Genomic DNA, 44,908 nt, shown 5'->3' with positions numbered 1-44,908 from the left:
AGACAAAAGAAAAAATAGATTTTATCGAAAAGTGGTGCGGGAGTTCTTCTCCAGCACCAACTTTGTCTACAGTCTGAGAGGGCGATTCCATCGGAATCGCCCTCTCTCCTTATCTTTTCTTCCCTATTTTATCTCACATACAGTCCAGCTTAATCTACGTTCTCTTCTACTGTAAGATTCTGTAAATAAGTATTCACTGCATCGTAGTTGACGGATGCCACTTCCCGCTCCTGATTGGCAGTGTATGTGTCATAAGCGGAATATCCCAGCCATCCCACCAGAGCCAGCGCTGCAACTGTCAATACACACTTGCGTACTGCATTCATCACCCGCTGCTTTCTGATCATCTGCTTTCTGCCTGCCTTCTCCTTTTTATAACGGTCCACCTTTTCCTGACTCATCGTTCTAAACTCCTTCTTCTGCCGGACACAAATCCAGCGTAGTACATCTTTATCCAGTTTATCACAATTTTCCCTAAACTACAATAATAATCCCACCATCATTGGCATACATACTGCTGATGCCCGCAGTATCCATTACAAAAGAAGATTTTACCTCTATCTGTTCCAAAAGCATTCTCTGTACTTCCTTTGCACGCTCCGGACAATTACAATGTGAAATCGCCAATATCTTTTCTTTACTGTTTATCACATCCTCAGCCACATGCTTAACCATCTTTGCAAGCGCCTTTTTCATACCTCTTGCCTGACCAAGCTGGCAGATAGTCCCTTCCGGAGTTGCTCCCATCACAGGCTTGATGTTCAATGCACCCGCCATCAATGATTTCAATCCGGTGAGACGACCGTTTTTGCGAAGTGTATCCAGATTCTCCAGAACAAAATAAGTATTCTGTCCTGCAATATATGCTTCCACTGTCTCAACAACCTGGTGAAATGTCATACCGGCTTCCTCACACTCCTGAATCTTCAGAGCTATCAGTGTCTCACCGATTGAGGCAGATCTGGAATTAAATACATAAATCTGTTTCTCGCCATACTCTTCTATATATAAGCTTTTTCCTAATTCTGCACTGTTATGAGAACCACTCAGTTCTGCTGACAGTGTAACCACGTACACTCTGTCTGCATCACAATGATATTTATCCATGTACGTTTCCGGTGACGGGCAGGATGACTTGGGACACTCACTTGCTGCTGCAACTTTCGCCAGAAACGCTGTCTGGTCGAATGTATCATCATCTACAATACGCTCTCCTCCTACTTCCATACTTAGAGCGGCAGACTCAAATATTCCGCTTTTTTTCATTTCTTCCGTCAGTTCTCCGCAACTGTCAACAATAATCTTATAATCCATTTGGTTCCCTCCCAAACTACAGCTTGTATTATGTACTTCTAAATCATGTAGTTTTTAATACTACATAAAACTATACCATACTTTTCTCTGTCTGAAAAGGTTTTTTTATCTTTTTACGCCTTTCAGCTTAATCTTTCTCGAAACCCCAAGTGCCATTCCCATTTCTGTCATCAAAAAGAGAATGGAAGTACCTCCGTAACTGATAAACGGCAATGTAATCCCAGTTGTTGGAATCAGGTTAGTCACCACGGCAATATTCAGTGTAACTTGTAACGCAATATGTGCAAGAACCCCTGTTGCCAGAAGAGAACCATACAAATCCGGCGCATTTCTGGCAATAAACATCAGCCGGTATATCATCAGCCCAAACAAGAGTAGAATCACAATTGCACCGAACACGCCCAGTTCTTCACAGATAACAGTCAGGATCATATCGTTCTGCACTTCTGGAATAACCCCCAGCTTCTGTGTACTATTTCCCAGTCCTTTTCCAAAAAAGCCTCCTGAACCAATCGCATACAGACCTTGCATTACCTGAAATCCGCCATGATCCGAATGATTTTCCGGATCCAGCCATGTCAGAATACGTCTGATGCGAAAATTTTCGCTGCTGCTTGTTGCTTTCACCGCAAGAATCCCTACAAAAGCCGCAACAAACGCTGCCCCTCCCGCAATGATTACAAAAAATGGTTTCGTTTTCGGATGTATCACAAAATAAAGGATACAAGTAATTGTCATTACAATGATCGCCGTGCTTAAATTATCTGTTAAAAACATAACTCCGCCCGCCGCCGTTACACCAAAAGCAAATACACGGATGGTTCCCTCTCTGGTAGCCGCTTTATTTCCCAACCGGCATAGTTCATAAGAAATAAACATAATTACAGCAATCTTCATAATCTCTGACGGCTGCAGCGTCATCTCTCCCGGCAGCTGAATCCACCGTCTGGAACCATATGCTTCCACTCCCAGGGGTGTCTGTACAAGTGCCATCATAAACATAGCAAATATATATGCTTCAAAAGAAAATGCCCCATAAAACAGATAATCTATTCTGGATACAAAAAGCATCCATGCAAAACTAATAAGTCCGATAATTGCCTGTTTGGAAAAATACGCCATATCATTCCCAAAGTCGTTCTGTGCACTGTAAGCACTGGTGCTGTAAAGCATGACCAGTCCAAAACACATCAAAAAGACAATCACCAGCAGCAAATCATAATCAAAATATTGTGCATCCTGCACGAATATTCTGGACCAGAACCCCCGTCTCTTCTTCCTGGCTGCTGAACCAGACTGAATCTGCTGACCATTCCTTGCCACAGGCTGTGCCGCTCTGGATGGTCTGACCTCACTGCCATAAGAAACTCTAACCAGATTCCTCTGACTTTGAACGACACGTGACTTCGGCTGTACTGAACCACTATACCTTCTATTCTGTTTGCTTTCATTTTTCTGTGTCCGCTGTTTCAGCGGCTGAACAGTTCTGCTTCTCATTAAATCTCCCCTATTACTCGAAACAGTCCACCGGACTGTTTCATCGCATGCATGGCAACTCGAAACAACCCAACTGACTGTTTCATCGCATGCATGGCAACTCGAAACAACCCAACCGACTCTTTCATCATTTTATATTCATTCTCGGGTGTACCGGTTTGCCGTGCCCGAAGAAACGGTCATACCATACAAGAAAAATGTAAATCGTCCAAATCTTACGGCTGTTATCTGTCTTTTCATTCCGGTTCTTTCCATTCTTATGGTCATCCAGCATCTTTAGCAGGATCCCAGTATTAAAATACTGCTTTGCCGCATCTGACTGAAACATTTCTTTGACACGGTTATAATAAGGCTCCTCTTTCAGCCATATGCGAATCGGAATGGGAAATCCCAGTTTCTTCTTCTCGGCGGTCTTACTGCGAATCACCTTCTCAGCCGCCCCTCGCAGCGCTACCTTTGTCTTCGGCGCCCGAACTTTATAGTCAAGGGGCAGTGTCTGAGCCAGTTCCAGTACCTTCTTGTCCAAGAACGGAACACGGACTTCCAGGGAATTTGCCATTCCCATCTTATCCCCTTTCATAAGGATATCATGAACCAGCCACAGATGCAAATCTACATATTGCATCTTCGTCACCGCATCTTTATCCCTCACTCTGTCATACAGTGGCTTTGTCACTTTTTGAATTCCCGGCTGACAGCCCTTCTTTAGAATTTGATTTGCCTCTCGTTCTGTAAAAATATTTGTCGCATTTGCAAAATACCGTTCTTCCAGAGTCTTTCCATGACGCATCAAAAATCCTCTCCCCTTCATGCCACGGGGCAGACAAACCTCTGCGAATTTCCCAAGCATTTTCCTAATTCCAAGCGGAATCCTGTCAAACCCTGTATGCTGAAGCGGTTCACAGTAAATATTATAGCCTCCAAACAACTCGTCCGATCCCTCGCCTGACAGAACTACCTTTACCTTCTTCGCCGCTTCTTTGCTCAGGAAATATAAGGCAACGGCTGCCGGATCCGCTACAGGTTCGTCCATATAATACTGAATATCTGACAGATTGTCCCAGTATTCCTCCGGCGTGATCACCTTGGCGTCATTCTGCATGTGAATACTCTCGGCAAACTCCTTTGCATCCTGAATCTCACTGTATTTCCCCTCATCGAATCCAACCGTAAATGTATGATCCACCTGTCCCAAGTAAGTCAGATAACTGGAATCCACACCACTGGACAAATAAGAAGCTACCTCAACGTCACTGATTTTGTGCATTTCCACAGATTCCTTCATTACTTTTTCCACATCTTCCACAACCTCCTCGAAGGATTTCTTGGTATCTCCTGTAAAATGCGGTTCAAAGTAACGGGTAATCTCCATTTTTCCATTCTGATAAGTAAAATAATGCCCCGGCTGAAGGCAGAATACCCCTTTAAAAAAAGTTTCGTTGGTAGGCACAAACTGGAAAGACAGATAATTTCCAAGCGCCGCCTCGTTAAACACCTTATCAAATTTCGGGTGCTCCATAAAAGACTTAATCTCAGATCCGAACAACAATGTCTCATTCATCTGTGCATAATACAACGGCTTAATGCCGAAAATATCTCTTGCTGCAAACAGTTTCTTCTGCTCTATATCCCAGATAACAAAGGCATACATTCCCCGCAGACGGTCTACCAGCTTCTCGCCCCACTGCTCATACCCATGAATCAATGTCTCAGAGTCTGTATTAGACACAAACACATGCCCCGACGCCGTAAGTTCCCTGCGAAGCTCCTGAAAATTGTAGATTTCCCCGTTAAAAACAAGCACTTTACTCCTGTCTTCATTATAAAAAGGCTGGTCGCCAACCTCTGACAAATCTATAATACTCAAACGGCGGAATCCCAAAGCTGCATCTTCGTCAATGTATCTTCCCTCACTATCCGGCCCCCGGTGGACAATTGTGTCCATCATTGCCGTCAGTACCTGATTGCGGTTCTCAACTCCACCCACAAATCCTGCAAATCCACACATGTTGTTTTTCCTCCTGTTCCTACACTTCTCTCAAAATACTGTTCACAATCTTCTTTGTCTTAGGCAGCCAGAACTGTACCAATGGTCCTGTCAGAAATACAGCTACGATCGTACCCACGCCCACAGTTCCGCCAAGTACAAATCCAAGTACTACAAAAAATACGTCACATGCCATACGTACCCAGCGGAACTCAATTTTCCGAATCTTATCTGTTAAAATAATCGCAACCAGGTCATTTGGTCCGGTTCCGGCATTACTGTTGATTACAACAGACATCCCCAGTGAGAGAATCACACAGCCAGCCACCACACTGATTATTCTGACTATCATCGCTGAATCTCCATTGATATATCCACCCAGAATCCATGTAAAAAAATCAATGATCGGTCCACCGCATAGTGCACAGACAACTGTTCCCGGCTTCACATATCCTTTTGTGGTAAGAAGCATAATGATCATCAATACACAGACAACTGTCATCTGCATCATTCCCACACTTATGCCCACTCTTCTGGCAAGCCCTTGTGCAAACACTGTAAATGTATCCGTTCCCAAATCAGATAATAAAAATAAAGTGACTCCAAGATGTGCGATAGCCAGTCCGATCAACAATATAACCAGCGCTTTTGCCCAGTCTCCCATACTACGGTTCGACGTATCAGCCGCAAACTGCTTCTCATTCTTATTCTGTACTATTTTTCTTTGATTATCCTGCATTTCTCTTCCCCTTAAATTCTTGTTTATTATTAAGTTATTATATCCTGTGAAATCTTATTATGCAAATATAAATTGAAAATGTGTTTACATTTCTTCCTAAATCCAGTATAATAATTTCATTACGGGGTGTGGCTCAGTTTGGTTAGAGCGCACGGCTGGGGGCCGTGAGGTCGCAGGTTCAAATCCTGTCACCCCGATTAAAGACCTCGCAGAATTGCGAGGTTCTTTGATTATAAAGAATTGTAATAAAAAATAACATTATTTATAAATCATTTTCCCTCAGCACTCCTCTCTGATTTTATGAAAAACAGCCTGTCCACTATTACCAGACAGGCGTATTGCTCCCCGTCTTTTGTACATTTTTCTATATATAAATACCATGCGCACAACTTGAATATTCTACTGTATTATGGTAGTATATTAACGGGTAAGCTGATACTGTCAAAAGGCTTATACCACTCATATAAACTATTATGAAAGGAATCCAAGATATGAAGTCTATCAAATCAAAAATTCAAATCAGCATGCTATCAGTGGTAATAGTTGGCTCAATTCTCATCGGGGTGATCACAGCTCTTTTAAATGCCAGCGGGATTGATGATCTGATGACAAAAACTTTAGGTCCTGCCACACAAATGGCAGCAGATGCAGTGGAATGGAGGATGGACAAATACTGGACTGCTCTTGAGGAAGCCGCCGCTTCCGATATTTTCCGTGAGTCCGCCCCTGACGCTCAAAAACTGGTTTCTGTCCGTAATGACATAGCAGAACGCAACGGTTTTCTCTATACCGGAAAAATAGATACCAACGGTCTTTCCTCCACCGGCGACAATTACTCTGAGGAAGACTATTTCAAACAATGTAAAGAAACAATGAAACCTTATATCTCTGACATCATGAATGACGGCAGTCGGATGGTCTTTCTTTTAGAAGTTCCCATTATCACAAATGGTCGTTTCGATGGTATAGTTTATGGAAGCATTAATGCCGACTTTTTATCGGAAATTGTAGTGAATCTGGCTATGGGCAACGATGGCGTTGCCTATGTACTGGACAATAATGGAAATGTTATCGGTCACCGGGACCGTTCTATCGTAGAAGAGGGTTCCAACATGATAAAAGCTGCCGAGGAGAACCCTGACATGGCAGATGTGGCAGCAGTGAATCAGAGCATGATCCAGAGAGAAACTGGTTTCGGTACATACAATTTCTATGGTGACAACAAGCTTGTGGGATTCGCTCCCATTGACGGTAATCAAGAATGGAGTATTGCTATTGAAGTCAGCCAGCGGGAGTTTAAATCCACACTGGACCGGAGCATCCTGCTTACACTCCTGGTCATTGTCCTGGTCGTGATTGCTACTTTCCCTGTAGCAGTAAAAGTCGGCAAGTCTATTTCTAACCCTATCCGGAACTGTGTTATACGGTTAGAAAAGCTGGCTGACGGTGACCTACAGACCCCTACTCCCATCGTGAAATCCCGGGATGAGACTGCTGAGCTTACCAAAGCCTTGGATTCAACCATTCTCCGTTTGAATGACGTAGTACAGGATGTATCACATCATTTGGGTAAAATGGGTGAAGGGGACTTCCATGAAGAGATTACGCGTACATACTGGGGCGATTTTATAGTGATAGAAAAGTCTATCAAGGCAATCCACAGCTCATTAAGAGACACACTTCTCCAGATCAGCCAATCTGCTGAAACAGTATCAACCAGCGCCGTTCAGGTGTCCAACGGCGCACAGTCCCTGAGCCAGGGCGCTACCGAGCAGGCCAGCGCTGTTCAGGAACTTTCATCTACGGTATCCGGTATCGCAGATAATGCAAAACAAACTGCAGAAGCTGCCGCTGAAGCGGGAGAATTTGTAAACCAGGCTGATGCTCAGCTGCGCAGCAGTGTAGATTATGTCAAAGAGCTGAATAACGCTATGGAAAAAATATCAAACTCTTCTACAGAAATTGGTAAAATTATTGATGCAATTGAAAATATTGCTTTCCAGACAAACATTCTTGCACTAAACGCTGCCGTAGAAGCAGCACGGGCAGGCAGTGCCGGCAAAGGCTTTGCTGTAGTATCTGATGAAGTCCGCAACCTCGCTTCCAAGTCTGACGAAGCCGCCAAAGCTACCAAAGAACTTATTGAAAGCTCTATCGCAGCCGTCATAGAAGGTGGTCAGGTAGTAGACCAGGTAACAGAATCACTGGATAAAACAAATTCTATAGCCGAAAATGTGACAATTAAAATGAATGCCGTGGTAGAGGCTATCGAGAGCCAGACGACCGCAATTTCTCAGGTTACAGAAGGAATTGAACAGATTTCCATTGTTGTCCAAAATACTTCTACTACTTCTGTAGAAAGTGCCGCTACCTCCCAGAATTTGTCGGACCAGTCTCTGCTGATGAACAATCTAGTGCGTAAGTTCCGGCTAAAATAATCTTTAAGATAAGATATAAAAAACACAAGTCATTACAAAAGGGGCTGTCAATTTTCTTACAGCCCCTTTTGACTATAAAAAATTATTATTTCTTACAGCCACATCCCTGACGAATGTCAAATTCCGGATTGATTGCATAAAAATTCTTGCTGTCCAAATTCTCCTGAACAATCCGAAGACTTTCGCCAAACCTCTGATAATGAATAATTTCACGCTTTCTCAAGAAACGAATCGGATCGCACACCTCCGGATCCTTAACCAGACGTAAAATATTGTCATAAGTTGTACGTGCCTTCTGTTCTGCTGCCATATCTTCATGTAAATCTGTAATCGGATCTCCCTTAGATTGCAAATACGTTGCTGTCCACGGTGTTCCTCCCGCTGACTGCGGCCAGAGAGCAAGTGTATGATCTACATAATATTTATCAAAACCAGATTCTTTGATTTCTTCCGGCGAAAGGTCTTTGGTCAGCTGATAAACAATTGAGCAAATCATCTCCATGTGGGCAAGTTCTTCCGTACCTATATCGGTCAGTATGCCAGTAACCTCTTTGTATGGCATTGTATATCTTTGCGACAGATAACGCATAGATGCTGCTAACTCACCGTCTGGACCGCCAAATCGTAATAACCTATACTCCCGTTTCTATCTTCCGATGTTTAGCTTTACCATCAATGCTTCCTGCAGTAACTGCGAAAAGTTCACCCCTCTGGCAACAGCTTCTTCATTTAACCATTCCGGAATGCTGAGCGTCTTTTTAACCGCACGTGAATTATGTTTTTTTTGATACTCCAACATGTCAAACTCCACAATTACCAGAATTCCATTTTCCACATCTATTTTATTAATTTCTGTTGGTTTTGGAATGGTTTCTCCATCTTCTTTTCGACCAGTCAGACAAATTCCCAGCGCTTCTACTGCCATTTCGTATGCCTGCTGCATATCGTCACCTTCTGTTAAACACTCCGGCAAATCTGGAAACTCTACCCAGAATCCGCCTTCTTCTGCTGTGTGAAAGACTGCTGGATAAAATAATTTTCCCATATATAACACCTCTCTTTCTTTTCAGGCACGGGACTATTTAAGTCCCGCTTGTTTTAATATTGCCTGCTCTAGCCCTCTTTTCATGGCTTTGGAGTGATAAGGAACAACAACTGTTTTCCCAGTCGCCTGATTTCTCATTTTTACATGAGAACCATTTTGACTAATTTCCTCAAACCCGTTTTTCTTGAGATGTTTTATCATCTCTCTCGGTGTCATTGGCATCTTTTGTATCTCCTTTCCTTATCATCTTTACATTATATCACGTATTTTTACGTGCGTCAACGCTTATACGTGTTTTTACGTGTCATTTTCATTATTTACTGAATACATAAGCAAGCCTAAACTGCCGCATCTTATCTGCAGATAAGCAGAAATAGGATTTCACCTGTTTTTCGGTAAGTCCTGCTTCCAGCCCTAAAATAATCTCATTCAACTGCTCTTCATCAAGCCTTGCCGCATACCTCTTTATGCACTCATATATGCTTCCATTTAGGTTCCATGCTTCCGGGGTCTTATCCCCGTCTTTTCCCTGCCGCAGGATCAATACATCCTCGGGCAGCTCCCTATCCTCTCCTTTTTGTCCGTCCTGCTGCTTTTTTGCCTGCCTGAAGATCTCCTCAATCTCCCCTTCCGATATCGGCGGCTGCTTTCGCCAGTTCAGATACAAAAAGTCTTTTTCCTCTAATTCAAAGACCTTGATGGACGGATCTGTTTTTTCTGCCTGTTTATAAAAATCAAGATCTGCCTTATCAAGGAACTGGATCGGCTCCCGTGATGTAAGCGTCCGGTAAGTCATGGTCTGTTCATTATACACGACCCTGACCGGATGCTTATACCCGTCCTTCCCTGCCATTTCCTCTGATTCTTTCCATTGTTTTGTGTGAAACGGCAGCGCTTTATAGTCATACACCGGATATTGCCCCTCTATAAAAAGGATACAATTCTTACGCGGCATTCTTTTTACTTCTCCCGGGGTCATCAATACTCTTCCTGCACGGCTGTTTCTTAAACTGGAACTGCCATGGGCTCCCATTGATGTGTCATCGTCCCTTTTGTCTATGGTCATTTCACCGAGCATATCCGATATGTATTTGTGTGTATTATAAGCAGTTGGCCCGGAACCCATGTAGATCACTGCGGCACAGTTTTCATTAAAGATCTCCCACTTATCCTGTGGGAATATTGTCTTAATCTGTGAAATTGACTGCAGCATTGGGATAATGGACATATTTCTGCTCCGGATTGTCCCCATCAGTTTTTCCGTATCCCGCGGCTTTGGCCCCGCATAGAACTCATCCGCCCATAACCTTACATGGATCGGAAGCGACCCATGGCATTTAAAATCCGCAATCCGGATCAGCACATCAAACATCTGTGTATAAAACATGGATATGAAAAAATTGAATGACGGGTCATTATCCGGCATTACAAGAAACAGCGCCGTTTTCCTGTTTGGATTTCCGTCTATGCCAAGCCCGAGGGCTGGGATGTCAATATCGTCATCTTCTAAGATCCGTTTCATGGATGCTGTTTCACATAGCCTAAACATAGCGTTTACCATAATGATAATACTTCTTACAGTCTCAGTCGCGCCCTCTTTTAACTTCCTGTAATCCCGGACAGGCGGATAATCGTTCCCATATATCGAAGCCAGCCTGTCCATTTCTTCCTGAAGCGCTGTTGTCCCTTCTTCGTCTGTCTGTTTGGATTCCATATTGACGAGCCGCAGTATATTATTCATCGTCGGTTTCCGCTTTCCCTCCTTTGCCTCCAGCCACTCATGATAAAACATAGCCTGCAGATACAGGGCTACGCCGTCGTCCCAGAAGGGATCTCCTTTCATGGCATCCGGCGGCTTCACAGCAATCTGTATATTCGTGATCAGCCTGATCAGGTCCGTCTCCTTTTCAATATAGGCAAATGGGTTATACCGGTCTGATTCCTCCGGATTGATTAAATTTAAGGCCCTTACCGTAATCCCCTGTGCTTTTAGATAATTCCCGTGTTTTCGCAGCAGGTCGCCCTTAATATCAAGGATTACGTTTGTACAGCAGCCCATCAGCAGGTTCCTTGTCAGTACAGAGGTTGTTTTGTAAGAACCGGAGCCGCCCAGTACCAGCATATTCATATTCGACAGCGCGTCGAATCCAATCGCGATATTTTCACTTAAGTAGGTATTCCGCATCGGGTCGGGATCTTTCAGCCTTTTCCCCAGCGCCTTCACGTCTGCCCATTCCTCTGTTCCATTTTCTTTCCCAAAATGGAAATTCCGGTAATAATTCAAAAACCATGCCGTGAACATGATCCAAGCCAATAACGCGGCTCCCATAAACGGCAGTGTATTCTTGTTCCAGTACAGCCGGAACGGGTGCGTAACAATATAAAGCAATTTTTCCTGATAATTAAGCAGTGTCACTCCCGGCATCAGAAACAGTCCGCACAGATAGTATGTCGCGGCCAGCAGGAAAACCAGGAATGTCAGCAGGATCCCCCACGGGGTTTTCTTCCTTTCTATCATTATCGTCCCCCCTTACTTCACTTTCAAAGGCGGCGCCGGCGCCTTTGACGGGATGCCTTTTTGCACGTTTTCTACCGGCTTATCAATTCCTATCTGTATCTTATTTCTATGCGCAAATTTTTGGTTCACCGGGTTATAGCTTTTTTGGAACAGCTCCGCGCCGGTAGAACGTTCCATAACAGGTATTGGTTTTCCGTTCCGGTCCAGTACAAGCGGTTTCTCATTCTTTTCAAGGAATGCGAGGTACGTCTGCCCGTTATCCGTCTGAAATACCTGTTCGGTCGGAACGAGCAGTATTTGTTCACTTTCAAGATACGTTCCCGGGATCCTGCTTGCAAACATTCCTCTTTCTACCAGTTTTTTCTGCTGCTCTTCGCCAAGGGACATATTATCCACCAGGGTATCACGGTTGATTGAAATCTCCTGATACCCCTTATCCGCCTTAAATTTCTCATAAGCCTCATCTGTTTCACTTTTTATTCCTGTTTCCTGTGAACGCACACTGTTTTCAATCACTCCCGGCTCTTTTCCTTCATATTTCTCATTCGCTTTTTTTAACTCCTCGCCTGCTGTGTCAATATACTGTTCTTCTGTCAGTTCCCCGGTCCTGGTATAGTCTTTCATTTCGACCACTTTCATATCCTTCACCTCTTCGCCGGCATTAAAACAGTCTTCCTTATATTTTTCATACCAGTACTGCAGCTTATCCAGGTCCGTATTGGCAGCTATTAAATGTATATCCCCGTCCCCAACATGCAGATCCGGTAATATGGCATAATTTATTCCCAGTGTTTTAAAGTCCTGTTCAAAAAATTTTTCTTTTCCTTCAAGGGGGACACTTACAATGGAAACCTGGCCTTCTGTAAAAGCCTTTAAATTCTCTAATTCTTTTTCTCCTCCCTGCATTTTAGATGCCAGGTAACTTTCATACCATGCCGCGAATTTTTCTTTATCCTCTTCATAAACTGCCAGCTGCTGGAAGGAATCCTGTTCATTTAGGTCAGGCATTACAGTAAAACGGATTCCCAATTCCCGGAGTTTGTCCAGTTCCTTTGAAAAGTCACTCTGACCAAGCCAGGCAAGTCCGTTCTTTTTATCTACCGGTATGTTCACCAGCTTATATTTTCCGCCAGTCGCTTTCAGAAATTCCTGAAAATCTTTAAATTCGCCCTTATTTAACTTATGCTCCTTCACCATCCTTGCCAGAAAAACAACCATCATGACTGTACCGGCAGCACCAATCTTAAAAAACGGGTCCATCAACAATGATGTTCTTTTTACACTCATCAGTATCTTATCTCTTTCTATGCTCTCTTCTCTGCTCTCCATACTCAAACCCTCTCTTTTTATAATTTCGGTGTACGTGCAACATAACCTTTTTCCTTCCATGCTTGTGCTGTGATTCCGTCCTGCAATGGTTTATGTCCGAACATTGCCGTTGTCCCGGCTTTTCTTTCTTCCAAGCCTAATTCCTTTGCTCCCTTCTCCCCCTTTTCCGTATAGATATAGTCTCCTCTCACATCCTCCATTTTGTTCAGATTTTCTACCAGTTCACTTGCCGTGTCCGGATCACTGATCCGTAATTCCTTTCCGTCTGGCAGACGCACCGTATTCCCTGTCTTCCGGTCATCGATCACATAATACTCCTGTTTTCCTTCCCTCTCCGGCTCTTTTTTCGGAAGCGGAAGATTGTGTTCCATCATAAAATCTTCAAAAAAAGCGATATCCTCACGGATGTCCATTGTCTTTTGCTGTACATCATTTAAAACCTCCAAGATCCCTTCCCCGCTTTTTTGCTGCCGTCCAAAGCGGGCTGCTTCCTCCTCCGCTTTTTCAGATATTCTTGCATCCCCTTTTTCTTCAATCTCCATTGATGCTTCCTCCTGTTTTTTATACTCTTTTTCCGGAATCAGTTCCGCTTTATATTCCAGGTAATTTGCCGCCTCTTCTGCCTGTTGGACAGCTTTTACAAGCGTATCCGGTTGTTCCCGGATAGCCTTGACCCAGCTCTGCACATATGCCTTATGGTTATCGATATGTGACTGGTCCTGCTCCATCTGAAGATTCACGGATACGAAACAGGAACTTATTTCTGCCACCAGTTCCTCAAAAGCATACGTTTCCGTTCCAAAACCGTATCCCATATTACGGTTCAGCCGGTGGGCTGCCCCCGATGCGTGGGACAGCTCATGAAGCGCAGTAGAATTGTAGGCATAATCCGTATAAAAATACTCCGGCTCCGGCAGATGGATCTTATCTTCTGACGGTCTGTAAAAAGCATGGTATCCGCCATCATTTATAATTTCAACTTCCATATTTTTTGCTATCCGCCCGACCAGTTCATCCGGGTTTATATCACGTCTCTCCGGCTCCGGCATAGCCGGGATCCCCTGTATCAGGTCCGCATTGAATACTGTGGAATACCGTGCCCGGAGTTTGTACCTCGCCTTATCCGGTTCCCGTTTCCGGTATTCTTCCCATGTGACCGCTTTCCCCTCCTTATGGTCCCACATAAACCAGTATTCTACTTTTACACCCTGTCCTTTTGCATTTTTCAGCCTCCATCCCTGCTCCTCTATCTGCTTAAATGTTGCCCAGCGGGAGTCCTTATACCCCCGTTCCATGGCAATAAGGGAAAGGTGGAACAGGTTGAGTCCTTTATATCCGTGTCCGCTCTTCGCATTCATCGGACGCCCCATTTTTTCCCATTCTTTTTTCCAGTCCAGCTGCTTCTCCTCAAGAAGGTTTAAAAACTCTTCTGCTATCTTTTCCCTATACTCTTTCGTTTTCTGCGTCATCTTCTGTTTCCTCCATAAGCTCTTCTATTGTTATCGTTTCCTCATCAATAAATATGATCATGTCTGCTCCTTTCCGTTTTCTCGTAAGATCTTCTGATATTCTTCCAGTACTGCTTCTTTTATGTTCTGCTGCATTGCGGCGCTTGTTCCATAGACTGCGTCCTGCCATTTTCCTGATGCCGTTTGAAACTGCGGCATATTGACAAAATACCCTTTCTCGCCGCGTTTGATTGTGATCCCGTGGATGGATACGCCGCAGGTTTTTATACTGGCGACCGCGCAGATCACAGCCCGCCCCTGTACTTTTTGGGGGACCGGCACAACCGCCTCCACTTCTACAGGCGGGAGATACAGATCCCTGGTGATCTCCCTTTTTAATGCTTCCCCGACCGCTTCCTGAATCTGCTCCCTCACCTCTCCCTCCAGGGTAAGTACGTTACGCCACTCCCCCTTTTTCAGGAGCCTCGGGTAACTGATAAATATTTTTTCTTCCCCGTCCGGACCGGTATATTTCCGTACAAAGACAGTAAACCGTATGCAGTCCCCGACCGTGACCGTTCCGTAAGCTATTACATTTTCCTGGCTGCTCAAATGCATATCCGCCTGGATATCATGCATCTTTCCCCCTCCTTCCATCACCGCCGGATCCTTTGAGCTCCCTCAGCCGCTGCATTACTTCTACAGATAATCCGGGCGCGGCGATCACTTCAATCTCTTTCACGCTCATCCCCTCTTCCAGACATTTCAAAAAATACTCTTTCTGCTCCGGACGGTATTCATCACTCCTGATGTAATGGTGGATAAAATGTTTTGTGTCCATGCCGCGGATCATTTTTGCAAAAAATCCTTTCTCTTTTTCGTTTCTGCCGGCAGGCTCCTTACTTTCCGTACCGGCCTGTTCCATTACCGGCGCGCGGTCTGGTCCGGATTCATTTTCTTTAACCGGACTATGTTTTGTCTGCTGCTTCTGCTGCATGGTTTCAATCTGCTCCTGAAGCATCTGGATCAGCTGGTCCTTGGCGTGTATCGCTGTTTCCTGCGCCTGTGTCTGCTTTTTCAGCGCTTCTTCCAGCCCCCGTTCAATGAACGACCTTGTTTCCCTGCTGGCAGCGCAGACAGAAGTAACCTCCTCCCTCATCTGCTCTACCCGCTGCTCCAGATCCCCCATATCTGTCCACAGATTTTTCAGGAAATCTTTTCTTGCTTTCTTGATCTTTGTAACTGATGCGTTTCCCTCAGCCAGTGTCCGGATCTGTTCTGCCGGCATCCCGTCCAGCCCGCATACATACAGCCATTCCCTGATATGCCATTCCTTGATATTTTGTAAAATATCAAGGACATCCTTATTTACTTTCATTGACCGCGCAATGGATACCTGATGGTTCCTTACCCGTTCTTCCTGGTTCATCTCTTCATCCATATCTGGTCTTCACTCCTTCCCGCTGTTTTTTTATTTGCCGGCTTCTTGAGGGGTATGACATACATATCCGGTCCTTCCCTTTTAATATGCCGGATGATCCTTTTCTCTTTCCGGAGCGATGCCAGTTCGTCATTCACCTTTTTAAACTGCTCACTGACAGCGCCTGCCGGTTCAGGAAGTTTTTCTTCTAAAACATCCATCCGGTCAAGGATCTCCTCGAATCGGTCATCATTCTCCGGAACCTTAAGCAGCTCCTTTTTAAGGTCCTGGTATTCTAAATACGCTTCATCCGTATGTAACAGATAGTAGCCCTGCCGGAAATCTTTCATTTCCTGTTCCAGGTTTTTCAGCATGTTTTCCCGCTGCTGCAGGTCCTTTTCATTCCGGATCCCGTTCCTTATCAGGTAACAGCAGTCTTCATGCAGCCGGTTGATCTGCAGCAGGTTCCTTCTGATCTCTCTCTGGTCCACTGCGTATGGATTCTTTAACCAGTTCCTTGTTTTGTGCCATTTCCTCACATGGCGCGCCTGATATCTGGACAGACTGCGGTATGGTTTTTTTAAGGGTCGCGCGCAGAAAAAGGATTTTTTTATCCGCGGGGATTTTTCCATATGGAAGAACCTTTTTTCTGCCCCGATCCTCTTTTTTATATTCTCCAGCTTATAATTTTCTCCCAGCTTATCATCCCTCCATGCCCGTTTCTGTCCCGGGGCAAGGAATGATAACTGCCCCCTTCCTTTCTTCCGGGAATAGCCTTCTTTCACCGTATAGCCCATACGTTCCATATTCTGCTTAAACGCGTCATATGTTTCGGAATCCGAAACCGCGTAATCAATGTCTGCCCGGATGATCTGCTTCCAATTTTTCCTGCCCTCTTTTTCTGCCATATGTTGTGCGTAAGAACATCCCTTTCTGTTTTCCCGGTCATATTCTAATTTTTTCAGATTGTATTTTTCACAGATCTTATCCGTCACCGGCTGGATATATTTCTCCCAGTCGCCGCGTTCATATCTGTATTTATATCCGTTCACCCTGTTCACGGAATTGAATACGATATGTCCGTGCGCATGCTCCTGGTCATCATGGACTGCAAACACAAAATCATAGTTTTCTCCCAGATATTCTTCACAGAATTCTTTCATAACCTGATATGCCATCCCCGTATCTATTTCTCCCGGTTTCCAGCTGAGTACAAAGTGGTACCCCTGTCTTCCGTCCCGTTTCCCCCATGCGTCTTTCGTGTCCGTCATAGCCTGGTATACCTCTTCATATTCGGTTCCGGCATTTCCTCCGACCATCAGGCCGCCTTGTGTTTTCTCCGGATTCAGGATGTACTTAATGGAGTTCGCAAGATGTCCGGAAGAACCCCGGCTGTCAGCCTTAATATTCAGGAGTTTTGTAATTGCCATTCTCTTCCACCACCTGCAGCAGTTCCGCAAACTGCGTCTCAATTTTTGCCAGTTCCACTTTCAGTTCTTCCACTGCGGACATGGGGTCTGGATATCCGTATCCTGCATTGATTTTTTTCGCGACCTGATTGATATTAACTCCGATTTTCCGCACCTGGTACGCCAGCTGTTTTAATTCCCGGTTTAGGTTTACCGTCATCTTTCCGGATTCATTCAGTGCGCATTTCCGGATATATCCTGATAAATTTTTCTTCCCATTCCGGTACAGGGTTTCACAATCCCGTTCCGCCTTTTCTGTCAAAAGCCGGTACTCCTGTTTTGTCAGGCGGACGCCTACAATGTAAGACCTGTCTATCAATCCACTCACCCCTTACTACAGATCTGTATTACGTTCGAGCTGCTCCCTGCGCCTTACGATCTGTTCCCTTTGTTCTCCCATGACCTGCTTGAGTATCTGGAGATTTTCTTCATTGATCTCTCCAAAATTCTCTTCAATCACTTCTACGATCTTCCGTTTATTTTCTGCTTCCTTCTGCGCCATTTCCAGTTCCAGGGCGGCAGATAATTTCTTCCTTTTTTCCAGCAGCTCCCTTCTTTTTTCCTCGTTCCTCTTCAATTCGTTATCAAGTTTTTCCAATTGTTCCTTTAACGTCATCCTTTACATCCTCCTACAATTTTTCTTCATAAAATCCGTCCGGCAGCGGCGGTTCCCTGTGTATCGTTCCTTCTTCTTTTTTACCTGCCAGAAATCCCAGGACCCTCTCCAGATTTTTTTCAATCCCGGATATTTTCCGCAGTACTTCATCCTCCTTTTTTTCTTTCTCTGCCTCCAGTATCCTTGCTTCCACAAAATCATTTGCGGCCGGATATTTTGCGCGGTCCCTCTGCGCCACCGCTTCCAGCGCGGCATCCGACAGGCGGTATGTTCTTGCTGTCTTTGCCATCCTCTCACCTCCTATTCCTTTCCCCGGATATGGAAAAAGCACCCGCCTTTTTGCAGATGCTTTTTCTGTACATTCCTGTATTGATTCTGGTTTCACAGGCTTTTCCGGCAGCTGGATCCCTGTTTCTGACTGTATTGCAGTTGTATTTCTGCTGTATTGCTGTCTGTATTCCACCTGACTGAACCTGTATTGCAATTATATTTCCGCTGTATTGCTGTCTGTATTTCACCTGACTGAATCCGTATTGCAATCGTATTTCTGCCGTATTGCAATCTGTATTGCTTGTATATTGCTGATTGTATTTCTCTTGCCGGAAAAACGTATTGTACTTTGTATTGCAAATCCCGTAAGGGATTTGGCAAGATACGCGCCATGTTTAACATGGCGCAGATCTTGTTAGGGGAAAGCCCCTAAGACCCCTGTCATATCATATAAAAATCCTCCCCTGTCCCTTACGGGCCGGGAGGGTCATACAGCCAGGCTTCTACTGCCTGGCCGGTTCCTGACAACGGACAGCGCCCATTTGTCAACCAGTTCTTCCAGCTTCGCTGCCGTGTCCTGGTGGTCCTGGACGTAACGGTACGCGTCCTCCAGGATGTTGTCCAGAACGGTCAGTGTTTCTGGAAAAGATTCTTCTTTATCCGCCCTCTCCTTTAAAATATTTGTGAGGCTTTTCTTTAGTTCGATCTCTGAACTTTTTGCGAATATCCCCGGTTTGCTCAGGCACATGCATTCCATATAGAACCGCTCATATTCATATTCCAATTTACTTTTGATTACTTCGCTGTGCATTTATCCCTCCTGGTCATTCATGAAACTCAATCCGTCTTTTTGTTTTATAATAATCCATCGTGATCTTTTTCTGTGCCTCCTCCGGCTGGATGCCGTTTCCTCCATCATTAAAGACCAGATGACAGTCTATGGAGTATTTATCTTCTGAAAAATAAATCCACATCGGGTCATAAAACACTGCCCCCGCCGCGCTTGCGTATCCGTTTTCAGATGTCCACTTCAAAAGTTCTTTCTCCACGCTTTCTCTTTCAATTTCCAGGACCGAAATGATCCCTTCTGATAATCCTTTTAGGTCCATTTTGGATTCCGTTTCCTGTTTCATTTCCTCCGCTTCTCCTTCCTTTGTACTTACTTCCGTTTCCTCTTTTTCCCCATATTTTTCTTCGGGGCTTTTTGTCATGATAATGGGGTCAGATATTTTTGGCGTTTCCGTCTGCCCTGTTTTTACGCAGCCAGTCATCAAAACCATGCACCCCATTGCCAGCATGGTTCCCATTGATATTTTTTTCTTTTTCACTGCGCGTCCACCTTCCTTTCTTTTCTATTCCATCGGCACTCCGCCTGGGAAAACCCAGCCGATCCAACCCTGGTGTCCCTGGCATACCGCCGTCTGCCAGGCGCACCACTCTTCCAGTGTCTGGATGCTGTGGTATCCGGCATTATGTGCCACCATGCCGTCTCCGAGATACACGCCTACATGACCGTAAAGGCTTCCCATATATCCCGACCCTGACCCGCATACGATCGCTCCTGGCGGAATATTTTCCATACTGGCTCCACCGGTTCCCTTATATGTATTCCACATATCAATTGCGTTGCCGTAGGGCAGCGCCGGGGCGCCTGCCGCCTGATAAACACCTGTCACCCATGCCGCGCACATATCCGGCGTACAGGGATAGGTTCCGGTATTGCCCTTGGCCACGTCAACGATCTGCCGCATGGATGGGGTGATGGTCCCGTCATATGGTCCGCCCCCGCCCAGGCCGCTTTTATAGTCCGCATAGTTCATGTTGTCAAACTGGTAAAGGCCATACTGCTCCATCAGCTGGATACATCTTGTCACATAGGAACTGGAAGTCGCCCATCCGGCAGCGCAGATCCCGCGGATAAAATTTTCCGCGTCTTCTTTTTGGTACTCCCCGTCATTCTGGTTTAGGTACGCAGACACCTGGCCGGCATAGGGCTCCCTTAAAAGCATCCATGCACGCTGCCGGATACACGCCGCATAATCCGGATAGACAGAAAATCCTGCCGTGGTCTCCTGGTACCCTCCGTTAAATTCCTCTCCCGTAGTCATATCCACTGCGCCGGACGCATATTGGTCACCGCTAAAATATTTGATGCCGAATAAATTTTTATGGTCATAGGCGAGCTTCGATAATCCCTCTCCGCTTTCCCCTCCCGGACCATACAGTCCGAACCCGGATTCCGCGATCAATTGCGCAACACCGGATGAAACCGGGATGCCGGATTCCTCCTGCACTTCAAAGAATGCTTCCATCATATCTTCCGTCACAAAGGCAGGCAGGTCATACCCGGCTGAGTTTGAAGATGTCAGCGCGGATAAGATGGAAACAATGATCACTACCACTGTACAGAGCACGGCGATCAGCGGAAGGATCGACGCGACCATTGCCAGCAAAGCGGTCACAAGTGTGCTCACCATATGGAGGACGATTGCCGCAAGGGACGCAAGCCCCGTTGTAAGGGTTGTACCCGCGTATGCTGCCAGCCCCTGCAGCGTTCCAAACGATTCCCCTGTCTGTGATCTCTGTTGTGCCTGCTGCGCCGCCATCGCCCGTGCCGCCAGTGCTTCTTGGAACACCTCTGCCGTTTTTTTTGCGGCGGCTGCCGCGATACCTGCCCCTCCCTTCCCCGCGTTTTTTGATGACGCGCTGCCGGAGGCTGCGGCCATGCCTTCCGTTTTTGTTCCTGTAAATGCCGCGCTGTTGACCGTGGAAAAAGAACCCTGGCTGCCTGATATTTCCGGTGACGCCTTTCCAACTGGGGAAAAATGTTCCGCCCCTTTTTCCCGTCTCTCCTGCGCGCGCGGCGTTTCCGGCGGGCCGTGCTGCTTCTCCGTCCCGGATGCGCTACGGCGCTCCTTTTGTATCTGGTCCGCGCGCGTCACACGGGGGTCTTTTATGTTTCTCCCAGCGAACGGGTTCTTGGCAGGTCCATACATATGTCCGGCATAATCTTTTCTTCCTGCCAGTTCCTGTTGGATGTTCCCTTCCCGGAATACGCTGCTTATTTTCTCCGCCGCCTCCCGGGGCTGATGGGTACCTGCTTCCCTGGTCCCTGATTTAATGAACTGTGCCTGCTTATGCCCCGAAAGCCGGTTCCATTCTTTTTCTTCCCTGCGGGTCATAAATCTCGCCGGGTCGATTCCCTTCCCTTCCTCTTCCTGGTCAGGTTCGTCCCCCAGCGGGTTTAAATTATTTTTTACAAACTGGATCCCTTTTTTTGATATCTGGATCTCTTCCTCCAGCAGTTTCAGGTTCCGTTGTCTTGTCTCCCTGATCTCCATTTACCCCACCTTCCGATACCGTCCTTCCCTTCCGTCTGTGCGGAGCAGGTTTTTATTTACAAGCATCAGGAGCAGTGCCTCAGCCTCTGGCCGTCCCATATGGCAGATCTGCATCACATCCAGCACATCAATGGGCGACAGCTCCGCGATCTCCAGCAATTGCTGATACTTATTTTTAACCATTTGTTCAGCCATGCGGTTCTCTTCTTCCATCAGTCTTTCTTCCGTAACTGCAAGCGGTTTATTCCCTGGAAGAAGATCCGTCTTATGCTTTGCCTTTTCATGGAAGTTTGTACTAAAAGATTCATATAACGGATTATCTTTCCGTATGCGCGCGCTGAAAAGTATCACTTTTTTATTCCAGACGATGATGCCCTCCCCCTCCCTTCCGGACTCCAGCGCCTTATATTCCTTTGCGCTTAATTCCTGGATCGCCGCAAGGCTCTGTGCGTCTACCCCGCCCTGGTCCAGGAAACATTTGTAGGAACAGTTCTGGAACATCTCCGTCAGGGTTGGGTTCGCCAGCGCTGCTGTCACATTCTGCATTGCCATTGTTACAATGCCCCCGAACTTCCGGAATGTGATGACCGCGTTGTTTAGCATTTCTGCCGACCCCGGCTTCTTGGAAACGACCTGGGTCTCATCTACGATCAGCTGCGTTGCTTTCTGCAGCTTCTTATTGTAATCCATCCTTGCGGACAGATAATGCAGGATCGTGACCATGACCGCCTCCCAGTTATTCTCCGGGATGTTCACCATGCCGAATCCGACAAGGCGGCTGTGGATCTCTATATTGGACGGGTGCGCGAGCATGTCGCAGCTTCCCGACGTATACTCTTCCAGACAGTTATAAATGGGACGGATGATCCCTTCATCATGTTCATTGGACGCCTGTTCCAGATCCTTTTTTATTTCGCTGCGCAGCCAGGTCAGTGTGGGCTGCCTTTTTAACTTCTTTTGCGCAAATACCTGCTCAAACATCCTCTCTGTGCACCGGCTGATCACGGAACCATGCTCCTGGGTAACCTCGATGTTTTTCATTGCCGCGGCGCACAGGCTTTTCGCGTATTCTGTCTGCTTTGCGACAAACTGGCGTTTCACTTTCGGGTCTGACCCAAAGACCTCCGCGGATACTTCAAACCCATTCAGATAGATCCCTGATTTCGGGGTCAGGTCATAATAGACGCCGTGGTAAGAATTGATAATGCTTTCAAACTCATTCTGCGGGTCTATGACCAGGATATCATCGTCCGTGGAGACCAGGGTCTGCGCGATGTCTGTCAGTTTGATCATCATGGATTTTCCGGTCCCCGAGAATCCAATGATGATCCCATGCGGGTTCGGCAGTGTCTTCCGGTTCCCGACAACAAAGCGCTTCGTTGTACGGTTCATGCCCAGCATGTGCCCGCCCGGTTCAATGATATCCTGTGCATGGTACGGCTGGAACGCGACTAAGGAAGAGGATAAAAAGAACCTCATGTAATCAACCTGCCTCCCGCCCACCGGGAGCGCCGTATTCCATGCTTTTAACTGCCGGTAATCACAGGTCTGGAAAATACACCCTTCCGTCCTGCCTGTTTCCTTGATCTCCTGGACACGCTCCGCAAGGAGGTCTTCCGTTTCTGCCGTAACGACCATCAGGAGGTTCATAAAATATCCTTTTTCATCGTTATCATCCACCTGGTCAATATAGTTTTCAATATCCTCTTTCCGTCTTTTTTTGCTGTAAGACGGCTGTGTCACGATCAGGTTTGCTTTCCGCTTCTGGTCCATCTCTGCCGCGATCGCCTGTTCATTATTCATCTGGACGGCAGCCAGCTTGTCATTGACGATATCTGTTTCCACCGGCGCAAAATCCATCGTCAGGACAGACGGGTATGCCAGGTTGGTCAATGCCCTGACGAACGTGTCAGAGTCTATGGATTTCCGGTATTTCGCCCCGTACAGCACGGATACATAAGTATCCCCCATGACCATAAAATTCCGGTACTGTCTGATGCCCCACGGCAGGATATCATTTTGCCAGCTTCTGGTTTCCGGTGATTCCCCGGGGAACGATATATATTCCTGTTCTTCCGGTCTTCCCGGCTGCATGACCGCCTGTAGCGCGCACAGCCGCTCCCTTGCGTCCAGCTTCACGATACGGCTCCCCCAGATCGCAAAAGCATCCATGACGGTATTTTCCAGGGCATTTAAATAGATCCTCGCATTCTCTTGTGTATCCGCCTTGGCAGTCACCACAAGGTAACGGATGGTCGTTACATTTAAGTTTGCTTCCTCAAGGGAATCCTCCTGCCACCTGTGGATCCCCTCCGCAATGTCCGGATAGGTATCTTCGTTCTTTTCGGCCCTGATGGACTTTAAAAACTCATCCATGCTCTGGTACTGGTTCGCCAGCGTGATCTTAAAATTAACATTCATGGAATTCAGCCATTCCATCAGTTCCAGAAGGAAACTTTTTTGTTCATTTTTATTCTTATTGATATAATTAATGTCCTCAAACAGGTAGCAGCTGTCATATAAAGCCTGTTTCTTTTTCGGTTCTATTTTAAAAACACCGTTTTTAAACGCTTTATCAATGTTCAGTGCCTGGCGTACCGTTTTCGGGATTTTCATGACCGGCTGTGTTTTTTCCTTTCTCGCCGCAAATGCCCTGTTTCCATTTAATACTGCCATGGTCTACATCCCCTTTCCGCGCCTTCTGCGCCTTCCTGCCCTGTCCGCGCTGCCGCGCATTGTAAATACGGCTGCCGTTTCCCTGTATTCTCCTGCTTCTGACGCCAGTTCCTTTGTCTTTCCCATATATCTGATTTCTTTTAACAGCTGGAAGACCGTCATCCCCTGGTACTGGTAGATGCCGGCCCATCCGATCAGCAGCATGGCCGGCAGTCCCGCGTACACACAGATATTGACTGGTATCCCCGTAAAATACCAGAGGAATACTGCCGTCCCTATGGAAGCAAGCAGGGCAAGTATCCCCGTGACCAGCTCCCGGGCGGTCAGCCCTTTCCAGAACGTTACCCGGAACTCCTCTTCAAAGTTTTTGTTCATATCAATCTTCATCCTCATCCTCCTTTACAAATCGAATGTTTTATTACAGATTAAATGTCTTATTTAAGAATGGCCCAACCCCTTTTACCATGGTTGCCATAAGGATCATATACAGGACGGACTGCATTGCCTGCGCAAATCCGTCAAAATTCTGCGCAAATGTCTCTTCCGGCAGGTTGATCCCGCCGATCAGGCGCCCTGTAATTGACATGACCAGCGCAATTGCCACGATCTCAAAAGTATTCGATAAAAATGTCTTCAGCCATGCCGTGGCAGCTCCATCCATTCCTCTTCCCCCTGAAACAGCCGGTACCGCCAGGGGATAAAACACGATCAGCAGATACAGCTTGATATATCTGCCGTACAGTGTCAGGAAGATCATGGCCGCGCATACCACTGCTACGATAAAGTACCCGAAGCCAAACAGCCACCAGAACAAATGGGCGCCCAGGTCATTGTCATTGACATAGAATTCCGGCGCGGCAAAACTGGCCACCTGTCCTGCCAATGCGGCAGCCATTTGGAAAAAGGTACGGATAAACGTCAGTCCGGTCTGCAGCAGCAGGTTTACTGCCACAAGCCGGACCATTGCCTCCACACACATTTCCAATGTAAGGTTTTCTTTTAAATTAGAGACCGAACGCAGGAATCCGATCATAAAAAATACATTCATACAGACAACGCCGATCCCCAGTGCCCACGGATATAACGTCCCTGTGACAAATTCCCATGTATCCCGGGAAAACACATCCGGTGACTCGCTCATCAGTCCGGTGGACAGCTGCATGACCCACATCCATATCCACTTGGCACCTTGGAAAAAAGGACCGTAAAATAATTCATCAAAGTAATCCAATACATACTCCGGCATGCTTCCTTCTCCTTACTATCTCCCTGCCGACATAGCTGCTATGATCAGCGGCAGGATCTGCGGTCCCAATACTGCCACAATTCCCGAGCCTACCCGCTTAAACGCCATGGACTGTGCGCCCCCGTCCTGTGTGTTCAGCGCCATCGCCCATTCAAAAAGCCCCCATAACAGGAGCAGCGTCCCTATGGAACTGACAATGGCGGACACGATCCCTACAATGATATTGAACCCGTTTGTCACAACCGCGGCCCCGTCTTCCCCTGCCGCAAAGGTCTGCATTCCGTAGGACATTGCCAGTGCTGCTGATAATGCCGTCCCATTTACCGCTGTTTTTAACTTCTTATACCTCTCTGCCCTTCTATATTTCTTTATCATTCTATATTTCTTCACCATTTTCTTATCACTCCCCGATCCGTAAAATCTTCACGCCAAACAGTACCATGAGGATGATAACAAGCATCATCCCTCCGAAAAATGCCGTGCCGGCAGCTGCCGGATAGTATTTCTGTGCCGCATACGCAGCGAAGATCCCCGCGATGATCCCAATCGCAGCCGATACGATAAACCATGCCTTTATTTTCCAGTTACTTCTTCTCATATATGCTCTCCTTTTCACACCTTATTTTTTGGTCAATGCTGTCCGTTTCCGGATCTCTTTTTCCTGTATCCTCTGTATCACCGCTTCGCACGGTTCCGTCTTATCTGACAGATACTGTAACGTTGTCTCAAAATCCTTGTACCGGCTGTTTTCCAGATAATCCAGCGCTGCCGGTATCCTTTTTCCGGCTGCCCCCTTTTTCCATTTTTCCTGCAGCAGCAATAACATGCCCCTGATATCCCCGGCTGCGTCATATGCCGTTTCCATGGCTTTCAGGAATTCTTCCGGGTATTTTTTTTGCGGCAGCCTCCTGCAGTAAAGGGGCGTTTTCTCCGGCGCCTTCAAAATGGCCAGGCATAATGCGGACAGGACCAGACAGGCCCCTGCGGTACAGGCAAAGAGGAGTCCTAAACAATGATAAGATATCATAACCTCCCCCCTTACTCCTGCCGGAAGCAGTCAGCGATCTCCTGCACCCGTTTCATTAGTTCATAGGCTTTCATCTGGTTTGTAAAATAACCGGTCGCGCACACCTTTTTCTCTGCTTCATCATAACAAAACTGCACCCCGGGGAATTTCTCATTGCAGGTTTCCAATTGCCTGCGTAACCTGGGGCTGTTCTTCCTCTCTGCTGAGATGTCAAATGTTGCCGGCTCTACAAAGAGGAAATGGTAGGTCAGCCCCCTTCCTTTTGCATACAACAGTTCCCCGTCTTCCGAATGGCGGATCTCCAGCTCATCAAGGTCTGTCCTGTTTCTTTTCAGGTAGGACTGCAGCACATGCGCGGTCAGTTCCTCTTCCGTTTCAGGTACAATTCCGGCTGGCTGTGTCCCTTTTGTCTCCCCTCTGCTTTTACTCCCTGGTCCGCACGCTTCTGCCGTCTGGGAAGAACGCAGCTCCACGATCTTATCCAGCAGCTTTCCCCGTTCAACTTGCATTTCCTGGATCGTTGCCTTCAGCTCTTCCCGCTCCTTCTGCGCTTCCCGGGCCGTTGCCTTCAACTCTTCCCGGTCCTTTTGCATTTCCCGGGCCGTTGCCTTGAGTTCGTCTTGTTCCTTCATGAGGTTCTGTACTTTTTCTTCCCCAAGGCGGATTCTATGGTTATGTTCATCAATGGAAATGTAGTTTTCCAGGTCAACCGCCGGGACCGGGTTTTGCAGGGCTTCCGCGACCCCCGGTTCCAGCAATGAGATCCGGTAGTTATAATCGTCCGTTAAACGCTTCAATTTCATCTCTTCATTTCTGACCTGCTCAAGCTCCAGGTTATACTTCATAAGCTGGTCCTTTTCCCACTTCTCGAAATGTTCCTGCCGCGCTTTCAGCCCCTGTTCCTGCTCCTCCAGTTCAAGGGAACGGCTGTTTAGTGCCTCCCTGTCCTCCTCCAGAGCTTTCTGTTTTGCCGTTAATTCTTCCCGCTGTCCCTCCAGCTCTTTCCTTTCGGATGTAATATGCTTAAGCAGCGCTTTTAAACCCTTTTCCTTTTCTTCAAATGCCTGTTGCCTTAACTGGAACTCCTTTTCACGCTCCGCAAATATGGCCCTCGTCTTTTCAAGGAAATCCTCGTGTCTTTCATATTCCGTGCCTTGCATCTCTCTCCTCCTTCTTATATTTTTTCATCCTGGCCTCCTGTGCCGGTTTTCGGCACATCTTCTTTTATCAAAACAGGGGCCGTGTTCCCTGCCCCTGTTTTGGTCTCATGGTTCTATTTTTTGATCACGTTATGGACGGATGTGATATGGTTAAACCACTGGTAATCATCTTTCGCGTTTGTAAACGTTACTTCTGTCCCCTCCGGTCTTGCTTTCAGGTTCGCGTCCGCATAGGTACCGAATACTTCTGCCTGGCTTTTTGTATCCCCTGTGGTCACCTTCACATTGGTTCCGTTTCCTTTTACTGACTCCAATCTCCAGCGGCTGACGGTCAGCTCCTCACATTTATAATCCGTGCTGTTCGGGATATCCTTGAATGTGTAGGACATGGACACCTTTCCGTCTCTGGCATTTTTCTTTACATACTCCCTGTCAAAGACAAACGTATGGTAGAACGTATGCCCCTTTCCATCCAGCCCGGTTCCCGATACTTTGACCATGAAGGTTGGGTTCCCATGGTCCCACCAGATGGTATCCGCGTCGGAAGGGATGGTCTTTGTCACCGTCAGGTCCGCAATCATCAGCGTATTGGTGACCTTCGCTGTAATGACTGCCCCGGATGTGCTGTACTCGGTTTTCCCTTCATATCCGGGGACCTTCTCTTCCGTTACCGTATACTTGATCTCCTTTCCGGTAACGTCATATTTTTCAAGGTTTTTAAAGGTATATTTCCATCCCATGTCTGCGGTTATACTTTTTGAACCGACCTTCGTCCCGTTCTTTAACAGATTGACCGTGATTTCATCCGGCCGCCTGGAAGAATTGGAATCATCCCAGTTTTTCTGTACCGCTACACTGACATAATGGTTGGTAAATTCCACATTTGCACTGACAGCCTTGATCTGCAGCTTATTATTTGCGTTATCATACCTGCCCGCCGTGGATGTGACGGAAACCGGGTTTCCGGTGACTGTTGTAATCTCCGGTGCCATGGATACTTTTGCCGTCTGCACCTGGCTGCTGATGATGTTGTCTTTATCATCCACTTCATACACGTAATAGGTACCCGGGTTGATCGGTACAGATGCCGCTGCGCTCTTGCTTCCTGCCTTTACCGTCACAGCGGCGCTGCCTGCTTTGTTCACTACCTTTCCGCTCTGCTTATTTTTGCTGAAGGCAAACCGGTAGGTCTGGTCCGTTGTAAATGCCGCCCCGTCAATATTCTTCTTAATGGTGATACTCGGGTTATCCGCCCGGTTAAAGACCAGGGTCGGCGCGTCCAGTGTGACCGTGTCCACCGTATTGGGGTTGGTGGACGGCACATACGTCAGCTTCTGCTGGGTATTGGTTTTCTCCTGTTTATCCGTTCCGCCTGTGGGGGTATTGTAGCCGGAATACTTCACCGGGAAATTCATGGAGTGCCCGGCTGCGCTGTATCCGCCGTCCGTCATGGTTCCGATATACCAGTAGACCGTTTTTGTGCTCCGCACATAAATGTATTTTGCCCCCGCTTTCGCCGCGTTATAAACCGCTGCCGGCACGCCCTTTGTGGTTCCGCTTCCAGGGCTTGCAAGCACCTTCCATCCGCTTCCCAGCTTGGACTCGTCCAGCGTAAACGGCCCGGCCAGCTGGTCTGTGTAGAAAGCGTCATTGCCGCGGATGGTTATGGAAAACTCCGAATTGATACGGTCCATCACGTCATTATAGAGATCGTTAAATTCGGAAACATACTGGGCAAAAAATCCCATACCGCTGGAATCTATATGGTCCAGCCGGGACGCAATGCTGTTATCCTGCCGGTTGATCCCCACTCCGCAGGCATACACCGTAACACCATTGATCCCCTTCAATGCCGCCGCCTCGTTGACGCCGTTGATATAGGGGTTGTTAAGGTCTGACGGCTTCCCCTGGGTTCCCTGGGGCATGCCGTCTGTCAAAAATACCACCAGTGTTTTTTTCTGTTTCTCAGCGCTGTTCCTGCCGTTTAACAGGTCGATGCCCTTCTGTAAGGCGCGGGACCAGTTCGTTCCCTCATACGTGAACGGATTGTTGATCTGGTTTTTCAGGGAGCCGAAATTGGGGCTGTCCGTGAACCCCAGATAAGACACCCCGTTTTTGTATGTCAGCTTGTTTTCATTGTCCGTATAAATGTTGTCCGTAGAACCGCCGCTGCTGGCATTGCTCCAGCTCCCGTTTTCAGGCACCGCTCCCCAGAACGGCACATAGGCGATCTTGTTGGACGGGTTTAAGCCCCGGATGCCGTCTACCACCTTGTCCATGAACCACTGGCTTTTGGCAAGTCTGGAAGCTGCCGTGCTCTCCCCCGTATCATCACAGGTCCTGAATAGCTGCCGGTCACCGAAATCATAGACCTGGGAAACATCCAAAAAATAAACTTGATAGTCTCCCGGCTTGCCATCACTTTTTATCCAATTATCACAGCGTACCACCCGCCGTCCTGCAGCCAGGTAGGATACCGCCTCCTCCCGGCTGTCCAGCCGGTAATAGCTGTGCAGGTCGGTGCTTGAAATGTTGTACAGGTTGTTTCCATGTACCATCTGCCCGGCCTGTAAGGACGGGGAATTCGCGTCCCCCTTGACCATCAGGTAATAATACCGGTCATCCCCATCCTGGCAGGGGGAATTGTAATAATTTTCCCCGGGGACAAAAACATTTCCATTCAGCGCGTTGCGGTATTCCTCGCCGACGCATTCGCTCGCATTTTCAGACCACCCCTCCACGCTCCGGCACGGATACCACCAGTGGTTGACGCCGTTTACGGAATAACCGTATTTTGTCAATGCCAGGTTGAATCCGTAGTTCGGGTCCATGGAACCGGATTTATCCTGCACCAGGACCACGTTCATGTCCTCTGTGCCCTTATAGACGCCTGAATTGGACGAATAATACAATGTAACCCTGCCGTCCCCATTGTCCTTGTCCACCCACTCGCTTCTTTTCGCGATATCCGCTTTTAAGTTCTCCCAGGTATCAATGCCAAGAAGCATGGGTTCATCCGCCTGCGGGTTGTAATCATAGCGGTCAAAATCCGCCGGGGGCTCATCGTTTGGCACAACTCCGGTAAAGTCATACTCCCCGGTCGGGTCCGGCGAGCCGAACTTTCCTTCCGGGTTTTTGCCGCCGTTTGTATCCCCGGCCGCGGTATTTTTTTCCCTTCCTTTCTCCATCTGTCCTGTCTGTGCCTGTTCCTTCTTTGTCCCCTCCCCGGTCTCTTGGTCTGTTTCCTTTTTCCCTTCTGCCTTTTTATCTGCCGTTTCCTGTTTTGGCGCGTTTTTTTCTGTGTCTGTTTCCTTTGCGCCCTCTTTTCCGGAGACTTTTAAGGACGCGTCCCCCGGGTCCTTCTGCCCGGTTTCCTGGACCGTTTCCTTTTCCCCAGTAAGTGTCAGGTTCTCTGCATAAGCCATACCCGGGACAGCCGTTACCAGACATACGGCAGCTAACAGCATTCCCAGCAGTTTCCTTCGTTTCATTCCTGGTCCTCCTTCCCTGTTTCCATCCGGTCTCCTTCAATGGACTTAAACGCCGTTTCCGCGTCCTCAAACCCGTCTGACTGTACGGACTCGAAGACCACGTCAATGGCAGCATCCTTGATAAAGTCCGGTATGTCCTGCTTTAATTTAATGTGCGTAAAGACCGCGGGCGTCTTCTCCCCCGGCGCCACCGGGTCGCCGTAATACATCCATCCGTCTTCCGCCTTTACCCACGCTTTTGTATGGAAACCTTCCGTACTGCCTGTATAATATGTGATATACTCCCCTGCCCGGCTGTCTGATAACAGCACTTTTGCGCGCACATAGCAGTCCACCGTTCCCGTATTTTCCGCCTTCGGTTCTTTTACCGTTTTCTTTCCCGGCTCCACCGGGTCAAACGGCTCATCCGGCACGATCTCATTGCTTCCGATGGAAAAGGCGTTTACCGCCCGGTCCCCATCAGAAAGATACGCCATTACAGAACCGATGCCTAAGATTGCGGCAGCCACTGCAAACACGATCGCAATGGTCCCCGCCAGTTTTCTGTATTTCATATCAAATCCTCCTGTATATCCTGTTCTTTCTGGTCCAGCAGCGCTGCCAGTATAAAAAGCGCGGTCACCCCGGTCAGGACCATGACCTTCCCCCGGTCTGTCTGCAGGAACGTCATAACATATCCCAGATATGGGACCGACCCCATATTTTTACCGAGATAATTCTTTTTTGTGGTTGTGGTTCCATCGGAATGCGCGTTTGCGTCGCCTTTTGTCTCCATCCCCTGGTCCGATATGCCGATGACCCGGTGTGTGACCTGGAGGTCACCTTGGGAAAAAGCGATCACATCCCCTTCCCTGATCCGGGAATAGGGGACCTCCGTATCAATGAAGCACATGCTTCCCACATGGATATCCGGCTCCATGCTGCCGGAAACCACCGCGTAAGGCTGTATGCCCTTTATCTGGAGAATCAGGGCAAGCAGCGCGGCTATGACCACGGCTGCGCAGGCCAGGTCAAATAAGCTGCGCAAGGCTTTCTTCATTCTTTCTCCTTCCTTTCCGTAAGATCAGGGTCCCGGCGCCGCACAAAACACCCCCTGCCAGCAGATAGGTCCCCGTTTTACGGGCGTCCCCTGTCTGGACAGTGGTTAAGGATTCAATGGGTTCCGTAGAAAAGATCCATTTCACCCGGTTCGTCAGGACTGTATACCTGTTATCCAGTTCCTTTGGTACGGACAATTCAAAATGGAATTTCCCGGAAGCTTCCGGCGGGATCTCCCCTAACAGCCTGTTCTCCGTGATCCCTTCCCCTTTGAGCGGCCCTTCATAAATGGTTTCTGTCCTGCCGTCAATCTCAGTTGTGATCTTTAACCCCACCTGTTCAAGCAGGTCGTTGCTTTCCGTATCTTCTGCCGCGGATCTAAAGTACAGTTTCACCGGCTTACCGTCCGTATTCCGCAGTTCCGCGGTTTCCTCATAAGTATCTCCCGGCAGCATGACCGGAAAGTTTATGAAAAAGTCTTCCGGGTTAGAAAACAACTGTCTGGAGCTGCCCTGGTAGACCACCTCCAGGCTCTGGTTATCTGCCTGCTGAAAGGATGTGATATCATACTGTCCTTCCTTTTTACACCGCTGAATCTCCACCGCGCCCCACGGGGCGTCTGCTTCAAAATCGGGGATAAAGTTCTGGCTTTGGATCCCCTCTGCATGGATTTTCAGCTGGAAACTGCTTTCCTCTTCCTGCGCAAAATCTTCCGGGATCTTAATGCTTTGGAACAGGTCTGTCTCATCACCTGTTTTTAATATGTCCGTGTAATACAGATACCCATCTTTCCCTTCCTTCCACTTTTCTCCGATCTCCTGCGCCTCAATGCTTTCTTCCGTCCCTTCCAGCTCCAGCTTCACCCGGATATAGCAGTCATTGCCGTCATTACGGATACGCGGGATTTTTGATATCACCTGTCCCGGTAGGATATCCTTTACGTCTTCATATGCTTCTTCCTTCCCGTCCTGTATCTGGTATTCTTCCAGTTCGATATCCACAATGCCCGTGGAGATGTGGTTTATAACGGACGTCTCTGTCATTGCAAATATTGTGGCGCCGCTTCCGCACATCAGTACAGACAGGCTTGCAAGAAAGATCAGCAATTTTTTCTTTTTCATACAAATCCCCTTCCTTACTGTGCTTTTTCTTCCGATCCTGCCGCCGGTACATCAGGTTTTGTTATCTCTTCCCTGTTTTTCCCGTCATCCATGGTTTCTGTCTTACCGGATGGCTCCTCTTTCTTCTTATTTGACTCCTTTACATCTGTCTTGGGGTCTTCCGCCTCGTCAACTGCTGTTTCCGGCACCTGTGAACTTAAGATGCCCCAGACTTCCTGTGCGGACACCTTTCCTCCCTCCAGGTCTGTTGTCTGGATGCCATACGCATTGATGGTGATCTCCGGATGTGATTCTTCCAGTCCCTGGTCCTCGGCTACATTTGCCATGGTAACGGTATCAAACAGTGCTCCTGTTGTGACCCCCTTTCCAAGGACTGTGCATTTCTCTTCCGTCCCCCAGACATACAGGCGCGTCACACTGTTCTCTGTCTCCTTTCGCTCCTTTGTCAGTTCTGTCCAGCCCTTATTCACGGTATAGTGGAACAGCTCGGTCGGCGCCGCCGGGTTCTTTGTCCCGTCCGGGTTTGCCGTCACCAGCGTCAAACGCGGTACGGTAACTTCCAGGAAAACAAATTCATCATTGATCCCGTCATTTAAGATCTGGGGATCCTTTTTGACTGTTTTCTGCGGCGTCATATGGATTCCGCTGCCCGGCTCCCAGTTCGGTTCCTGCAGATCCAGTTCAATCCTTCCTACTGTAAATTCATTGACGGCTGTATCCGCGTCTGTAAAATACGCCATGATGCCGCCTACCGATACAGTCCCTGCCAGAGCCGTACAAAGCACGGCTGCTTTTACTTTCTTATTTACCTTTATCATAGTGTTTTTGCAGGATGTTCCTGCCCTCCTTCTTTTTTTAGTCTGTGTTTCATTGCACCCTCCCGGTGCGTGTTCCCTTCTTTCCTCCTTTCTGCTTTGGAATATCTATATCAACCGGAAACGCCAAATAAAAAGCAGAAAAAAAGAAGCCTCCTTTAAGACTTCCTTCCTGCTTTATGTTTATTTTTCTGTTTCCGGGAATTGTAACACCCCGTGGACGGTGTACCGTTCATCCATACAAATCCCTCTTGTACATAGTCTAGCTCAGCTCTTATTTGAAACAGAACATACACAACCCAATTTTCAATTACTCCGCGCATGTGTTTCCAGAGGACTGCTTTACGTGCTATTTTATGCACTTCCTTTTTGTCTCATTTTCCTTTGCCAATATATATATTAAGACATATATTGGGGCATCCACTTGCAGGCTTATAAGAAGTACCCCTAAAACAAGTCCTATATCAATAGATTTTGTATATGGGAAGAAAAGATAATATATAAAACACCCAAATAATAATCTCAGTCCCCAATGAATATTCATAAGTAAAACTGCACATTTCTTCATTTTTATTTGCCTCCATAAGATTTCTATTTATGCTGCACTCTAAAAGCCTTTCCCTATTTCAAGGACTTTTTGCCTCATATCTCAGATAAATAAACAAACAGCAGTCAGTGGGCTTGCGCTCTTGTACTGCTGGTCTGACTACTCCAGACTTCCTTCCTGCCTGATGTTTATTTTTCTGTTTCCGGGAATTGTAACACCCCGTGGACGGTGTACCGTTCGCTGCCGGAATCAGTACAGGTTGACAGGGTCAGGATCCGGTCTTCCGGCTTAAGCTCCATGGCAGCTTCCCCAAGCCTTACTGTCATCTCCTGCCACGTCTTATAATCCCCCGCGTCTTCAAATACCGTCCGGTAAGTCTCTGTAGCGTCATGACACTGGTACGCGCTGTATACCTGCCACCTCAATGCCTGTTTTCTCTCCGGCAGATAGATATAAATATAGGGATGCGAACTTATATTTTCCACATCCCTGTAGTTTTTAAGCCACCCGAACATCTGGCCGTCAATCATGTTATGTCCGTAAAGTATGGTATGGTTTCCCGAAAAATCCGCCGCTGCGGCTGCACGCATAAATATGGAGCCGGCAGGGTTATATTCACCCGCATAATCCCTATGCAGGTAATGGTCATCATACGGGTTTTTCAGGACCGGATAATCTACCGGGGTATCCGGGATATAGATCCATGCGGCAATATCCGGGTTGGTCTTTTGCAGCGCCGCAAAGTCAATCTGACGTTCCAGATCCGGGTCTGACGTCTCCCCCGCCTGTGTCCGGGTGCATTCCGCCCTGATCCTTTTCATATTTTCAGAGTTTTTCCAATAGGGAAGTTCACTGCATGCCGCCATAGCCAGAAAAACGGCTGAAACTGCAATACATATCCTTCCGGTCCATTTCCTTTTCATTGTCTCCTCCCTGTAAAAAACGGTAACAAAAAAAGCCCCTGCTGTCATTGCAAAGACTTTTCCTGTCCGTGTTCTATTTATCTGATTCTACTTTACCACATCTTTTTCTTATTATCTAGGTCTGTTTAGGTCACCCCTTTTTTGAAAAAAATTAAAGCATTTTATTTTAACCACTATGAAATCCCATACCTTTCCCATATCTGCCTAAATTCAGCTTCATTGATGAATCCTGAAAGCAGATCCTGTTTGGATGATGACTCTATTTCCCTTACTTTCATATCATACCAGAACCAATCATCTTTCTCATACAGCTCATCTGCTTCATTGATTAGATTTCTTAATAATTTTGACATCGAAAAATCTAATTTAATATCGTCATTTCGGTATAAAGTAAATTCCATGATTCTCCCCCCTCTTTTTATGTTTATGGTACACCGCATCACTTTTTGCATTATCTTTTTGTACCGCCATTTCTAATTGCTGTATTTTTCTTAATGCTGGTTCCAATACATACTGATACCGTATATTTAACACTTCCCTATAAAAGTCCTTTCTTTCCTTTGAAATAAAGCCCTGGTCCATATCATCAATAATAGTAAGCACTTTTTGTAAATCAAGGTTGCGCAGGATACGTTTCACCGCTTCATTACACTCCGGGTTCTTTCCTGAAATAATATAATTTGCCGCATGAATCCGTCTCCCATTTTCACGGTAACAGGAATATACGTTGATTGCATGATTCTTATATTCGCTTTTCGGCAGGCTTTTAATCTCTTCGTCACCCATAAGCGGAAACAGACAAGAACCACAATCAAAAACGGGGGCAAGCTGCTTAATCTGCTCATCCGTTCCCAGAAATCCCCAATTGCCTGTATGCCGATCCGGATTGCCAATGAATGTATCAACAACAAACATATCCCAGAATCGCTCTGAAGCATCAGAGACCTGTCTTAATCTGGGATTGGCAGAAATATCACTGACGACCTTGTCCAACTCAAGGTTATTTGCCCCCGCTTCCTCAACATTTGCAAGCTGCAAACGTTTATATTCATACAAGTGCATTCCCTCTCCGGTAAAATCTTCACAGGCACAGACAATTTTTGTTTCTCCCTTATCTGTCTGATAAGCCCCAAGGATTACCTTTTGTGTTTCAATTCCAACGGAATCGTATATTTTACAGCCAATATACTCTGAAATGGTATTGTTAACATATGAGAACGTTTTATTCCGTTCCCTAATAGGATCCGGAAACTTTAACAAATGTCTTTTTCCGTTATACTTGATCGTCTTTTTCTTTTCCGAGCCTTCGTATTTATTTGCATACTCTATACAACCTGTAAAATCTATCATGTTTATTCTTCCCCTGTGTAGCTTGAATATTTTTCCCGCAGTTCCCAGGCATCGTATTCGTTCAGTGTTCCATCATTTACTGCTATTTTCAGAGTAGTCAGAAACAGCATGAAAAAACGCTTATACTCATAATACAATGACTTGTTATCCGGTTCAGCTTTTATTAAACCCCTTAAACGTTCCAACTCTTTTACATCGTCTTCTAAATAAGTAATTGTGCAATTATTCATATCCCTATCACTTCCTCTGTCTACAGTATACATCCTTTCCCTCCTTTCATCAATCTTAAGATTGTATATATATTATGAATGAATATATTTTAAAGACTTAATATGCCCCTTTCCTTCATCCCCTGTATTCATTGGATTTACGGTAAAATCCGCCTTTTTCATGGGGAATAAAAATGGACGCTGTCCCTGTTTATAGTGCATTGATATTAGACCGGACATTTCCTGCCGGGGAATGATTCTGGACTATGTTTCCTTTTTTGCGCATAAAATTAGACTCCCTTTCCAAAAAAATATTCCGGATTTCATTCCGGAATGACTGCTTTCGTCTCATTTTATCCATTTGTCCTGGCTGTTTCTGTATGGATTGTGATCCCTTTTTTACTGACTTCTTTTTTTGCCAACGGGAAATAAGCCTTTTTATCAAAAGGCCGTTTCCATCGTTTCTTTCAGCAGTACATGGACATGTGCTGCATTTAATAATTTACTTCCCTTTTCGGCGCTGCGCTGTATGCAGGCTGCAAGGTCATTTTTTAACCGTGCCAGCGGTTCTCCGTTGTCACGGTATCTGATCCGGTACTGCTTTAACAGCCAGGCTGTATCATGCAGACTGCCTTGGCTGTACTCCAGCTTATGGCGTCTGCAGTTTACTTCAACAAAATATTCAAACTCCTGTTCTTCCACGCCTTTTTCTTCCGCAGCAGAAAACAGGGACCGTTTGTACGTGATCCAGTATTGTCCGTCTTTAATCCCGACTGCGAAAAAATGCCGCAGACTGTGCAGATAATAACGGACCACCCGTTTTGTAACCCCAAGCATCTCTGTGAATATGTGGTAAAAGTTTTTCGTTCCAACATGGTAGCTGCTGCTGTTTTCGTGTGTCCGTTTTAAAAATTCAAACAGCAGGTATTTCTCATTTGCCTTCAGCTTCTGGAAGGCTCTGCTGTGGAACACCTGCCGGTGCAGGTTCACATACCCCTCCCTGAACGCCCCCTCATAGGAAAAATCATTATTTCGTATCTGGATGTCATAGTCTGCGTTTCCCGTACTTACTGCTGTGATAATTCCTTTGTGCTGCAGGGAGCGCATGACTGTATAAAAGGACTGTTTGCACATCCCTGTTTTTCTGCATATGTCTTTGTTATGTACGCCGGGAACTTTCCCTGTGATGTCCTGATAGCGTGCGATACTAAGAAAAAAATCCATCTCCCGGTTGCTCAGATTTCTGAGCTTCGGGAGCAAACTGTATTTGATCCTCATTTTATTGTGCCTTCTTCCGTCAAATTTTCCTGATTTATTTCCTGGCCAGCTTCTGATGTTCCCCGTCATCCTCCTGATCAGAAGGTCTTCCATAGAGCAATGCGATTACAAGATAAATGATATATACCGTGACCAGCAGTTTCAAAATGATGAAAAATGTATTTCCGCCGGAAACACTGTCAAGCGCTTTTAAGATAATGATTCCTGCCAGCATCTGGATCAGCTGGAACAGTTTCTTTTTTGTCTCTCTTTTTAATCTCATGTTGGCTCACCTCTTCTTCGTATACTTTTAAATAAATCCTTTTAGTTTTCTTTGTTCAGATTTTTCAAGTGTCCCTTAATCTCCGTCATACTTGACTCCACATTCTTAAAATGCCTCCCGTTCCTGATCGTCTTTCAGTTCCGGCAGCGTGCCGACTTTCGGCACATCCTTCTGATCTTCTTTTTTCACCTTTTTTAGCTTCATCTTGTTTTTCTTTTCTTCTTGGATTACTATACCGACTTTAAGACGTAGCAAAAATCCATTGAAAAAAACAGCATATATAATAAAAAAAGTATTATGTCAGATTGATTTCTGTTTAACCTGAATATGTCCTTAAAGAATGACAGAACCATAACTGCCTCTACTAATGCAAGCAAATTTATCACAACCACTTCACATAAATGTAACATATTCTAATTTCTCCCTTTCTGGCTGTTTTCCACCATCCGAATCCTAGACACCTTCTTCCGTTAAGTTAACTGGAGATAACATGTTATTACAAAGAGCGGCGGATATAGCAAATAAAGTATTATGGCAGTTTGGTCCAGACTTAACCTGAATCTGTTTTCACATAGCCGCAGAACCATATATGTTCCCAATGATGCAACAACATTTGCTATAAATGCTTGACCAAAATGTATCATACCCAACGCCCTCCCCATCCAGCTGTTCTTCACCATCCGTTTATCTGCCGTCAGATTCAATTTCAAACTCCTTTCGCAGTTTCTTTAAGTGTCCCTTAATCTCCGTCATACTTGACTCCGCATTCTTAAAATGCTTCATGCCGGGAAGTAATAAATACAGATCTTTCCCGATACGTTCCTTTTCCTTATCCCAGTAGTTATTATACGGATACTCTTTCACAATGATCGCCGACCCATCCGGAAGGTCGTACCTATAAAATGTTTCTTCCGTATACGGATTGGTACACCAGATCTGCCACGTCCCATATGTATTCACAAATGCTTCCCGTTCCTGATCGTTTTTCAGTTCCGGCAGCGTGCCGACTTTCGGCACGTTCTCCTCTTCTTCCTTCCGCTGCGTGCCGACTTTCGGTACATCTTCCTCTTTTTCCTTCTGCTGCGTGCCGACTTTCGGTACGTCCTCTTCTTCCTTCCGCTGCGTGCCGACTTTCGGTACGTCCTCTTCTTCCTTCCGCTGCGTGCCGACTTTCGGTACATCTTCCTCACGTTTTTCATCCTTGTATTTCAAGATATCCTTCCGTTTCACGAACCCCTGGTCCAGTATGGCTTTCTGCTCTTCCGCGGTAAAAGAAGCAAGCTCCACAGCGGCGCTTTTATCAATCCTCCCGACTTTAAACTGCAGCATGGCATCCTCACAGAGGTTCTTGCTGATTTTCATATATTCGCTTATGGTGGAACGTTTTTTCCCAAACTTTTTGGCAAGACGCTCCACCATCCTCCCAGTCTGCAGATCCGGGAATTCCTCCGGATAATGGCTGATCAGATACTTCATCTGCTCCAGCTCATGCATAATCTCATAATCCGTTTTTTTACTGTAGCCATTGGATGAATACAATTCAAATTCTGCACGGACATCGGAAATATTTTCAATGTCACAGGGAAGGAAGGCAAACTGTTCCTGTCCCTCTTCCTCTGCCAGATACCGGCATGCCTCCATGCGGTGGTGCCCGGCAATGATCTCATATTCATCCGGACCTGTCCTGCGGACGTTCAGGTTGTCCAGCACCTTCCCGTCTGCCCTTATCAGCCACGCAAGGGCTGTGACACGCTCCCTGAACTGGGCTATTTCCTCCGCTGTTGTACCCATCCGGTACTGCTTTGGATGCGGATGTAGCTTTGTGTAATGGATCCATTTGAAATTTTTCTTTGGGTGGGGATCCGTCTTTCTGACCTCCTGGAATACTTCCCCTATCTTTGCCATCTGATCACACCTCCAGAAGTTCTTTTGCCAGTTCCAGATAGTCTTTTGCCACCCGGGAGCTGCGCCGGTGCTTCATGACAGGTTTGTACCGCTGCAGCGCATTGTTCACTACCTCGCTCCGGCTGATACAGTTTTCCATAAAAGACCAGTCATGTTTCTGCACCATATCCGTGTAAATGGCGAGCTGGGAACGCTTATTTATGACCATATTTGCAAAGATTCTCCAAGTGGCATCCTTTTCATATGCAATTCCCGTCAGTTCATCCTCCAGAAGGCTTAAATTGTCCCTGCAGAAGTTTTCCAGCTGCACCGGTGTCAAAAACACATCCCCTGCAAGCAGTGCGCTCCTTGTGACCGCCTCAACCGCTGGACGCGTATCAATGATGCAGATATCATACTCCTGCCGGACCTGTGACAGTGCGGCGCCAAGGGCCTTCTCATCGGATGCGTCTGCTTCTTTTAACTTCACGCTGCCTTTAATGATATCTATGTTTTCGTATTTCGTCCGGGCAATGATGTTTCTGATCTTCTCCGGGGACCGGAAAACCTCCTGGATCGTACGGCCGGAATATCCATGTGATTTTACAAAAAACGGCGTCAGGTTTGACTGTGGGTCCGCGTCCACAAGAAGCACCCTTTTTCCAAGCGTTACCATGCTGTAGCCAAGATTAACCGCGGATGTTGTTTTTCCAACACCGCCCTTTAAGTTTGTGATTACAATTGTTTTCATTCTTGTTCTCCTTTTCCCATTCCGAAATTCAGCATTTTGTATTTTCAAATATTTTTGGTTTTTATCATTTTTTCCAGCAATACTCTCTCTTTTTTTACCAACGTGGTAGTCTTATATCTGCCACGTTTTCCTTAACAGCCACTTGATCATATTGAATACAATATCACTGACAATAGCCATTCCCCATGCATTTTTGCTGAATAAACTGATGCTGGTAACGACACCTGCAAAAATAGTGAGGATCAGTTCTTCTGTACGGTTATTCCAAAAATCCTTAGTTACACAAATACATGTTATAATCAGTACTGATGTACCAAAGAAACTATTTGAAAGAATTCCTACAAATATTTCTTTTGGTACTTTTTCTACCCTGTTTCCTTCGCTAATAATAAACAACACCTGCATGAAAGTTGCACTTATAAAAGCAGAAGATATCATCAACTGGCTGCGCCCTAAAATAAACAGCAGCCTTTCCCGCAACTTCATTCTCCGCTCTCCTTTTCCCATGAATCCCTATTCCTTTTCTATGTGTTCTGGTTTGTGCCGAAAGTCGGCACATTTATAATCCAATTGGCCATAAATAAGTTAATTGAATATATTTTTTCCCCACTTTCAGCAATCCCCTTCTGGAAGAAAAATGTAAATATCTTTTTCATAAATTTATTGTTCTTTCCGGCAGTTTTTTTGAAATAATTTACTGGGCATATATTTTAATAAACCTACCCTGACCAAAGATAGAACAATAAACAAACACAGAACGTTTGCTACGAATATTTCTGTTTGCCAATATATAATAAAAATATTTATTTCAAAATATAATACATAAAAAACAATCAAGACAAACAAAATATCCAATATAAAAAATATTATATTTTTCAATAGTTTTTTCATTTATACACCGCCTTTTTCTCAGTTATTTTCCATGCGGAAATCTGGCATTTTTTGTATACTATCATTTCACAGATTGATCCTGTCCCCTTCCTTTTCCCATGAATCCCTATTCCTTTTCTATGTGTTCCGGTTTGTGCCGAAAGTCGGCACATTTATAATCCTAATGACAACTGCTCGAACTCTCCAGTCCCTTCCTTTTTCTTTTTCCTGCATGGTTTCCTTTTCTCCGCATTTCCCATAATACTCACATTGCTCAGTCTGCTTTCATACAGTGACTGTATCTGTTTGAGACCGTCCGTCCGAATGGATTCAAACCGGGAATGGCTGACGCCGCTTTCCTGTTCCACTGCTTTATATGGCTCTTTCTCCACATACAAACGGCGGATATAGGTATACTCTTTTCCCCTAAGCGCACGGAAGCAGACCATGATCCGGTTGATGCTTTCTTCCTCTTCTACAAGCCGGTATATCTCATTTGACAATTCAATGGCGTACCGCCGTTCCATCTGCTGATGCTTTATCATGGCATCCAGCATATCCTGATGCTGTCCGCCCTGCCCGCCTCCGCCCCCTGAATGCAGGTTCAATTTTTTCATGGATACCGCTTTCAGGATGGAATCGGTATCCATAATTTCATCCTGAAGCATCAGGATCCGTTTCCGAAGCTCCTGTAAAAGCTCCCTGTGGCTTCCAAGAACCTCCTTGATCCGGTTTTCATCAATTTTTTGCATATACGTCCCCTTCTTACTTATTAATTAAAAGGCAGTTCCTCATCGAACCCGTCCGGTACATTCATAAATCCATCATCGGATCCCTGGCCCGCCGCTGGATGGTTCCGCACCGCCCCGCGTCCGTCCTGCTCTGCCCTGCTTTCTGCAAATTCCTGCTCTTCTACAACGATGTCTGTTGTATAGACACGGACGCCATCCCCGTTGGTGTAGCTTCCCGTCTGGATCCGGCCGGATACCGATACACGCATTCCCTGGAAGAAATACTTTTCTGCAAATTCTGCTGAACGCCCGAATACTACACAGCGGATAAAATCTGCCTCCGGTTCGTTCTCTCTCCGGAACCGCCTGTTTACGGCAAGCGTATATCTTGCCACTGCCATTGAGTTTTCCCCTTGTGAATATCTGACTTCCGGGTCCCTTGTTAATCTTCCTACCAATACCACTTTATTCATAATAACTTCTTCCTTTCTGCCGGTATTACCGTACCGGCACGGTTATTTTTTTGATTTGTGCCGAATTTCGGCACATTCTATATCATGTTTTTGTACCGAAAATCGGCACAAAAAAACTACCAACCTAAATATTGGTTAGTAGTTTTTTCAGCGAATTCACTTGAAAGTAAAACACTTCTCTTATCCTAATTTTCTACCATCAAAAATATCAAACTCCCGGCAACATATATTTCATAGCATCTTTCAGGTTCATTTTATCTTTCCTTTGCATGACTCATATACTCTTTTTTTATTTCTTCTATCATCAACATTTTTTTATATAACTGTTTTATCCGTTTTAAATATGCAGCCAACATCCAAAACACTATTATTGTAATGAAGATTATAAATGTCACATTTAAATAAAATGTAACTTCTGCAATTTTAATTTCAATGTCACGCGTGATTGCAATATACTGTACGATCTTCCCTGTATATTCATAAAAAATATTCCATGCAGACATTAAAATTGATATTACAATAGATGTAAAAAAAACAAGCAAAACATTCTTTTTATGTTCATATTCCGATTTTAAATTAATATATTCCATATCAATTTCATCATCTTCCATACCCAATATTCGTTGTTTTTCTTGCCGATATCGTATCAGATCCCTTTTCTTTCGTTCCTGAAAAGATATATACATGACAGCTTGTTTTACTTTTGCACTAAATCCTTCCATCCGCTTCACACTCCTTTTTTATCATAACATATTATGGTTTACTACAAAACTATCTTTTTAAAAACCGCCATTTAAAATGATAAAAGATATGTCAGATAATACAAGATTACTACTAACCAATATTCAATTTGCAAGGTACACTTTGTGCCGAATTCCGGCACGTTCTATATCATGTTTTTTTTGCTTTATATTTCCTTTTTTACCCGGTTACCCTACATGAGGTCTTCACACCGTTCTTTTCAATCGTTCCAAGTATTCCAATACGCTTATGCTACTCTCCGGATCCGATGAACGGGTATTTTCTCCTATCCCTCTCGAACTGTCCCGTAGTTTTATAAAATTTACATTTCCCATTTTTGCAAAACATCTGTTTCAGTGCATTGCATTTATAGCTTCCCCTATATCCAAAACAATCCTTCTTAACTCCATGTTCATCCATCATTCTTATCCTCATCTGCTCTCCCCTGTGTCCTGATCAGTACGGCAGCGGTACAGGGTTTGTCTTCATCTCCAGCAAGGGAATTTATCAGAGAATCCGTTCCGTCTTCTGATTCTGTATACCACCTGACTTCCTCGCACTCTTCCTGAATATCCCACAAATCCTGCTGTATGAACTCTAAATTCAGATTCTTCACGATAGGCTTTTTGTATCGCAACTGCTTAGCCTTAAACCTTTTAGTTTCTTCCGCATCAACCATCACACACCTCCGCTAAATTCATTAAATCTTCTTCGCAATTCGGACAAAGCAGTTTTCCGTCCTCAAAATCTCCCTGCAGCGTAGGTATCTTCTCCCTCTGCCTTTCCCTTGCCTCCCGACATTCCTCGACTGTGCCGATTGCTCGGTACTGCTGTAATTTTTTCATGGATTCTATAGCTACAAAAGCGGCTTGCCCTAATGGCGT

47 protein-coding genes, 1 tRNA gene and 1 pseudogene are annotated in these 44,908 nt (G+C 46.0%); 2 read left to right on the top strand and 47 right to left on the bottom strand.

Annotation, left to right across the window (positions count from 1 at the left end):
- Positions 1 to 149: 149 nt before the first annotated feature.
- The 5 genes from NFS18_RS13920 to NFS18_RS13900 all read right to left on the bottom strand — a co-directional run bounded on the left by NFS18_RS13920 (position 150) and on the right by NFS18_RS13900 (position 5,537).
- Positions 150 to 401, bottom strand: coding sequence for a hypothetical protein (locus NFS18_RS13920; RefSeq protein ID WP_251391202.1), 252 nt, complete (start codon positions 399 to 401; stop codon positions 150 to 152).
- A 73-nt stretch (positions 402 to 474) separates the two neighbouring features.
- Positions 475 to 1,314 (bottom strand): DegV family protein, encoded by an 840-nt coding sequence (locus NFS18_RS13915; protein WP_251391200.1) that lies wholly within the window; start codon positions 1,312 to 1,314, stop codon positions 475 to 477.
- Between the two features lie 105 nt (positions 1,315 to 1,419).
- Positions 1,420 to 2,811, bottom strand: a complete 1,392-nt coding sequence (locus tag NFS18_RS13910) for an FtsW/RodA/SpoVE family cell cycle protein (protein WP_251391198.1) — start codon at positions 2,809 to 2,811, stop codon at positions 1,420 to 1,422.
- A 127-nt stretch (positions 2,812 to 2,938) separates the two neighbouring features.
- Positions 2,939 to 4,819 carry an asparagine synthase (glutamine-hydrolyzing) gene (gene asnB / locus NFS18_RS13905; RefSeq protein ID WP_251391196.1) on the bottom strand — a complete coding sequence of 627 codons (1,881 nt, stop codon included), beginning with the start codon at positions 4,817 to 4,819 and terminating at the stop codon, positions 2,939 to 2,941.
- A gap of 19 nt (positions 4,820 to 4,838) precedes the next feature.
- Positions 4,839 to 5,537, bottom strand: coding sequence for a YczE/YyaS/YitT family protein (locus NFS18_RS13900; protein ID WP_251391194.1), 699 nt, complete (start codon positions 5,535 to 5,537; stop codon positions 4,839 to 4,841).
- Between the two features lie 122 nt (positions 5,538 to 5,659).
- On the opposite strand from NFS18_RS13900, the gene NFS18_RS13895 reads away from it, so the two are divergent.
- A tRNA-Pro gene (locus NFS18_RS13895) sits at positions 5,660 to 5,734 on the top strand.
- Between the two features lie 294 nt (positions 5,735 to 6,028).
- Positions 6,029 to 7,975, top strand: a complete 1,947-nt coding sequence (locus NFS18_RS13890) for a methyl-accepting chemotaxis protein (RefSeq protein ID WP_251391192.1) — start codon at positions 6,029 to 6,031, stop codon at positions 7,973 to 7,975.
- Positions 7,976 to 8,060: 85 nt separating this feature from the next.
- On the opposite strand, the pseudogene NFS18_RS13885 reads toward NFS18_RS13890, so the two are convergent.
- The 42 genes and pseudogenes from NFS18_RS13885 to NFS18_RS13680 form a co-directional block, all read right to left on the bottom strand.
- A pseudogene (locus NFS18_RS13885) lies at positions 8,061 to 8,600 on the bottom strand (manganese catalase family protein); the annotation flags it as partial.
- 21 nt (positions 8,601 to 8,621) lie between these two features.
- Positions 8,622 to 9,020 carry a type II toxin-antitoxin system HicB family antitoxin gene (locus NFS18_RS13880; protein WP_251391190.1) on the bottom strand — a complete coding sequence of 133 codons (399 nt, stop codon included), beginning with the start codon at positions 9,018 to 9,020 and terminating at the stop codon, positions 8,622 to 8,624.
- 33 nt (positions 9,021 to 9,053) lie between these two features.
- The gene (locus NFS18_RS13875) at positions 9,054 to 9,242 is read right to left on the bottom strand and encodes a type II toxin-antitoxin system HicA family toxin (protein WP_251391188.1); all 189 of its coding nucleotides are present in this window, start codon (positions 9,240 to 9,242) and stop codon (positions 9,054 to 9,056) included.
- Between the two features lie 91 nt (positions 9,243 to 9,333).
- A complete protein-coding gene (locus NFS18_RS13870; RefSeq protein ID WP_251391186.1) occupies positions 9,334 to 11,538 on the bottom strand; it encodes a VirD4-like conjugal transfer protein, CD1115 family in 2,205 nt (734 codons plus the stop codon).
- 12 nt (positions 11,539 to 11,550) lie between these two features.
- Positions 11,551 to 12,867: a DUF3801 domain-containing protein gene (locus NFS18_RS13865; protein ID WP_251391184.1), complete on the bottom strand. Its 1,317-nt coding sequence runs from the start codon at positions 12,865 to 12,867 to the stop codon at positions 11,551 to 11,553.
- Positions 12,868 to 12,884: 17 nt separating this feature from the next.
- A complete protein-coding gene (locus NFS18_RS13860) occupies positions 12,885 to 14,336 on the bottom strand; it encodes an ArdC family protein (RefSeq protein WP_251391182.1) in 1,452 nt (483 codons plus the stop codon).
- A 57-nt stretch (positions 14,337 to 14,393) separates the two neighbouring features.
- A complete protein-coding gene (locus NFS18_RS13855) occupies positions 14,394 to 14,954 on the bottom strand; it encodes a septation protein SpoVG family protein (RefSeq protein WP_251391173.1) in 561 nt (186 codons plus the stop codon).
- Positions 14,947 to 15,756: a hypothetical protein gene (locus NFS18_RS13850; RefSeq protein ID WP_251391170.1), complete on the bottom strand. Its 810-nt coding sequence runs from the start codon at positions 15,754 to 15,756 to the stop codon at positions 14,947 to 14,949. The genes NFS18_RS13855 and NFS18_RS13850 overlap by 8 nt, the downstream gene beginning before the upstream one ends.
- Positions 15,741 to 17,165 (bottom strand): relaxase/mobilization nuclease domain-containing protein, encoded by a 1,425-nt coding sequence (locus NFS18_RS13845; protein WP_251391168.1) that lies wholly within the window; start codon positions 17,163 to 17,165, stop codon positions 15,741 to 15,743. Before NFS18_RS13845 ends, NFS18_RS13850 begins: the two co-directional genes overlap by 16 nt.
- Positions 17,137 to 17,523 (bottom strand): plasmid mobilization protein, encoded by a 387-nt coding sequence (locus tag NFS18_RS13840; RefSeq protein WP_251391157.1) that lies wholly within the window; start codon positions 17,521 to 17,523, stop codon positions 17,137 to 17,139. Before NFS18_RS13840 ends, NFS18_RS13845 begins: the two co-directional genes overlap by 29 nt.
- Before the next feature lie 15 nt (positions 17,524 to 17,538).
- Positions 17,539 to 17,820, bottom strand: coding sequence for a hypothetical protein (locus NFS18_RS13835; RefSeq protein WP_251391154.1), 282 nt, complete (start codon positions 17,818 to 17,820; stop codon positions 17,539 to 17,541).
- A gap of 13 nt (positions 17,821 to 17,833) precedes the next feature.
- Complete coding sequence (locus NFS18_RS13830; RefSeq protein WP_251391152.1) at positions 17,834 to 18,109, bottom strand: hypothetical protein; 276 nt, start codon at positions 18,107 to 18,109, stop codon at positions 17,834 to 17,836.
- Positions 18,110 to 18,577: 468 nt separating this feature from the next.
- Positions 18,578 to 18,901: a hypothetical protein gene (locus NFS18_RS13825; RefSeq protein WP_251391150.1), complete on the bottom strand. Its 324-nt coding sequence runs from the start codon at positions 18,899 to 18,901 to the stop codon at positions 18,578 to 18,580.
- 13 nt (positions 18,902 to 18,914) lie between these two features.
- The gene (locus tag NFS18_RS13820; RefSeq protein WP_251391148.1) at positions 18,915 to 19,418 is read right to left on the bottom strand and encodes a hypothetical protein; all 504 of its coding nucleotides are present in this window, start codon (positions 19,416 to 19,418) and stop codon (positions 18,915 to 18,917) included.
- A 24-nt stretch (positions 19,419 to 19,442) separates the two neighbouring features.
- A complete protein-coding gene (locus NFS18_RS13815) occupies positions 19,443 to 21,431 on the bottom strand; it encodes a glucosaminidase domain-containing protein (RefSeq protein ID WP_251391146.1) in 1,989 nt (662 codons plus the stop codon).
- Positions 21,432 to 24,107, bottom strand: coding sequence for a VirB4-like conjugal transfer ATPase, CD1110 family (locus NFS18_RS13810; RefSeq protein ID WP_251391144.1), 2,676 nt, complete (start codon positions 24,105 to 24,107; stop codon positions 21,432 to 21,434). It lies immediately after the preceding gene.
- 3 nt (positions 24,108 to 24,110) lie between these two features.
- Positions 24,111 to 24,494 carry a PrgI family protein gene (locus tag NFS18_RS13805; RefSeq protein ID WP_251391142.1) on the bottom strand — a complete coding sequence of 128 codons (384 nt, stop codon included), beginning with the start codon at positions 24,492 to 24,494 and terminating at the stop codon, positions 24,111 to 24,113.
- 31 nt (positions 24,495 to 24,525) lie between these two features.
- Positions 24,526 to 25,353, bottom strand: coding sequence for a hypothetical protein (locus NFS18_RS13800; RefSeq protein ID WP_251391141.1), 828 nt, complete (start codon positions 25,351 to 25,353; stop codon positions 24,526 to 24,528).
- A 15-nt stretch (positions 25,354 to 25,368) separates the two neighbouring features.
- Positions 25,369 to 25,746, bottom strand: a complete 378-nt coding sequence (locus NFS18_RS13795; RefSeq protein ID WP_251391139.1) for a hypothetical protein — start codon at positions 25,744 to 25,746, stop codon at positions 25,369 to 25,371.
- Between the two features lie 7 nt (positions 25,747 to 25,753).
- Entirely contained in the window at positions 25,754 to 25,951 is a 198-nt protein-coding gene (locus tag NFS18_RS13790; RefSeq protein WP_251391137.1) for a hypothetical protein, read from the bottom strand.
- Between the two features lie 21 nt (positions 25,952 to 25,972).
- On the bottom strand, positions 25,973 to 26,380 hold the full coding sequence (locus tag NFS18_RS13785; protein WP_251391135.1) for a hypothetical protein: 408 nt from the start codon (positions 26,378 to 26,380) through the stop codon (positions 25,973 to 25,975).
- An 11-nt stretch (positions 26,381 to 26,391) separates the two neighbouring features.
- The gene (locus NFS18_RS13780; RefSeq protein WP_251391133.1) at positions 26,392 to 27,540 is read right to left on the bottom strand and encodes a coiled-coil domain-containing protein; all 1,149 of its coding nucleotides are present in this window, start codon (positions 27,538 to 27,540) and stop codon (positions 26,392 to 26,394) included.
- A 113-nt stretch (positions 27,541 to 27,653) separates the two neighbouring features.
- Positions 27,654 to 31,031 (bottom strand): Cna B-type domain-containing protein, encoded by a 3,378-nt coding sequence (locus tag NFS18_RS13775; protein ID WP_251391132.1) that lies wholly within the window; start codon positions 31,029 to 31,031, stop codon positions 27,654 to 27,656.
- The gene (locus NFS18_RS13770) at positions 31,028 to 31,585 is read right to left on the bottom strand and encodes a hypothetical protein (RefSeq protein WP_251391130.1); all 558 of its coding nucleotides are present in this window, start codon (positions 31,583 to 31,585) and stop codon (positions 31,028 to 31,030) included. Before NFS18_RS13770 ends, NFS18_RS13775 begins: the two co-directional genes overlap by 4 nt.
- Positions 31,582 to 32,070, bottom strand: coding sequence for a signal peptidase I (locus NFS18_RS13765; protein WP_251391128.1), 489 nt, complete (start codon positions 32,068 to 32,070; stop codon positions 31,582 to 31,584). Before NFS18_RS13765 ends, NFS18_RS13770 begins: the two co-directional genes overlap by 4 nt.
- Positions 32,042 to 33,190: a hypothetical protein gene (locus NFS18_RS13760; protein WP_251391126.1), complete on the bottom strand. Its 1,149-nt coding sequence runs from the start codon at positions 33,188 to 33,190 to the stop codon at positions 32,042 to 32,044. Before NFS18_RS13760 ends, NFS18_RS13765 begins: the two co-directional genes overlap by 29 nt.
- A 14-nt stretch (positions 33,191 to 33,204) precedes the next feature.
- A complete protein-coding gene (locus NFS18_RS13755; RefSeq protein WP_251391124.1) occupies positions 33,205 to 34,008 on the bottom strand; it encodes a TasA family protein in 804 nt (267 codons plus the stop codon).
- Positions 34,009 to 34,354: 346 nt separating this feature from the next.
- A complete protein-coding gene (locus tag NFS18_RS13750) occupies positions 34,355 to 34,573 on the bottom strand; it encodes a hypothetical protein (RefSeq protein ID WP_251391122.1) in 219 nt (72 codons plus the stop codon).
- Between the two features lie 167 nt (positions 34,574 to 34,740).
- Positions 34,741 to 35,475, bottom strand: coding sequence for a class B sortase (gene srtB, locus NFS18_RS13745; RefSeq protein ID WP_251391120.1), 735 nt, complete (start codon positions 35,473 to 35,475; stop codon positions 34,741 to 34,743).
- 173 nt (positions 35,476 to 35,648) lie between these two features.
- On the bottom strand, positions 35,649 to 35,876 hold the full coding sequence (locus NFS18_RS13740; RefSeq protein WP_251391111.1) for a hypothetical protein: 228 nt from the start codon (positions 35,874 to 35,876) through the stop codon (positions 35,649 to 35,651).
- Positions 35,851 to 36,825 (bottom strand): HipA domain-containing protein, encoded by a 975-nt coding sequence (locus NFS18_RS13735; RefSeq protein ID WP_251391109.1) that lies wholly within the window; start codon positions 36,823 to 36,825, stop codon positions 35,851 to 35,853. The genes NFS18_RS13740 and NFS18_RS13735 overlap by 26 nt, the downstream gene beginning before the upstream one ends.
- Before the next feature lie 2 nt (positions 36,826 to 36,827).
- Positions 36,828 to 37,088 carry a hypothetical protein gene (locus NFS18_RS13730; protein WP_251391107.1) on the bottom strand — a complete coding sequence of 87 codons (261 nt, stop codon included), beginning with the start codon at positions 37,086 to 37,088 and terminating at the stop codon, positions 36,828 to 36,830.
- A 387-nt stretch (positions 37,089 to 37,475) separates the two neighbouring features.
- Positions 37,476 to 38,312 carry a hypothetical protein gene (locus tag NFS18_RS13725; protein WP_251391104.1) on the bottom strand — a complete coding sequence of 279 codons (837 nt, stop codon included), beginning with the start codon at positions 38,310 to 38,312 and terminating at the stop codon, positions 37,476 to 37,478.
- 34 nt (positions 38,313 to 38,346) lie between these two features.
- A complete protein-coding gene (locus NFS18_RS13720) occupies positions 38,347 to 38,574 on the bottom strand; it encodes a hypothetical protein (protein ID WP_251391101.1) in 228 nt (75 codons plus the stop codon).
- Between the two features lie 684 nt (positions 38,575 to 39,258).
- Positions 39,259 to 40,479, bottom strand: a complete 1,221-nt coding sequence (locus tag NFS18_RS13715; protein ID WP_251391099.1) for a ParB/RepB/Spo0J family partition protein — start codon at positions 40,477 to 40,479, stop codon at positions 39,259 to 39,261.
- Between the two features lie 4 nt (positions 40,480 to 40,483).
- The gene (locus NFS18_RS13710; RefSeq protein ID WP_251391097.1) at positions 40,484 to 41,209 is read right to left on the bottom strand and encodes a ParA family protein; all 726 of its coding nucleotides are present in this window, start codon (positions 41,207 to 41,209) and stop codon (positions 40,484 to 40,486) included.
- A gap of 111 nt (positions 41,210 to 41,320) precedes the next feature.
- Positions 41,321 to 41,695 (bottom strand): hypothetical protein, encoded by a 375-nt coding sequence (locus tag NFS18_RS13705; protein WP_251391096.1) that lies wholly within the window; start codon positions 41,693 to 41,695, stop codon positions 41,321 to 41,323.
- A 557-nt stretch (positions 41,696 to 42,252) separates the two neighbouring features.
- Complete coding sequence (locus tag NFS18_RS13700) at positions 42,253 to 42,831, bottom strand: hypothetical protein (protein WP_251391094.1); 579 nt, start codon at positions 42,829 to 42,831, stop codon at positions 42,253 to 42,255.
- Positions 42,832 to 42,851: 20 nt separating this feature from the next.
- Positions 42,852 to 43,283 (bottom strand): single-stranded DNA-binding protein, encoded by a 432-nt coding sequence (locus NFS18_RS13695; RefSeq protein ID WP_251391093.1) that lies wholly within the window; start codon positions 43,281 to 43,283, stop codon positions 42,852 to 42,854.
- Between the two features lie 254 nt (positions 43,284 to 43,537).
- Positions 43,538 to 44,005, bottom strand: a complete 468-nt coding sequence (locus NFS18_RS13690) for a hypothetical protein (RefSeq protein ID WP_251391091.1) — start codon at positions 44,003 to 44,005, stop codon at positions 43,538 to 43,540.
- A 431-nt stretch (positions 44,006 to 44,436) separates the two neighbouring features.
- Positions 44,437 to 44,703, bottom strand: a complete 267-nt coding sequence (locus NFS18_RS13685) for a hypothetical protein (RefSeq protein WP_251391089.1) — start codon at positions 44,701 to 44,703, stop codon at positions 44,437 to 44,439.
- A partial coding sequence (locus tag NFS18_RS13680; RefSeq protein ID WP_251391088.1) for a hypothetical protein occupies positions 44,696 to 44,908 on the bottom strand: 213 nt, incomplete at its 5' end. The genes NFS18_RS13680 and NFS18_RS13685, both read right to left, overlap by 8 nt.

Origin of the sequence: Mediterraneibacter agrestimuris, from assembly GCF_943193195.1 — a bacterium.
GTDB lineage: Bacteria > Bacillota > Clostridia > Lachnospirales > Lachnospiraceae > Schaedlerella > Schaedlerella agrestimuris.
The sequence above is the reverse complement of the archived record's forward strand: the minus strand, read 5'-3'. Positions and strand labels throughout refer to the sequence as shown.

Coding starts and splice junctions, on each gene's coding strand:
- NFS18_RS13750 (WP_251391122.1), bottom strand. CDS start 34,573: ATGAAGAAATGTGCAGTTTTACTTATGAATATTCATTGGGGACTGAGA.
- NFS18_RS13855 (WP_251391173.1), bottom strand. CDS start 14,954: ATGCATGATATCCAGGCGGATATGCATTTGAGCAGCCAGGAAAATGTA.
- NFS18_RS13715 (WP_251391099.1), bottom strand. CDS start 40,479: ATGGCAAAGATAGGGGAAGTATTCCAGGAGGTCAGAAAGACGGATCCC.
- NFS18_RS13755 (WP_251391124.1), bottom strand. CDS start 34,008: ATGATAAAGGTAAATAAGAAAGTAAAAGCAGCCGTGCTTTGTACGGCT.
- NFS18_RS13900 (WP_251391194.1), bottom strand. CDS start 5,537: ATGCAGGATAATCAAAGAAAAATAGTACAGAATAAGAATGAGAAGCAG.
- NFS18_RS13770 (WP_251391130.1), bottom strand. CDS start 31,585: ATGAAATACAGAAAACTGGCGGGGACCATTGCGATCGTGTTTGCAGTG.
- NFS18_RS13800 (WP_251391141.1), bottom strand. CDS start 25,353: ATGCCGGAGTATGTATTGGATTACTTTGATGAATTATTTTACGGTCCT.
- NFS18_RS13890 (WP_251391192.1), top strand. CDS start 6,029: ATGAAGTCTATCAAATCAAAAATTCAAATCAGCATGCTATCAGTGGTA.
- NFS18_RS13865 (WP_251391184.1), bottom strand. CDS start 12,867: ATGGAGAGCAGAGAAGAGAGCATAGAAAGAGATAAGATACTGATGAGT.
- NFS18_RS13785 (WP_251391135.1), bottom strand. CDS start 26,380: ATGATATCTTATCATTGTTTAGGACTCCTCTTTGCCTGTACCGCAGGG.
- srtB (WP_251391120.1), bottom strand. CDS start 35,475: ATGAAAAGGAAATGGACCGGAAGGATATGTATTGCAGTTTCAGCCGTT.
- NFS18_RS13910 (WP_251391198.1), bottom strand. CDS start 2,811: ATGAGAAGCAGAACTGTTCAGCCGCTGAAACAGCGGACACAGAAAAAT.
- NFS18_RS13915 (WP_251391200.1), bottom strand. CDS start 1,314: ATGGATTATAAGATTATTGTTGACAGTTGCGGAGAACTGACGGAAGAA.
- NFS18_RS13860 (WP_251391182.1), bottom strand. CDS start 14,336: ATGACGCAGAAAACGAAAGAGTATAGGGAAAAGATAGCAGAAGAGTTT.
- NFS18_RS13825 (WP_251391150.1), bottom strand. CDS start 18,901: ATGCACAGCGAAGTAATCAAAAGTAAATTGGAATATGAATATGAGCGG.
- NFS18_RS13775 (WP_251391132.1), bottom strand. CDS start 31,031: ATGAAACGAAGGAAACTGCTGGGAATGCTGTTAGCTGCCGTATGTCTG.
- NFS18_RS13805 (WP_251391142.1), bottom strand. CDS start 24,494: ATGAAGATTGATATGAACAAAAACTTTGAAGAGGAGTTCCGGGTAACG.
- NFS18_RS13835 (WP_251391154.1), bottom strand. CDS start 17,820: ATGACGTTAAAGGAACAATTGGAAAAACTTGATAACGAATTGAAGAGG.
- NFS18_RS13830 (WP_251391152.1), bottom strand. CDS start 18,109: ATGGCAAAGACAGCAAGAACATACCGCCTGTCGGATGCCGCGCTGGAA.
- NFS18_RS13685 (WP_251391089.1), bottom strand. CDS start 44,703: ATGGTTGATGCGGAAGAAACTAAAAGGTTTAAGGCTAAGCAGTTGCGA.
- NFS18_RS13845 (WP_251391168.1), bottom strand. CDS start 17,165: ATGGCAATTACAAAACTCCTGAATATTAAGGCTGACAGCCGGGGTTCT.
- asnB (WP_251391196.1), bottom strand. CDS start 4,819: ATGTGTGGATTTGCAGGATTTGTGGGTGGAGTTGAGAACCGCAATCAG.
- NFS18_RS13730 (WP_251391107.1), bottom strand. CDS start 37,088: ATGTATACTGTAGACAGAGGAAGTGATAGGGATATGAATAATTGCACA.
- NFS18_RS13765 (WP_251391128.1), bottom strand. CDS start 32,070: ATGAAGAAAGCCTTGCGCAGCTTATTTGACCTGGCCTGCGCAGCCGTG.
- NFS18_RS13870 (WP_251391186.1), bottom strand. CDS start 11,538: ATGATAGAAAGGAAGAAAACCCCGTGGGGGATCCTGCTGACATTCCTG.
- NFS18_RS13920 (WP_251391202.1), bottom strand. CDS start 401: ATGAGTCAGGAAAAGGTGGACCGTTATAAAAAGGAGAAGGCAGGCAGA.
- NFS18_RS13735 (WP_251391109.1), bottom strand. CDS start 36,825: ATGATAGATTTTACAGGTTGTATAGAGTATGCAAATAAATACGAAGGC.
- NFS18_RS13695 (WP_251391093.1), bottom strand. CDS start 43,283: ATGAATAAAGTGGTATTGGTAGGAAGATTAACAAGGGACCCGGAAGTC.
- NFS18_RS13725 (WP_251391104.1), bottom strand. CDS start 38,312: ATGAGGATCAAATACAGTTTGCTCCCGAAGCTCAGAAATCTGAGCAAC.
- NFS18_RS13720 (WP_251391101.1), bottom strand. CDS start 38,574: ATGAGATTAAAAAGAGAGACAAAAAAGAAACTGTTCCAGCTGATCCAG.
- NFS18_RS13795 (WP_251391139.1), bottom strand. CDS start 25,746: ATGGTGAAGAAATATAGAATGATAAAGAAATATAGAAGGGCAGAGAGG.
- NFS18_RS13760 (WP_251391126.1), bottom strand. CDS start 33,190: ATGAAAAAGAAAAAATTGCTGATCTTTCTTGCAAGCCTGTCTGTACTG.
- NFS18_RS13850 (WP_251391170.1), bottom strand. CDS start 15,756: ATGGATGAAGAGATGAACCAGGAAGAACGGGTAAGGAACCATCAGGTA.
- NFS18_RS13780 (WP_251391133.1), bottom strand. CDS start 27,540: ATGCAAGGCACGGAATATGAAAGACACGAGGATTTCCTTGAAAAGACG.
- NFS18_RS13810 (WP_251391144.1), bottom strand. CDS start 24,107: ATGGCAGTATTAAATGGAAACAGGGCATTTGCGGCGAGAAAGGAAAAA.
- NFS18_RS13710 (WP_251391097.1), bottom strand. CDS start 41,209: ATGAAAACAATTGTAATCACAAACTTAAAGGGCGGTGTTGGAAAAACA.
- NFS18_RS13815 (WP_251391146.1), bottom strand. CDS start 21,431: ATGGAGATCAGGGAGACAAGACAACGGAACCTGAAACTGCTGGAGGAA.
- NFS18_RS13875 (WP_251391188.1), bottom strand. CDS start 9,242: ATGCCAATGACACCGAGAGAGATGATAAAACATCTCAAGAAAAACGGG.
- NFS18_RS13740 (WP_251391111.1), bottom strand. CDS start 35,876: ATGGAATTTACTTTATACCGAAATGACGATATTAAATTAGATTTTTCG.
- NFS18_RS13690 (WP_251391091.1), bottom strand. CDS start 44,005: ATGGAAGGATTTAGTGCAAAAGTAAAACAAGCTGTCATGTATATATCT.
- NFS18_RS13880 (WP_251391190.1), bottom strand. CDS start 9,020: ATGGGAAAATTATTTTATCCAGCAGTCTTTCACACAGCAGAAGAAGGC.
- NFS18_RS13790 (WP_251391137.1), bottom strand. CDS start 25,951: ATGAGAAGAAGTAACTGGAAAATAAAGGCATGGTTTATCGTATCGGCT.
- NFS18_RS13700 (WP_251391094.1), bottom strand. CDS start 42,831: ATGCAAAAAATTGATGAAAACCGGATCAAGGAGGTTCTTGGAAGCCAC.
- NFS18_RS13705 (WP_251391096.1), bottom strand. CDS start 41,695: ATGAAGTTGCGGGAAAGGCTGCTGTTTATTTTAGGGCGCAGCCAGTTG.